The organism is Mycolicibacterium sphagni (genome assembly GCF_002250655.1).
Taxonomy (GTDB): domain Bacteria; phylum Actinomycetota; class Actinomycetes; order Mycobacteriales; family Mycobacteriaceae; genus Mycobacterium; species Mycobacterium sphagni.
In genome coordinates this window covers 57,333-114,428 of record NZ_NOZR01000020.1, presented here as the reverse complement: position 1 = coordinate 114,428, position 57,096 = coordinate 57,333, and the positions used below count along the sequence as shown (strand labels likewise).

The window sequence follows — 57,096 nt, the reverse complement described above, 5'->3', positions numbered from 1 at the left end:
GGGCCGCGGCATCGTGCAGCTGTTGCTGCTCACTGGTCAGGCGTACGTCCATACTGCTCCTTGAGAACTCGCCGCAGCGCCTTACCCGATGGCAGGCGCGGGATTTCGGGCACGAAAACAATGTCACGGGGGCGCTTGTAGGACGCCAGCCGGCCGGCGATCAGGGCGTCCAGCTCGTCGGCGCTGACCGGCTCGGCGGTGGCCACCGCGGCGATGACCGCCTCACCGTCATCGGCGTCGGGTACCCCGAACACCGCGCAATCCCGCACCGCCGGATGTCCGTGCAGCACCGACTCCACCTCGACCGGGGCGACCTGGAAGCCGCGCACCTTGATCATTTCCTTGAGCCGGTCGGTGATTCGCAGCCAACCGTCGTCGAGGTAGCCGATATCGCCGGTGCGATACCACCCGTCGTCGATCGCATCGGCGGTGGCGGCCTCGGGCAGGTAGCCGGCCATTGCCGACTCCGAACGCACCTGGATCTCGCCGACCTCGGGAGAGTCCACCGGCGCACCGGTCTCCGTTGACACGATGCGCACCGCCGGAATGGGCCGGCCCACGGTGTCCAGTCGCGCATCGTCGCGCGGGCAGCACGCGATGACCGGCACCTCGCTGGTGCCGTACGCCGAGATCCAGCCGATACCGGTCCGCTGGGTCACTTCATCGGCGACGCTGGCGGTGACCGGGGTCGCACACCACATGATGTAGCGCAACGAGGAGAGGTCGTAGGTCTCCAGCTTCGGATGCGAAGCGATCGCCAACGCAATTGGGGCGACTGCCATTTCGACAGTGATCCGGTCATCTTGGATGCACTGCAACATCGTGTCGATGTCGAATCTGGCGTGCAGACGCATCCACCCACCGACGTCGAGCACCGTGGCGATGTTGAGCAGACCGAGGATGTGCGACGGGGGCGTGACGATCTGCATGCGGTCCACGGCCGTCAGCCCCAGCGCCCGTCGCCACTGCCGAACCGCCGCGGCCAGTGACGCGTGAGTATGGCGCACCGCCTTGGGCATTCCGGTTGTCCCGGAGCTGAAGACCAGCACCGCATCGGAGTCGGCCACAGGCTGTACGGTCGTCGGCTCGACGGCCGGGATCGGTTCGTCGAGGCTGAGCATCGGCATCGCATCGGCGAGCACCGGGTTGTCGCCGACCGCATGGTCGGCCTGCGCCACCTCGAGCGCATGGCCGACGTCGGCGGCTTTCCAGGCCGGACTGATCAGCGCCACCGACGCACCGAGGCGCCAGATGGCGTGCACCGCGAAGATGAACTCGGGCCGGTTCGACGACATCAGCGCGACCCGTTGCCCCGCCCGCACTCCGCGGCGCGCCAGAGTCTGGGCCAACCCGGCGGATAGCGCATCGACCTGAGATCGTGTGTAAATGCGGTCCTCAAAGGCAAGCACTCGCACGTCGCTCATGGCGCGGTCCGCTCGCACATGGTCAGTGACAATCCCATCGACAGGTCAGCAAACGAGAACATACTATCGCCAGTAGAGAACTGTATTCTCATCTGGGCAGAATGATACTGCTCTAAAACCGAGGAGAGAAGTGCGTGGCTGACGGCACAAACACGGCGACCATCACCCTGGACGGCAAGACGGTGACCGTGCCCTCAAACCCCGGTGACACATTGCTGGAGACCGCCAGGCGGGCCGGCCTGTCGCCGCCCTTCAGCTGCGAGGCGGGCAACTGCGGCACCTGCATCGCGACGGTCGTCGACGGCGAGGTCACCATGCGGGTGAACGAGGTGCTCGAAGACAGCGAGGTCGAGGACGGTTTGGTGCTCACCTGCCAGGGTGTGCCCCAGTCCGACGTGACGATCACCTACGACGACTGAAACTCGTCGAGCTCCGGCGGCGCCAGATAGTCGGGCGCATAGCCCAGCACCCGCACCGGGCTGCCGACCAGTCGGTAATCACCCGCCGTCACGATGACCTCCGGCGTCGCCTCGAGGGCATCGGGAAGTGACCGGACCGCCGCGGCCGGAATGCCCAGCGGACGCAGCCGAGCCTCCCAGTTCACCGCGGTGTCCGCGGACAGCGCTGCCCGCACCACGGACAGCACCTCGTCGCGGCGCTGCGAACGCTCAGCCATCGTCGGGAAGCCCTCGATACCGGCCTCGGCGGCGAAGGTCCGCCAGAAGCCGTCGTGGGTGACGAACAGCGCCAGGTAGCCGTCCGCGGTTTCGAAGAGCTGGGCGGGCACATAGAAGGAGTGCGCACCGAACGGGTGCCGGCGCGGGTGCACACCGTCGTTCAGGTAGGCCGAAGCCCGGTAGTTCAGTTGGGAGAACATCACATCCCGCAGCGAGACGTCGACCTGTCCACCCTGGCCGGAGACGATCATCGCCAGAAGTCCCAGTGCCGCAGTCAATCCGGTGGAATTGTCGGCCGAGGAGTAGCCGGGCAACGTCGGCGGCGCGTCCGGATCACCGGTCATGGCCGCCACCCCGGTCGTGGCCTGGATGACGTAGTCGAAGGCCGGGTCGTCGCCGCCGTCGAGGCCGTAGCCGGTCAGCGCGACGCACACGATCTTCTCGTTGTGCACCTTCAGCGCGTCATAGGTCAGGCCGAAGCGCCGGATCACCGATGGCTTCATATTGACCAGTAGCGCATCGGATTCCGCGGCCAGCTCGCTTAGCCGCTGTTGGCCGGCTGGCGAAGCCAGGTCAATGCAGACGCTGCGCTTGTTGCGGTTGAGGCTGGCGAAATAGCTGTCGGCGACCTGGCGGGAGATCTCCCCGCCGGGCGGCTCGATCTTGATGACCTGCGCGCCGAGATCGGCGAGCAACATCGTGGCGTACGGGCCGGCCAGCATGGTGCCGACCTCCAGGATGCGGACGCCGGAGAGTGGCCCCTTCATCGAATTTCGGCGGCCAGCTGGGAAATCACCTCGCGGGTGCGGTATTTCGACGCCACCAGCTCATCGCGCGTCTCACCGATCGGCAGCAGCCGCACCGACAGATCGGTCACACCGGCATCGGCGAATTGCTTGAACCGCTTCAGGATTGACTCTTCATCCCCCGCGGCGCAAAGATCGCCGACATCTCGGGCGTCGCCCCGGTCCAGCAATCGCTGATAGTTGGGTGAGGTCTCGGCCTCGGCCAGGATGCGGTTGGCCCGGTCCTTGGCAGCGTCAATCTCGGAGTTGGCGCACAGCGTGACGGGGATACCGGCGACGATCCGCGGTGCGGGCTTCCCGGCCTCGGCGGCGGCCTTGTTGATCTTGGGGGCGATGTGCTCACCGATGGCCTTCTCATCAGCCATCCACAGCGTGGTGCCGTCCGCATGCTCACCGGCAATCTGCAGCATCACCGGGCCGAGCGCCGCCACGAGCACCGGCATCTTCGTCTCGGCTCCGAGCGCGGTCGGGTTGTGGACGGTGAAGGTGTCATTCTCGACGTCGACGGGGCCGGGCCCGGAGATCGCCGCATTGAACACCTGCAGGTAATCGCGGGTGTACGCGGCCGGTTTGTCGTAGGGCAGCCCGAGCATGTCCCGGATGATCCAGTGATGCGACGGGCCGACGCCGAGTGCCAGCCGCCCACCCGAGATGGCGTGCACCGAAAGCGCTTGACGGGCAAGGGCAATGGGATGCTGTGCCTGCAGCGGGACAACGGCAGTACCGAGCTCGACGCGTGTGCTGTGCGACGCCATCAACGCGACCATGCTCAGCAGATCGAAATCGTCGGGCACCTGCGGCATCCACGCGGTCGCGAGCCCCGCCGCGTCGGCCCATTCGATGTCGGCGATGAGCTTCTTCACCTTGCGGGCCATGTCGCCGCGCTCGGCACCGATCATCACGCCAAGACGCATTACTCGACCACCTGTTCTGAGGTCAGCGCCCGGACGTCGCGGACCAGGGTGTCCAGCGACGTTCCGGTCGGAAATACCGCGGCCGCACCGGCTTCCAGCAATTTGGGCACGTCGCTGGTCGGGATCGTACCGCCGACGATGACCGCGATGTCGCCGGCGTCAGCGGCGCGCAATGCATCCACGGTGCGCTGCGTGAGGGCCAGGTGCGCACCCGAGAGGATGGAAAGCCCAACCACGGCAACATCTTCCTGCAGCGCGATCGACACGATGTCCTCGATGCGCTGGCGGATTCCGGTGTAGATCACCTCGAACCCGGCATCGCGCAGCGCGCGGGCCACGATCTTGGCCCCACGGTCGTGGCCGTCCAGGCCGGGCTTGGCAACCAACACGCGGGCGCTCACTAGAACACCACCGGCTGCTGGAACTCGCCCCACACCGACTTGAGAGTCGATACCATCTCGCCCACAGTGCAGTAAGCGTTGGCGCAGTCGATCAGGTTGTGCATCAGGTTTTCGTCGCCTTCCGCCGAACGGGCCAGTGCGGCAAGCGCTTCCTTCACGGCGACGCCATCGCGCTCCGCCTTGACCTTCGCCAGCCGCTTGAGCTGCTTGTCGCGCCCTTCGGCATCGAGTTCGTAGGTGGCGAGGTCCGGTGCGGGCTCCTCGACGACGAACTTGTTGACGCCGACCACCGGGCGCTCCCCCGACTCGACCTCTTGATGGATCTTGTAAGCCTCGTCGGCGATCAGCCCCTGCAGGTAGCCGTCCTCGATGCAGCGCACCATGCCACCGTGCGCTTCGAGGTCAGCCATGATCTCGATGATGCGTTCCTCGGTGGCGTCGGTGAGCGCCTCGACGAAGTACGAGCCGCCGAGCGGGTCGGCCACCCGGGCGACACCGGTCTCGTAAGCCAGGATCTGTTGCGTGCGCAGTGCCAGCGTCGCGGACTCCTCGCTGGGCAGCGCGAACGGCTCGTCCCATGCGGCGGTAAACATAGACTGCACGCCGCCGAGCACCGAGGCCAGCGCCTCATAGGCAACCCGGACCAGGTTGTTCTGCGCCTGCGGCGCGTACAGGGACGCACCGCCGGACACGCAGCCGAAGCGGAACATCGAGGCCTTATCGGTCTCGGCACCGTACCGCTCGCGCACGATGGTGGCCCAACGACGCCGTCCGGCACGGTATTTGGCGATCTCTTCGAAAAAGTCGCCGTGGGTATAGAAGAAGAACGAGATCTGCGGGGCGAACTTGTCGATGGTCATCCGGCCGCGCTCGACCACCGTGTCGCAGTAGGTGACCCCGTCGGCCAGCGTGAACGCCATCTCCTGGACGGCATTGGCGCCCGCATCGCGGAAGTGTGCGCCCGCCACCGAAATCGCGTTGAAGCGCGGCACCTCGGCCGCGCAGAACTCGATGGTGTCGGCGATCAGCCGCAGCGACGGCTCGGGCGGCCAGATCCAGGTGCCGCGCGAGGCGTACTCCTTGAGAATGTCGTTCTGGATGGTGCCGGTCAGCTTCTCCCGCGGAACGCCCTTCTTCTCCGCGGCCGCGACATAGAACGCCAGCAGGATCGCGGCCGTGCCGTTGATCGTGAAGCTGGTGCTGATCTTGTCCAGCGGGATGCTGTCGAACAGGATCTCGGCGTCGGCCAGGGTGTCCACCGCGACGCCGACCCGGCCGACCTCTTCGCCGTACTCCGGATCGTCGGAATCGTAGCCGCACTGGGTCGGCAGATCCAGGGCCACCGACAGCCCGGTGCCGCCCTGTTCGAGCAGGTAGCGATAGCGACCGTTCGATTCCTCGGCGGTGCCGAAACCGGAATACTGGCGAAAGGTCCACAGCCGTCCGCGGTAGCCGCTCGAGAAGTTGCCCCGGGTGAAGGGGAAGGCACCCGGCGCGGGAGGATCCTCACTGCGGTCGGCCGGTCCATACACCGGATGCAGCGGGATACCCGACGATGTCTGGGATTGGTGGTCCATCGCTTGGATACCGTACTTGCAGTTTAGGAGAATGCCAATACCGTTTTCGGCGAGCCGTGTGCAGTTTCGCCTGAAACGCGAGGTAAACATGACCGACGAGAGGAACACCGTGCCGCGCAGTGAACCCCAGTGGAAGCAGTTCGCCGCTACTACGGCCGCACAGCACGGAGCGCCGTCGGGCAGCTACGCCGAACTGTGGCAGTGGTCGGTGGACCACCCGGCCCGCTTCTGGCGGGCGCTGTGGGAGCACTTCGATGTGCACGCCGAGGTCGGCCCCGGAGCGGGTGACGACGCAGTGCTCGCAGACGCGACGATGCCCCGCACGGTGTGGTTCCCCGGCGTCCAACTGAACTACGTCGACCAGATCCTGCGGCACACCGCCCACGCCGGTGCGGCGATCATCGGGATCGACGAGGACGGCACCCGCACCGAGATCAGTTGGGCGGAGCTGGCCGGCCGGATCGGGGCGGTGGCCGCCGAACTACGCCGGCTCGGCGTGCAGACCGGCGACTGCGTGGCGGCCTACCTACCCGACGTCGCCGAAGCGATGGTCGCGTTCCTGGCGACGGCGGCGATCGGGGCGGTCTGGTCGGCGTGCGGGCAAGACTACGCACCTCAGGGCGCCGCCTCCCGGCTCGCGCAACTGCAACCCAAGGTGCTTTTCAGCGCCGATGGCTACCAACTGGGCGGAAAGTGGTTCGACAAGCGCGCCGACACCAAGGAATTGGTGGATCTACTGCCGGGCCGGCCGCACCTGCTGGTCCTGGACAGCGACGACTACCGCCGGCTGATCGCCACGCCGGTCACCCCCGAGGTCACTGCGGTGGCCTTCGACCATCCGCTATGGGTGCTGTTCAGCTCGGGCACCACCGGCAAGCCAAAGGGCATCGTGCACGGCCACGGCGGCGTCATCCTGGAGCACCTGAAAGCGACTGCGCTGCAGGGAGATCTGGGACCCGATGACGTGTTCTTCTGGCAGACCGCACTGAGCTGGATGATGTGGAACTTCCGGATCGCCGGCTTGATGTGCGGCTCGACGGTGGTCTGCTACAGCGGGCATCCGCTCAATCCCGACGCCGACCGGCTCTGGCAGCTCCTCGAAGACGAGAAGGTCACGTACTTCGGCACCAGCCCCGGTCACCTGCTGGCCTCGCGCAAGGCCGGGCTGCATCCCGGAACCGAGCACGATCTCGGCCGGCTGACCACCATCGGCAGCACCGGCTCCCCGCTGCCCGCCGATCTGTTCGACTGGGTACGAGAGGAAGTCGGCGAGAACGTCGCCGTCTCCTCGATCAGTGGCGGGACCGATGTGGTGACCGCTTTCGCCGGCGGCACGGCGGGCGAGCCGGTGATTCCCGGTGAGCTCACCACCCGCTATCTAGGGGTCGCCCTCTACAGCTGGTCGCCGCAGCGCCAACCGCTGATCGGCGAGGTGGGCGAGATGGTCATCACCACCCCGATGCCGTCCATGCCGGTGAGGTTCTGGAACGACGACGACGGATCTCGCTATCGCGCAGCCTATTTCGACCACCACTGGGCGGAAGGACCGGCGCCGCATGTGTGGCGGCACGGCGACTGGGTCACCGTGACCGACCGGGGCTCGCTGATCATCCACGGGCGCAGCGACGCCACCCTCAACCGGCACGGCATCCGGATGGGCTCGGCCGACATCTACGAAGTGGTCGAGGCGATCGACGCGGTGACAGAAGGATTCGTGCTCGGCATCGACGGCCCCGACGGCGCCTACTGGATGCCGCTGTTCGTCACGCTGACACCGGGCCGGGTGCTCGACGACGAACTCGTCGGCGTCATCCGTTCGGCGATCCGGACCAAGCTCTCACCGCGGCATGTGCCCGACGACATCATCGCCGCACCTGGGATTCCGCACACCCGCACCGGCAAGAAACTCGAGGTGCCGGTGACGGCGATCATGGCCGGCCACGCCGACGTATCACTGGATCCGCGCTCGATCGACAACCCTGATCTCATCGACTGGTACCGCGCGCAGGGCGCCGAACACAGCTGGGTCTAGAACCCCGAGAGGATCGCCGCGTTGGTGTCGGCGGCGGCCTGTCGCAGCACACGTGCACTGCGGTAGGCGTCCGAGTCGTACCACGCCTGCGCCGCTTCGACCGTCTCGAACTCCAGCACGACGGTCTGGTGGCCGTGCCAGTTGCCTTCGAGCACTTGCGGTTTGGCGTCGACAGCCAGGACTTTGGCGCCGCCCATCGCCGCAGCGGCGGCCTTCCCGTACGCCTTCATGCCCTCCGGGTCGTGGATTTCCTCGGTGAAGATGACATACGCCTTAGAAGCCATAGCCTGGCCGCTCCTCTCATGCGAGAATGCTGTTCTCGTATTTCGGGTGACAGATTTCCACGCCAACAGGGGTAAATGCAATGACCAATGTCGACGCTGACACAGGTGTGCTCGCCGGCGAGCAGCGGATGCTCATCGACGGGGAGCTGCGGTTCACCGATTCCGGGGCCACGTTCGACGTCGTCCACCCGGCCTCCGAGGAGGTGGTCGGTCACGCCACCGACGGGACCGTCACCGACGTCGAACGCGCGACCGCGGCGGCGCGGCGGGCGTTCGACACGACCGACTGGTCGCGCGACCTGGAGTTCCGCTACCACTGCCTCAACCAGCTCCACGAGGCGCTGACCGCCGAGCAGGAACGGCTGCGGCGCATCGTGATCACCGAGGTCGGTTGCCCCGTATCGGTCAGCGGCTCGCAGATCGAGAGCCCGATCGCCGAGGTGCGGCATTGGGCCGAGCACGGCCGAAACTTCGACTACCTGGTGGACACCGGCACTCACGAGACCCAGATGGGACCGGCCCGGCGAAAGATCCAGTACGACCCGGTCGGTGTCGTCGGCGCGATCACGCCGTGGAACGTGCCGTTCTACCTCAACATCGCCGAGACGATTCCGGCGTTGATGGCCGGCAACACCGTGGTGCTCAAGCCGGCTCAACTCACCCCGTGGTCGGGCACCGAGCTCGGCCGCATCATCGCCGAGAAGACCGACATCCCGGCCGGGGTGTTCAACGTCGTCACATCGAACGCCAACGAGGTCGGCGCCGCGCTGTCGGCCGATCCTCGGGTGGACATGATCACTTTCACCGGCTCGACCGCCACCGGCCGGGCGATCTTGGCCGCCGGAGCCGCGACGGTCAAGAAGACGTTGCTCGAACTTGGCGGCAAGTCCACCCATATCGTCTGCGATGACGCCGATTTTAACGCCTGCCTGCCGATGGCGGCGATGTTCGCCTGCGTCATGTCCGGCCAGAGTTGCATCCTGTCGAGCCGAGTCCTGTTGCCGCGCAAACGCTATGCCGAGGGCCTCGAGATCCTCAAGACCATGATGGCGAACTTCCCGGTCGGGGACCCGTGGACACCGGGCAACCTGCAGGGCCCGCAGATCAGTGCCATGCAGCGGGAGAAGACCCTTGGCCTGATCCAGTCCAGCATCGCCGACGGCGCCACCCTGGTCACCGGTGGCGGTATCCCGGAGAACCTGACCACCGGCTACTACGTGCAGCCGACCCTGCTCGCCGATGTGGATCCCACGTCCACCATCGCCCAGACCGAAATCTTCGGGCCGGTGATCACCGTGACCCCGTACGACACCGACGACGAAGCCATCGAGATCGCCAACAACACCATCTACGGGTTGTCCGGCGATGTGACCAGCGGTGACGACGAACGCGCGCTGAACATCGCCCTGCGGCTGCGCACCGGCAGCGTGACCACCAACGGGCACTCGTTCTTCGGGATCACCAGCCCGTTCGGTGGCACCAAGCAGAGCGGGCTGGGCCACCGCAACGGCGACGAGGGTTACCGGGAGTACCTGAACATGAAGACGATCGGCGTGCGGCCCTAGGTCCCCCGGGGGCAGCGCGGCCGTACCCACTCCCGTCGACTTCGGACCGACTACGCGGCAGGCGAGCCGCCCGTGCGAGTCTCCGCATCCTGAACGGTCGTCTACATTCGAGAACAACGGCTCTGGAGGCGCACCATGATCAAGCTCGAACTGCCCTATGTCACCGTGCTGGTGGACGACCGGTTCCGCAACCGGCTCGCCCGCGCCGGTGAACGGCTGCGCGTCACACTCACCGCATACCTACGCAACGCCGCAGACGACCTCGACGGCCTCGGCCGTAAGGCCACCGTCGCCTGCCAGACCGCCGCAGTGCGGGTCGACACGGCCATGGCCGCGGCCAACGACCGCATCGCCCCGGAGCCCGAAGCCGAAAGGCCGCATCTGAGGGTCGTCTGACGTGAGCGCTCCCAGCGTCTTCATCACCGGAGCCGCTGCGGGCATCGGTCGGTCGACCGCCCTGACCTTCGCCCGGCACGGATATCGGGTCGGCGCCTACGACATCGACCTCGACGGGCTCGCCGCGCTGCACAACGAGATCACCGAACACGGCGGCGGCGTGACTACCGGTCAGCTGGACGTCACCGACGCTGCCGCATGGTCGGCGCGACTGGCCGAATTCACCGGTACGACAGGCACACTCGACATCCTGGTGAACAATGCCGGAGTGTTGAGCGCCGGCGCGTTCCAGGACATGCCACTGGCAACCCACCGCCGGATGATCGATATCAATGTCTACGGCGCGCTGGCCGGACTCCACGCCGCGTTCCCATATCTGCGTGACACCGCACACGCGCAGGTAGTCAACATGTGCTCGGCCTCGGCGCTCTACGGGCAACCCGAACTCGCCACCTACTCGGCCACCAAATTCGCACTGCGCGCCCTGACCGAAGCACTCGAGCTGGAGTGGCGACGCTACGACATCACGGTGCTGGCGATGTGGCCGCTGTTCGTCAAGACCGCGATGACCGACGGCATGGAAACCGGCAGCACCAAATCGCTGGGCATCAACCTCGGCCCCGACGATGTGGCGGCCGCCGTCTACTCGGCCACCCACCGCGGTCGCGGCAGGCTACCCAAGGTGCACTACCCCATCGGGCGCCAGACCAGGCTTCTCGCCGCGATGGCGCAGGTCTCGCCTAACTGGTCCATGCGATTGATCAACAAGATGGTCGCGCGCAGCTGACTGAGTTCAGCTGACGGACAGCAACATTCACCCGATCGAGCTGAAAGGCCTGCGCGGCGGCTGCTGATTCTGCCCGAATGATTGGCATAGTCCGGTATTGCTGGCCACGCAGGGCACGCCGTTGATAGTGGGGGCACTGCCGTCCAGGTAGCACTGGCCGCTGTACTGGTTGTCGATGTGCCCGGGCGGGCAGCTCTGCGCCGTCGCGATCGGCGCCACAACAGTGACCCCGGCTACCACACCGATGCATGCGACCACCCGCACAACGCACGTCATCGTCGCGACCACAGCTTGCCTTCCCGCCGCCAGATTACGCGTTTGAGGGGTTGCCAGGACCGGTGACTAGGATCGTCGGCATGCCAGAGCCCGCCGCAGAGGTGAACCAAACCCGTCAATCTCGATCGTCGATTGGGTGGATCGCGCCTCTCGCATTGGTGATCGCACTCATCGCCGCCGCGGCGGCCGGATGGGCGCTGCTGCGGCCGGCGCCGTCGAGCCCGGCCCCTGCCGCCGCACAGTTGAGCGGTGATCCCAAGGCCAATGCCTGCGACGCCTATCGCACGGTGAGTTCGGCGGTGTCGTTGCAGACCCACGCCGACGCGGGGTCCGAGGTGCAGGGCGTAGCCGCGAACGCGCGGCTGGCCATGTCCGGCGGTGCGACCTATCTGTTGGCGCACCTGGGTGCAGGGACTCCGTCGGACCTGTCCGACGCGATTCGCAGCTTCGCGACCGGGCTGCAGGATATTTCCATGAACGCGTTAGCCGGAGTAGCCAACAGCGACCCGACACAAGCCGAGCGCCTTCGTAACGCCGAGACCGCGAACACCCGCATCGCCGATCTCTGCAAATAGCCACTACGACGCGTTTTACAGGTTGAGTTCAACTTGCGTTAGCCCGAAGTTCGGCAGTGAGCCAAGTGGGGTCCAGTCCCGAGTAAGGGTGGTCTCCTTGGATTCCTATGGCAGTGACCATTCGGCGCATTTGCCCGCTGAACGTCTCCTTGAAGGGAATTCCGATCTTGTCCAAGCACCGCAAGAAATCGCCCCGCATGGCCACCCCCGCCTTCGTCACGACGGGTGTCGCCGGCGCGGCAATGGTGAGCGCGGGTTTTCTGCTCGCCACCACCGATACACCCAAGCCCATCGCGTCCCCGGCCATCAAGCTGACGTCGATTGACGTCCCGCTTGACTCCCCGCTGTGGCCGCTCTTGCCGATCGGATCGGGCGGCGGCGTCAAGAGCCTCAGCGCCGCGTCCGGCACGGCCTCGGCGAGCGCTGCCAAGGCGCTGGCCTCGGTCACGGCTGCCAGCAACCCGGTCGGTGACTTCATCGCAATCTTCGTGAGCAACGGCACCGCCGCCCACCCCAACGGTGGCCTGCTCATCGGCAACGGCTACAGCTACAGCGCAGCCGACGCCCAGTGCGCCAGCGCCGCCTGCAACGGCGGTAAGGGCGGCCTGCTCATGGGCAACGGCGGCAACGGCTACAACGGCGGCAACGGCGGCAGCGCCGGGCTGTACGGCAATGGCGGCAGCGGTGGTAACGCCCTGAGCGCCACCATCAACGGCGGCAAGGGTGGCAACGGCGGCAACGGCGGCCTGATCGCCGGCAGCTCCTCCACCGGCGCGCTGTTCGGCGGCGGCGGCGGCGCCGGCGGCAACGGCATCGCCGGCGGTGCCGGCGGTAACGGCGGCAACGCCGGAGCTCTCGCCGGAAGCGGCGGCGCAGGCGGCAACGGCGGCGCCAGCACGACGGCCGGTGTCGCGGGTGGTGCCGGCGGTAAGGGCGGCAACGCCGCAAGCCTGCCCGTGTTGGGCAGCGGTAACGCCGGCGCCGGCGGCGGCGGTGGAGCCGGCTACGGCGCCGGTGCCGTTGGCACCGAAGGTGGCGCAGGCGGCAACGGCGGCAACGGCGGCTACTACGGCTCGGCCGCAGGCGGCGCCGGTGGCGCCGGTGGCGCAGGCGGCAACGGCACCACCACCGGAGCTCAGGGCGGGGCCGGCGGCACCGGCGGCACCGGCGGACTGGGATCCGGGAACGGCGGCGCAGGCGGCATCGGTGGTGTCGGCGGTAACAGCGGTGCGGGTGCCGGCGCGAACGGCGGGGCCGGCGGCAACGGCGGCAACGGCGGATTGGCCGGGAACGGCGGCGCAGGCAACACCGGCGGCAACGGCGGCAGCGGCACCACGTCCGGCGGCAGCGGCGGCGCAGGCGGCACCGGCGGTCTCGCCGGGAACAACGGTGGCGCAGGTGGTGTCGGCGGTAACGGCGGCGCGGCGAGCGCCGGCACCGGCGGCACGGCCGGCAAGGGCGGCACCGGTGGATTCGGTGGATTCGCCGGCGGCGCAGGCAACACCGGCGGCAACGGCGGAAATGGCTCGACCACCGGTTCGGGTGCCGCGGGCGGCACCGGCGGCAACGGCGGCGGCAGCCTGATCAACGGGGGTAAGGGCGGCAACGGCGGCAACGGCGGCAAGGGTGGCAACACCGCCGGAAAGACCGGCTCGCTCGGTGGCGGCTCGCTGGGCGGCACGCCTGGCAAGGGCGGCGCCGGCGGCGCCGGCGGGTAACCCCGCCGACCAACGAGAATCGGCCCCCTTCGAAAGAAGGGGGCCGATTTCGTTGGTGTGAGCTCGGCGCGCAGAAGGTGCGGCAGGCTGAGGCCTGCGGCTAGGCTCGTCCACCGTTCATCGCGCATGCCATCTGTGCGTTCTTGGCGTCGGTGTTCATATCGCTGGCCGTGTTGTTCAGCGAGTCCCCACCGCCACGAACGCCCATGATGATCAACAACTTCGCGGCCCGAATGGACCACGACCGCATGGGATCTGCAATATCGCCGGGCAGCCCAGGCGTGTTGGCTGCGTCCATCGCCGTCGAGGCGGCCTCGCGCAGGGCGGTACGGCCGATCACGTTGGAACTGGCCACGTTCGGGTCGTCGTAGTTCACGCTGTTTCCGCCACCGGCGGTGTTGTACGCGAAGTCCTCGTAGTTGTTCGCCGCGAAGTCCAACGCCGCCCCAAATTGCTTGCACGCTGTCGTGACGGCGGCGAATGTGCTCTGGTCCGGCGGGGGCGGTGCATCGGCAGCGTCAGGCAGCGGCGCCGGCGCGGGCGCCGCTACGTTGGCCGGGGCGGGGCCGGGCGCCGGCGCCGGCGCCTCGGTCTGCGCATCCGGGTCAGCAGATGCGACGGGAACAGCAAACAATGTCGCGGACATAAGCAACGAGGCGGTCAGCGCCTTGGCGCACATCTGTGATGTTGTCATCGCTTCCTCCTGGATCGTGGGCTCCCCCGAACCGTCCGGCTGGAAGTTCCAAACCAGCCCTACCCGGAACCCGTGACGACAGGGTCCCTCAGGGTCAGGACGAAGTGATGATCAACGGGACAGCTGTCTGAATAGTGAACGGACATCAAACAGCGGGCGCCGTCGAAGGATCCATCGGGTGTACCTTGCACCGATTTTGTATGCAGTTGGTATCACCTTGAGATGGAAAACCGCCCGCCCGACCGCGAACCGGAGGAAATGACGCCCGGTAGACGGTAATCGGGTGGGAGTTGTTGGTGCGGTGTTTACCGCCCCGACACCCACCAACTCAATGATTCCTCCGAACGACACTGTGGATATCAACGACGAGAGGCGCCAACACGACATGTTGAAACGCTTTGCCGCATTGGCTGGAGTTTGCATGCTGGTCCCGACGGGAGCGACCCCGCTCGCGCTCGCTGACCCGGCAGCTGATCCCAACGTGGCACCTGCCGCCAACGCCGGCCCGGCGGGACCCGTGCCCTCCGCCGCGCCCGGAGTCCTCAAGACGCCCGACGGCTGGGTGCTGAACGTGACGGGCAAGGACGAGTCCATGGAACCCGTGGCGTCCCTGACTAATTCGCCGTGGTCGCGTGAGTACCTGGTGGACGGCACGTTCACCGGTGACATCAGCGGCAGCGGCAGCACCAAGCTGGCCGGTGGCAGCTTGGAGGCCGGCTACCAAATCGGTTGCGGCATCATCCAGGACGACCTCGAGTCGATCTCCTCGCTCGGTGTCACTCCGGGTGTTGGCATCCCGTTGGTGAACGGTTCGCTGCTGCCGATCACCCTGGGTCTGTCGCTGTCCGAGCAGATCAAGATCGACCTCAAGCCGGGCACCGTGAACATCGTTCCGGTCGGCAAGAAGTCGTTCAAGGGCACCAAGCCGCGCGTCTCGATCACCGGGTTCCGGATCAAGATCGACGGTTGCGCGGGCCAGTCCTTCATCCGCTCGTACGCAACGCTGACGAGTTCGACGGACAACACCGACGACGTGGTGACCTACCTCGGCGTCACCAAGGCCGTTTAACAATTACAAATCGTCGTTCTCACAATCGGCTGCCCGTCACCGACGTGGTGGTGGGCAGCCGATTTGAACACCGGACAGACCAACCAGGGACGTCCAGTGGATGAGATTCGGGCGCTGAGTGTTGGCGCTGCGTTCACCAACTGGACACCACACCAATCAATCATTTTCTCAGGGAAAATCCCAGTGACAGACGGAAGGCGCCGACAGGACATGTTGCATCGCTTTGCCACCGCGGCTGCAGTTTGCATGCTGATTCCGATGGGAGCGACTCCGCTCGCGTCGGCGGACCCGGGCGATCCGGCGGCGCCGCCCGTCGCCGACGCTGGTGCTCCTCCTCCACCCCCACCAGCCGACAACGGCGTTGTCGCCTCCGAAGTTCCCGGCATCGCCAAGACCCCCGACGGCCGCACCCTGACCGTGGCCGCCAAGGACGAGACCCAACTGCCGGTGGCACCGCTGACGACGTCCCTGTCGTCTCGCGACTGGTTGGTCGGCGGCACGTTCACCGGCACCACGACCGGTTCGGTGAACGGCGGATCGCTGGAGACCGGCTACCAGATCGGCTGCGGCGTGGAAATGGACAAGATCAAGCTCAACGGCTCGGTCGGCGCCACGCTGGGTAACGGCAGCCTGACCACGACCGGCGTCTCGCTGCCGGGCTCGATCAGCTTCCCGATCCAGGGCCAGGTCGAGGTCGAGCCCCGACCGGGCACGATCACCAACGTCGTCGTGGACAAGAAGACGTTCAAGGGCACCTCGTCGCGCATCACGCTCAAGGACATCCACATCAAGGTCGACAACTGCGTCGGTGCCTCGTCGCTGCGTTCCTACGCGGTGCTGACCAGCTCCGGCACCGACTCCGACGACATCGTCGCGTACTACGGCGTCACCAAGGTCTTCTGACGTCCTGATGCGCCATATCTACAGAACGCTCGTTACGGGTGCGGCCGCGGCCGCACTCGCGGTCGGGGCGGCGGTCTCCTCCATGGCGCCCGCCGCCGCCGACGACCAGCCGCCTGCCGATCCGGGGGTGCCGGCTGCTCCCCCGGCGCCCGCGCAGGGGTTCGTTCCGCCGGCAGGGACCATCTCGGACTCGATCAGCGGATTCGCGAACTACGTCGCCGGGCCCGCAGGGAATCAACTGCTGCTCGGACAGACACCGGCGCCTGCTGTGGCGGGTACCGTCCCCGGGGCGCCACCGAGTGTCGACGTACTCAACGGCAGTCAGATGCTGCTGCCGCAGACGTATCGCACGCTGCAGGGCGCTGACGATCCGACTCCGTCTCCCTACGATCTGCAAACCGGCGTGCCGCCGGGGCCGTTCGCTCGTGTCGACGCGCTCAAGGGCGTCCACGCGATGGTGCACGGCGCGTTAGGCCGCATGCCCGCAGATCAGCTCGGCCAGCCGTTGCCCGGCACGGCGCCGCCACCTGGGACCAACATCCCGGCCGGACCCGAAGAGTTCCTGCCGGATCCGGCGGCACCGCCTCCCCCGGGAGGTCCCGCGGCTCCCGGAGCTCCCGCAGCTCCCGGAGTGCCGATTCCCCCGGCGCCGCCGCTACCGCCTCCGCCGGCAGGCTGATCGCGTCCTCGTCGCCGTTCGCGGCATCGTCGCTCCGCTAGCCGTCTACGGTGTGACGAGGGTCGAGGCCAGGAAGGCATGGCGAGATGAGTACAGGCGATCAGGCGTTAGCCGTGAAGCTGATGCTCGGGGTTACCGCCGCGATCAGTGTCGCACTCGCCGGGTCGGCAACTGCGGTGGCCGATCCCGACCCGGGCGACCTGCCGATGCCACCTGCGCCGGCGGGAGCAGTTCCACGCAATGCGACCGTGGGCAGCGTCCTTGCGCAGGACGGCGCCCCGTCGGTCGGGCCGCTGGGGTTGCCCGACCTGTCCGCCTATGCCCCTGGACTTCTGCTGGGCCAGAACCCCGTTCCGTCTGCGCCGGGAGCATCTGGCGCGGTGGCGACCCCGGACCTGTACGCGTTCAACAACCAATATCTGCTGCCGCAGAACGTCTCGCCCGCTGCGCCCGGGCAGGGTGTTCCCGACGCCGGGATCGGGCCGACCGCCGACCAGCCTGGGACCGGCCGGCTGGCGTTCCTGCGCCGCCTGCACGGTATGTATCAGGGCGGCGCCCTGGACGGTGCACTGCTGGGGCAGGTGCCCGACGAGCAACTCGGCGAACCGCTACCGGGCACTGCGCCGGGCCCCGGCATCTATGTCCCGCCCGGCCTCGGGTCCGGCCTGGCAGATCCGGCCGCACCGTGATCGCGACGCATGTCCAACATTCACCCTGCGGCAAAGTGCCGAGGGGGTTCTGGTGCTAGCATCCGAAACCTATGCCTGCTAACGCCCCGCGCGTAATCGTCGAGCCCGACGACGGTTTGGACCCGGTCCACGATTTCATCATGAGCGCGCAAAGCTCGCTCCTGATAAAGCAATTCACTTTCACCGAACCCGGCCTGATGGAAGCGGCGATCGACCGGAAGAAGGCCGGAGTCGACGTTCGGATCATGCTGAACCCGCAACGGTCCGGTGGCGACCGGGCGAACGACGAGAGCTATGAGGCGTTCAAAAGCGCCGGTATCGACGTTCAGTGGTCCAGTCCCAAATTCTATGTGACACATGAGAAGTCGATCGTCGTCGACGAAAGTGCGGCGATGGTCGCCACCTTCAACCTGATGATCAAGTACTTCACCCTCACCCGCGACTACGGGATCATCACCCATGACCCCCAGCACGTGGCACAGATCGTCGACGTGTTCAACGCCGACTGGGAGCATCGCGACTTCACCCCTCCCTCATATGAGGGGCTGCTGTGGAGCAACTCGAATTCCCGTTACCACATGGCGCGTTTCATCGACACCGCCCAGCGCCGCCTCTACATCCAGCACCCCAAGTACGTGGACGCGGTCATCCTCGACCACATCGCTGCGGCCGCTCATCGCGGTGTGAAGGTAAAGGTGCTCTGCGGCGGTAAGCACGGCATCAGCGAGTGGGACATCCTCGACACCTTCGCCTCGCTGCGGACCCTGCGCCGGCTCGGGGTCAAGGTGCGCAAGCAGAAGAATCTGCGCGTGCACGCCAAGTTGCTCATCGTCGACGACTCGAGCGTTCTCGTCGGATCGATGAACATCGACCGCAGCGCGTTCGACCTCCGCCGCGAACTCGGCATCACCACCGACGACCCCGATGTCGTGGCGCGGCTGGGCCAGGTCTTCCAAAGCGACTGGGAGATTTCGCACCACTACGACCCGCCGGACCCCCTCGAGCAGAACCGTCCCGCGGAGGACGAGTTCCCACACGACCACGATCTGGTTCATGAGTGAGCCCGGCCCAACCCTGCAGAAGGCCTCTCTTCTAGAGGTCGCCCGCACGTTCAACCACGTCGCGGTGGCGTCATTCGGGGGCGGGCTGGGAGCGTGGTCGCGGGAGATCGTCGTCGTCCGTAAGAAGTGGCTGGGCGAGGAAGAGTTCCTCAGCGCCATGACGATGTGCCGGATCGTGCCCGGCGCCAATCAGGTGAACCTGGCGGTCTTCGTCGGAACCAAGATGAGGGGTCTTGCGGGCGCTATCGCGGCCCTGATCGGGTTGTGCCTGGTGCCCGTCGCGATCGTTCTCACGCTGGGCTTCATCTACTTCACGTTCAAGGAAGTGCCCGCGGTCAAGGGCGCGCTGCACGGCGCCTCAGCGGCCGCGGTCGCGCTGACCCTGGCGATGGTGATCCAAACCGGCCAGAAGTGCCTCAAAGGCCTGATGCCGATCGCCTTCTTCCTGGCCAGCTTCATTCTCAACGGCCTGGTGCGCTGGCCGCTGCTGGAGACGCTGGCGATCCTCGCGCCGCTGAGCTTGATCTGGGCCTGGCCCAGGAAGAAGCCGGTCGCGGCATGAAGACCTTCCTGGCGCTCATCGGCATGTTCGGCTCGCTGTCGCTGCTGTCGATCGGCGGCGGCAACACCGTGCTGCCCGATATGCACCTGCAGGCGGTGACCGGTCACCACTGGTTGACCAACTCTCAATTCGCCGATATCTTTTCGATCTCCCAGGCCGCGCCGGGGCCGAGCATCCTGATCGTGGCGCTCGTCGGTTACGCGGCCGGCCTTGGTGTGGCCGGGGTCGCCGGCGGCATCGTCGGCGGTGTACTGGCCACGGTGGCAATGGTGGTGCCCGCGGCCACCCTGATGTACCTGATCACCCTGTCCTGGCAGAAGGCCCAGAAATCCAAGTGGCGCTACGCGGTCGAAAAGGGCTTCGCCCCGTTGACCGTGGGACTGATCCTGGCCAGTTCACTGGTCATGAGCAAGGCCGCCGACCACGACTGGCGGGCCTACCTGGTCACCGGTATCGCGACGCTGATCTTCGTGCGGACCAAGACCAACCCGCTGATCGTGGTGGGCGCCGCCGCCCTGCTGGGATACATCGGCTTCGTCTGACGGGTAACCGCGTCCGAGCCACCAATAAGGCGTTCGCGCGGCAACTCGGGATAAGTTTCAGCGATGCGAGTCGACGGGCGCGAGGTTGTCGTTTCCGGCAACGTGCTGCTCCCGCTGACCCGCCGGACCAACGACATCGTCCGGCTCGGGCTCGCGACGGTCTTCCTGGCGATCATCATCACCAGCTCACTGATCACCCGCAACGACTGGGTCGGTCTGGAGAAATCGGTGTCGCGGATCGTCGGGGTGCTCACCCCAACGCAATCCAACCTGGTCTACCTGGCCTACGGCGTGGCGATCCTGGCGCTGCCGTTCGTGATCCTGATCGGACTGATCGCCGCGCGGCAGTGGAAGCTGTTCGCCGCCTACGCGGCAGCCGGGTTCCTCGCCGTGTTCTCACTGTCGATCACCGGCAACGGGATCGCTGCCCCACGGTGGCACTTCGATCTGTCCGAGCGGCTGTCGACCACCCTGTCGCAGTTCCTCGACGACCCCCGCTGGATCGCGATGCTGGCTGCCGTTCTGACCGTGTGCGGTCCGTGGCTGCCAGCGCGCTGGCGCCGGTGGTGGTGGACACTGCTGCTGGCGTTCGTGCCGATACACCTGGTGGTCAGTGCGGTGGTCCCGGCGCGTTCACTCCTCGGGCTGTCCGTCGGCTGGTTCGTCGGCGCGCTGACGGTATGGGTGGTGGGCACCCCGGGTCTGGAAGTCCCCCTCGACGGGGCGGTGCGGGCGTTGTCCCGCAGGGAATTCCTGGTGACCTCGCTGACGGTGGTGCGCCCGGCCGCGGCCGGACCGCTGGAGTTGTCGGCAGCCGACGACGCCGGCTCACGCGTGGTCGTCGAGATGTACGGGCCCAATCTGCGCAGCGGCGGTGCGCTGCGCCAGTTCTGGCGGTGGCTGATCTTGCGTGACGCCGAAACCGCGCCACTGCAGGCTTCGATGCGCCGCGCCGTCGAACACCGCGCCTTGATGACGATCGCCGTCTGCGATCTCGGGGTGTCCAACACCACCACGATGGCCGTCGCGGCACTGGAGCGGGGGTGGACGCTGTATGCGCACACCCCGTCGGTCGGTGTCCCGATCGGGGCGTCCTCCGACGAGGCTCTGGTGACGGCGATCTGGGGGTCGCTGGGTGTGCTGCATCATCACCAGATCGCCCACGGCGACCTGCGTTTCAAGGAGATGAGCGCCGACGGTGGCAAGGTGTTGTTCGGGGGCTTCGGCAACTCGGAGTACGGGGCGACCGACGAACAACTCCAGTCCGACATCGCCCAACTCCTGGTGTCGACGACCGATCGGTTCGGCGCCGACTCGGCTGTCCGGGCCGCCGTCGACACGCTCGGGAAGGAAGCCGTCCTCAAGGCGTCTCGGCGCCTCACCAGGGCAGCGGTCCCGGCACGAATTCGTAAGTCGGTCAACGATCCCAAGGGTGTCATGGCCGCGGCGCGCGACGAGGTCAAGCGGCAGACCGGGGCCGACGAGATCAAGACCGAGACCATCACCCGGTTCACCCGCAAGCAGGTCATCCAGCTGGTGCTGCTGGTCGCACTGGTCTACGTCGCCTATCCGTTCATCAGCACCGTGCCCACGTTCTTCAGCGAGTTGCGCAACGCGAACTGGTGGTGGGCGCTGCTCGGGCTTGCGGTGTCCGCGCTGACGTATATCGGTGCGGCAGCGGCATTGTGGGCGTGCGCGTCCGGGTTTGTCAGCTTCCGCAACCTGGTCATCATGCAGTTCGCCAACACCTTTGCCGCGACCACCACACCGGCCGGCGTCGGCGGGCTGGCGTTGAGCACGCGCTTCCTGCAGAAGGGCGGGCTCGGCGCGCTGCGGGCCACCGCGGCGGTCGCGCTGCAGCAGGCCGTCCAAGTGATCACCCACGTGACCCTGCTGATCTTCTTCAGCGTCGCCGCCGGCGCCACCGCCGACCTGTCCCATTTCGTGCCGAGCACCACGATGCTCTATCTGATCGGCGGCGTCGCACTGGGCATGCTCGGCACCTTCCTGTTGGTACCTCGGGCGCGCCGGTGGCTCGGCACGGCGGTCCGCCCCAGGATCCAGGAGGTCGGCACCGAGCTGCTCGAGCTGATTCGCGAGCCCAAGCGCCTGGCGATCATCGTACTTGGCTGTGCCACAACAACTCTCGGGCAGGCGCTGGTACTGTGGGCTAGTATCGAGGCCTTCGGCGGCGACACCACCTTCGTCACGGTCACCATCGTCACCATGGTCGGCGGCACCCTCGCGTCGGCCGCACCGACCCCCGGCGGCGTCGGCGCGGTGGAAGCCGCCCTGATCGGTGGACTGGCCGCCTTCGGGGTGCCCGCCGCCGTCGGCGTGCCCGCAGTGCTGCTCTACCGGGTGCTGACCTGCTGGCTGCCGGTGTTCGCCGGCTGGCCGATCATGCGGTGGCTCACCGCAAGAGAGATGATCTGAGGGTGCCGACGACACGGGTTCTGGCGGTCATCATGGCGCTGGCACTCGTACTGACGGCGTGCGGTTCACCACGCCCGCCGGTCGCGGACTCGCCCTGGCCGCCGTCGAGTGGCCGGGGCCCGTGCGGGGTCAGCAAGCAAACCGACGTGGCGGCACGGATGCGCGACGGCACGGTGCTTCGCGCCGACGTCTACCGGCCGGACACCTCCGACGCCGTTCCGGTGATCCTGATGCGCACCCAGTACGGCAAGACCGGCGCGCAGGTCCAGCCGTCGCGCTACCAGTCCCCCGACTGGTTTGCATCGCATTGCTATCTCGTTGTCATTCAAGATGTTCGGGGGCAAGGCACGTCGGAGGGGACCTTCAGCGAGTTCACCCATGACCGCGACGACGGCTATGACTCGGTAGAGTGGGCGGCGGCACTGCCAGGATCAAACGGCAAGGTCGGCATGTACGGCTCGTCGTATGTCGGCGCGACCCAGTGGCTGGCCGCGACGAGCACGCCGCCGCATTTGGTCACCATCGTGCCGGCCAACACCGCGTCGGACTATTACGACGGCTGGATGTACGAGGGCGGCGAGTTCCGCCTGGCGTTCGTGCTGCCCTGGGCGATCGGGCTGGCCACCACTGCCGCGACCAACCGCCGCGACGACGTCACCGCAGCGGCACTGACGGCCGCTGGAGCCGACCCCACCCGTTGGCTCGACTTCCGGCCGTACCGCTCGTTGCCGGTGTTGCAACCCGCCAATCCGGCAGTGGCGCCGTGGTATTTCGACTGGATCGCGCATTCGTCACGTGACGAGTTCTGGCGGCAGTGGAGCATCCGCGATCGCTACCCGGCGGTCCGGGTGCCGGTGCTCGACGTCGAGGGTTGGTATGACGCGTTCCTCGCCGGCGGCATCGAGAACTTCAGCGGGATGGTGAATTCGGCTGGGACACAGCAGGCCCGGACCAACCAACGACTCGTCATCGGCCCGTGGGACCACGTGGACTGGGGCCGGTCGGGTTCCGAACCCGCTCCCCTGCTGAAGGATATCGGCAGCGGGGGGGAGAGTCCGATCAACCAGCTGATGCTGGCCTGGTACGACCACTTCCTCAAGGGCGTTGACAACCATGCGGCGGGCACGCCGCGGGTGGACTACTTCTTGATGGGCGCCAACAAGTGGAAGTCGGCGGACAGCTGGCCGCTGCCCCACACGCAGTGGAGAAGCTATTTCCTGTCCGGAGCCGGCCAGATGGATTCGCGCACCGGCACATTGAGTTCGACAACACCCCAGGCCGACCAAGCGCCTGATCGCTACCTCTACGACCCGACCGACCCCGCACCGAGCGTGGGCGGGCATTCGTGTTGCGGTGCCCAATCCGGCCCGCAGGGACCCTACGATCAGACGCCGGTCGAGCAGCGTTCCGACGTCCTGGTCTACAGCAGCGACCCGCTTCCGACCGACACCGAGGTGACGGGACCGGCGACCGTCGACCTGTGGGCGTCGTCGTCGGCGGTCGACACCGACTTCTCCGCGAAGCTGATCGTCGTCAAGCCTGACGGCGACGCGATCAACCTCAACAACGGCATCCTGCGCACGGCATTTCGAGACTCCTTGTCCGCACCGAGGCCGGGCGTTCCGAACCAGCCGTACGAGTACCACATCGCGATCTGGCCGACGAGCTATCTGTTCCGCGCAGGCGACCGGATCCGACTGGAGATCTCCAGCAGCGATTATCCGCAGTTCGCCCCCAACCCGAATACCGGTGAACCGTTCGGGCAGAACGCGACGACCGTGCCCGCGACGCAAACCATCCTGCACGACGCGAACCACCCGTCGGCTGTGGTGCTGCCGGTTATTCCGGCGGGAGATAGGGGATCAGATGAATTTCCGCTGCGGGGCTAGAGCCCGAGCACGAGGATGACGGAGCGCTATCGAGGCCGGACGGTGTCGGCGGCCATGCCAATGTAAATGGCGTACGCGGCCGACATTGCGATCTGATCGATCTTGTCTGCGTCTCCACCTAGCTCGCGAACTTGGTCGGCAATCGCATAGCGGATCAGGTCGACCGAAGTAATCATGGATTCGCTCATCGATGGTCCCCGCTCACTCTCTCAAGTGCGTGCTATTCGCTTTCAGCTGTGAGGCAAAGCCAGAGTGCCGCAACTACGAAGAAAGCGACGTATACGACTTTGCCCAACTCGATCACCGTAGCTCCGATCTCCAACAAGTACCTGAGACCGACCTTAGAGTTCGAAAGTTAGATTAACTAGTAGCTTTGCGCTTTCGTTACCGTGAGATCGGACGGGCATGCTGTGGCCTGTGGCGCAGGTCACGTTATCAACCGGCTATCGCTACAGCGAGAGGATGGTCGCCGAGGTTGTACCGGGCGCGCCGAACACCTGGGCGATGCCCACCCGCGACTGTGTCGGAACCTGGCGCTGACCGGCCCGTCCTCGCAGTTGGCGTAGCAATTCGTGAACCTCGCGCAGTCCAGACGCGCCGATGGGCTCACCGTTAGCGATCCCGCCGCCGTCGGTGTTGATGGGAAGTGAACCGTGGATCTCCGTGGCGCCGTCAGCGAGCAACTCCTCTTGCCCTCGTCCGCGCACAGGCCGGGTGTCGGCCATGTGGATGACCTCGCCTTCGGTCCCGGGCGCGCCTATCAGCGAGGCCGCGATGCTACACAGATCCTGCCAGGCGTAAACCCAAGAATGAGTGCGATCCTCTGTCGACAGCCGGTGCGCGTGGCGCGCCAACCGGATCCTGGACAGCGATATCGACAAGTGCCATCGCTGATCCTGTGAGCGAATGGGCTATTTCGCGTGCTTCTGACAGACCGATCGGCAGACATGGGCGGCGTTCGATGTTTGTGAAGGTAGTTTACATCTGGCATATGTTTTGTAACATGTGTACGGCATACCGTTCACGTAGGGAGACCCATGGCCTTCGACCCCCAAGTCGTGCACGCGAAGTACCGTGCGGAGCGCGACAAGCGTCTCGTTGCGGGCCGTACCGCCATCCGCGATCTGAATCATGACGAGTACGTCGCCGGCTATCGGGTCGACCCGTTCACGGCGTACACCGCGCGCGAGGGCATCACCGACGATCCCGATGTGGTGATCGTCGGCGGCGGCATAGCTGGCCTTCTGGCAGGCGCACATCTGCGCAAGGCGGGCGTACGGCGTATCAGGATTGTCGACCAAGCCGGCGGCATCGGCGGGACCTGGTATTGGAATCGCTACCCGGGCGTGATGTGCGATGTGGAGTCCTACCAGTACCTACCGATGCTCGAAGAACTCGACTACATTCCCAGCCGGCGCTACGCCTACGGCGAGGAAATCCGGCTGCATCTTCAGGCGGTCGCCGATCGCTTCGACCTCGGCTCCGATGCCTTGTTCCACACCGGTGTCACCCAGGCGATCTGGGATGAAGACGCGGGTCGTTGGACGGTTCACACCGACCGCGGTGATGTCCTGTCGTGCCGCTATTACATACTGGCTGCGGGCATCCTCAACCTGATGAAGCTTCCGGCCATCCCGGGAATGGACGAGTTCGCAGGTCCTGCATTCCATACTGCGCGATGGGATTACGACTTCACCGGCGGTAGTCCAGGCCAAGCGCTGACCAATCTCGGCGACAGAGTCGTGGCGCTGATCGGAACGGGAGCAAGCGGCCTGCAGTGCCTGCCGCCGCTCGCCGAGGCGGCCAAGCACGTCTACGTTTTCCAGCGCACCCCATCCGCGATCGGGGTTCGGGGCAACCGACCTACCGATGATTCGTTCGCCGAGGGGCTGCAGCCGGGATGGCAGAAGGCGCGGATGGACAACTTCCAATCGATCATGTTGGGTCGGCCCGTCGATGAGGATCTCACCGACGACGGTTGGACCCGCCACTACGCCGCGGTCCAGAATCCGCCGCGGCACAAGGGCATGAGCACCGAAGAGTTCATGCGGGCCGCAGAGGAACTTGACTTCGGGATCATGGAGCAGCACCGGCAACGGATCGATGAGCTGGTCCATAAACCCGACGTCGCCGCGGCACTCAAGCCGTACTACCGCTATCTCTGCAAGCGACCCTGCTTCCACGACGAGTATTTCGACGCCTTCAACCGCGACAATGTCACGCTCATCGACTGTCCTGCCGGCATCGAGCGGATCACCGAACAGGGCCCCGTGGTCGGCGGACAGCAGTACGAGGTGGACGGCATCGTGTACGCCACCGGATTTGAAGCGGAGGTCACCCCGCTGCCTCGCCGCATCGGCCACAACGTCATCGGACGAGGCGGCATCTCCCTCGCCGGCAAATGGGCCGACGGCGCCGCCACTCTGTTCGGCATGACAAGCCACGGGTTCCCCAACATGTTCGTCATGCCCGCCCCGGGCCAACAGTCGGTGGTGACGGTCAACTACACCCAGCTCGCCGAATTCGGCGCCGAATTCGTCGCGGGTCTCGTGGCGGTGCTCGAGGAACGGGGCGTCCGGGTGTTCGACATCAACCCCGCCGCGGAGGCCGATTGGATCCAGCAGATCGTGGACACCTACGTCGATCCCAGCGCTGTCTTGTCGGCGTGCACTCCGTCACGCCTCAACAACGAGGGCGACCCCGGTGGCATACGCGCACGGGATACCAACTTCGGGCGAGGTTTCGGCGACTTCTTCGCATACCGGGAATTGCTGCAGGGCTGGCTCGCATCGGGTGACCTCGAAGGCCTGGACCTGACATGACCGATCGGCAACGGGTCGTCGTCGTAACCGGTGGTGGCGGCGGAATCGGTGCCGCGATCGCCGAATCGGTCTCGCGTACCGGTGCTTTTGTGGTCACAGTAGACCCGCTGGTCTCCGTCGACGGCGCGCAGAGATTGCCTGCCCCCCAACAGACTACGGCCGACCGCATCGTGGCCGCTGGCGGAGCCGCCCGGTCCTCAGCCGTGTCCGTGACCGATGAATCTGCCATCACCCAGCTATTCGGTGAGCTGGCCGATGAATTCGGTGGGCTGGACGCTGTCATCAATGTGGCCGGTATCAGTCGCCCTACTGGCTTCGCGACCGGCTCTGACCAGGATTGGCTCGACGTGCTGTCGGTGCATCTGGACGGCTACCGCAATGTCCTCGGGGCCGCGCTTCCGCAGATGGCCGCAGCGGGCCATGGGCACATCCTCGGGGTAACCTCAGGATCAGGCTGGCGCGCGGCCGACTCTGGCGCCTACAGTTGCGCCAAGCGCGCTGTCGCATCGCTGACGTGGCAGCTGGGCCGTCACGCACCCGATGGTGTTGTGGTCAATGCCATTTCGCCGATCGCTGCAACCCGCATGGTGGCCGCCGCTCTGGCACGCACACAGAAGGCCAACACACCGTCGACCGGTGGGCTGTCGCTGGGCGCGATGCCAGACGCCGACGACCTCGGCCCGATTGGCGCACATCTCGTCAGTGAGACGTTCGCCTCATGCCACGGGCGAGTGCTGTTCCTCGGCGGCTCTGAAGTGGCAGTGATCGACGAGCCGCGCTTGATCGAGGTGGTGCAGGGCGACGAGGTGACTGCGCTGGGCCGGCTGCTGGAGGTCGCGACCACCATTGTGCTGGCACCAGCCGAGGCGGATCAGGTCAGCGGCGGAGGTAGCAACGTCAGGTTGGGGTCTGCCTTTGACCCGTCACCGAACGCGGACGTCCCTGTCCCCCATACCCAGTCATGCGCAGTCGCCGCCGGCCGGCCGGACGTGGCCGCAGCCATATCATGTGCTCTCCACGCGCGTGGCGTGACTACTCATCAGATCGAATCCGCTGCTGCCCTGGCTGACCTTGATGGACTCGACGCCGTGGTGATTGCTCCCGCGGGTCGGCCCGTCACCGCGGGCGGGTCGCCCGGGTGGGCGCGCGTCCTTGACGAGCACGTCGGGATCGTGGAGGACATTCACGCTGCTGCCCAGTGGTCGCGGGCGGTGGCCGACGTGTCGATCAGCAGCGGCCGACAAATCCGGCTGGTGACCATCAATGATGGCACCACCGGCGGTGGCCGTAGCCGTGCACAGGCCTCGGCTCAGCTCGCAAGGTCCGGCCGGCAGGCCACCGGCGATCTCGTCATACCGTTCACAGTGAGCGTGGAATCCGACGACATCCCCGCTGAACTCATTGCCCACCTGGTGTGCAGTGACGCGACCATTCCACTCGGTGGTGCCGAATTGGTTTCTGGTGCAGGTTGGTTCGGACTGCGTAGCCACCCGCGGCCGATAGGGAGCATCAGTTTCGATGGCCCCGAAGTGCCCCGCTGGTTCGATGAGACACTCCGGGAAGTCGTGCAGCCGCGATGACCACGCCCATACCGAGGCCGCACCGCATCGTCGATGCCCATGTGCACCTGTGGGATCCGGCCCGAACCGATTGGTATCCCTACCTTTCGGGCAAGCGTGAGTTGAACATGGGCGATGTTTCCACCATGTCGCGCCGGTTCGATGCGGCCACCTACTTCGCGGAGTCCGCGGGCTGGAACGTCGAGAAGATCATCAACGTCGCGGCCGCCACCGGCTGGAACTCGATAGACGAGACCATCGAATTGGACCGACAGGCGAACGTGGCGGGTCACCCTGATGTGATCGTCGGCGGACTGCCACCCACCGAATCGGTGACGGAAACGGTTGCCGCTCTTGATCGGCAGCTCGCGGCACCACGGTTCCGGGGTGTCCGCCCGATGGGGGCCGCGGAGGGTCCGCTTCCGCCGATAGAGGTGCTCCGCGCGCTCGAGGAGCGGGACCTTTTGGTCGAGGTGATGGTCCATCCCGATCTGCTGCTGCCGACGGCCAGGCGACTGGAGTCCAACGACTCACTCGTCGTCATCATTGAACATGCAGGTTGGCCGCGAAACGGGTCAGAGGAGGAAAGTGCCCTCTGGACCGAGGGAATGAACGCCCTGGGTAGCCTTGGCGACAACGTGCTGTGCAAGCTCTCCGGTTTGGCCGTGCCCCTTGGTTCGATGACCATCGAGGTGTTGGCGCCGTGGCTCGAATACGCGATCGAGGCGTTCGGCGCCGACCGCTGCATGTTCGCGAGCAACTCCCCCGTGGACGGCATGTGCGGCACCTTCGACGAGCTGTATTCGACCTATTCGGCCGTTGCCGCCCGCCTCGACATCGACGCTCGTGACAAGATCTTCGCCGGCAATGCCGAGCGCGTCTATCGCTGTTAGTTTCTGCGTTGGCGCCCTTGCCCATCCTCGACGCCACTTTGGTTGCGCTGTCCCGCAGTGGTCGGCAGGTGTTCAGTTGACGAAAGTGACTGTAAACGCACCGAGCTAACGTCGAGCACCCTCGGCAACGACTTGCTGACCGAATCGCTCGATGGTTTCGAGTGCATGGGAAAGGGAGTCGCCGGGCACCGGCACCTGCATCCAGGTGACGCCGACGGCGGCAAGTTGTGCGATGCCGTTGAGATAGTCGTCGGCGTTGAAATCGTCGTCCCCGGGACTGCCCCCGCGGAGATTGGTGAATGCGACATCGACTTCGGTCCAGTCACGCCTACACTCGTCGAATCGGCGCCGCAGATCGCCGAGTGCCTCGGCGAGCCGTTCGACGGTATCGAGGGAAGTAGTGCCCGTGGTCTGTGCCAGCCCGGGAGTCGCGGGAAACGGACACCATCCTTGACCGCTCGTTGCCACCCGCTGACGTGCGCGGCCGCTGTTGCCCCCAATCCAGATGGGCGGGTGCGGCCTGCTCGACGGCCGTGGATGGGCGGTGATGCCGTGCGCGGCGAAATGCCGCCCTGCGTAGGAGACGTCGTCACCCGTCCAGATCGCCCGGATGACCTCCAGACTTTCGTCGAAAAGCATGCCACGTTCGTCGTAATCAACTCCGAGCGCAGCGAATTCCCGCTTGAGGTAGCCCACGCCCACCGCAAGGGTGAACCGGCCCCCCGACAGCAGATCCAGCGTCGCGCTGGCCTTCGCCACGAGGAACGGATTGCGGTACGGCAGCACGACGATGTTGGGAATCAAACGCACAGTGGAGGTGCTGGCTGCGGCGAATGACATCGCCACGAACGGGTCCAGCGCGTCATGGCCGCCGGAATCAAGCCACCGCTGGGTCGGTGCAGGGTGATCGGTGAATCCAAGTCCGCTGAATCCCGCTGCCTCCGCGGCCACCGCGATAGCGGTCACCCCCGATCCCGCGGCGATCTCGGCATCGTAGGGATGACCGGTCATCGGGTGTGTCAGGGCGTAACGCATTACAGCGACAGGATCGTGGCCGAGGCGGTTCCGGGTGCGCCGTACACCTGGGCGATGCCCACCCGCGGGTGGGTCGGAACCTGGCGTTCGCCGGCCTGACCCCGCAGTTGCCGGACCAGTTCATGGACCTGGCGCAATCCGGAAGCGCCGATGGGTTCGCCGTTGGCGATCAGGCCGCCGTCGGTGTTGATCGGCAGCGAGCCACCGATCTCGGTGGCGCCGTCGGCGAGCAACTTCTCCTGCTCACCGTCCGCACACAGACCGGTCTCGGCCATGTGGATGATCTCTGCCCCGGCGTCGGTGTCCTGCAGTTGGGCGATGTCCACATCTTCAGGGCCGATCCCGGCCGCCTCGTAGGCGGCCTTGGCGGCGTACACCGTCGGCGAGCAGTCCTCGTCGACGGCCGCCGACGTGGCGTGCACCTCGTACGCTCCGTAGCGACGGGTGCGGATCTCGCTGGCACGCACGAACACCGGGGTGTCGGTGAACTTGTGGGCGATGTCCGCGCGACACATGATGACCGCCGCCGCACCCTCATCGGGCGCGCAGAACATGTACTTGGTCAGCGGGTAGTTGAGGACCGGCGAGTTCAGGATTTCCTCTTCGGAGAGCGTCTGACGCCGGAAGGCGTTCGGATTCAACACACCGTTACGGAGGTTCTTGGCAGCCACCTTCGCCAGCGTGGCCTGCGAGATGTCGTGATCGTGCAGATACCTGTTGGCCTTCATGCCGAAGAACTTGGTCGTGACGAACTGCCCGTTCTCGCCGTACCAGCGTGGCAGACCCAGCGTGGCCGGCTCGTCGGTGAACGCCCCGCGGGGATGTTTGTCCATGCCGATGGCGATCCCGATGTCGTACTTGCCCAGGCGGATCGTGTCGGCGGTCTGCTGAATCGCGCTCGCCGAAGTGGCGCAGGCGTTGAAAACGTTCGTGAACGTGATGCCGGTCAGCCCGACCAAACGCGTCACCGCGTCGGGGTTGGAGATCTCGTGGCTGCCACCGAAGCCGAATTGGATGTCCTTCCACTGCACGCCCGCGTCGTCGAGTGCGAGCTGAATGGCTTCGGCGCCCATCTGCATGGCGGACTTGTCGAACCGGCCGAAGGGATGCAGGCCGACCCCGATGATCGCCACTTCCGTGCTACTGCTTGTCATGGTTGTGCATCCGTTGCCACCGGTCGAAATGCGAAAGTGACAATCTCGTCGCCGTTTTCGTTCGTCGACAACGGCACCATCGTCAGCTCGACCTCCATCCCGAAATTCAGCACCGCAGGATCGCTCTCGGTCAGCCGGCCTTCGACGCGCACCACATCGCCGAGCTGCACCAGTCCGACACCGAAAGCAGTGAAGTCAGCACCGGTCGGCCCGGCGTAGGGTGGCCCGGGTGGAAAGCCCTGGGTAGTCCAGGCAATGACCTTGCCGCGGCGCGGCAGCAAAACGTCAGACATGTTGCCGGCGCTGCATTGTGGGCAGCGTGCCTGGGACGGAAAGGTCACGGCCTGACACGCGCCGCAGCGGCTGCCGATGAGCTGCGGGTCATCGTCGGGCCACGTCGAGATCTCCGGGGCGAGCGCTATTGCCATCTGGCGTCCTTTGGGCTGGGCCGGGAGTCCGGCATTTCGTGAATGTCGCTCAGTCCTGAGCGTGTTCGCCATCCGTCGCCAGGGCAGGCAGCGTGCCTGCGCTCACGACGGTCTGCAGCTCGGTGTATTCGGCCAGGCCTTCCTCACCGAATTCGCGGCCGATCCCCGACTGTTTGAAACCCCCGAAGGGACTGGCGATGTCGAGCATGTACATGTTGATGCCGTAGGTACCGGTCCGGACCCGCCCGGAGATATCCAGCCCGCGGGCAACGTCCTTGGTCCAGACTGACCCCGCGAGTCCGTAATCGCTGTCGTTCGCGATGCGCACGGCGTCGTCTTCGTCACGGTATTTGATCACCGTCAGCACCGGGCCGAAGATCTCGTCTCGGGCGATCGCCATATCGTTGGTGGCGTCGACGAACAGGGTAGGCCGGACGAACCATCCGCGCTCTCGCGGCGAATCATCGCCCCCGACAACCAACTTCGCGCCTTCATCGATGCCGGTGCGGATATAGGACTGCACCCGGTGCTGCTGGCGTTGCGAGACGAGAGGGCCGACCTCGGTGACGGGATCGGCTGGGTCGCCGATCACCAGCGACGACATCATGTCCGCGAGCCCGTCGACGAGTTCGTCGTGCCTGCGTTCGCTGACCAGGATGCGGGTCTGGGCCACACACGCCTGGCCGTTGTTCATCAGACTGGCCATCTTGAGTCCGGCCACGGTCTTGTCGATCCTGGCGTCGTCGAGCACGATCGCCGCCGATTTACCGCCCAGTTCGAGGCTGTACCGCTTGAGTTGCTCCCCGCACACCGATGCGATATGCCGACCGGTCGCCGAACTGCCGGTGAACGCGATCTTGTCCACACCGGGATGACGCACCAGCGCGTCGCCGGCTTCCCGCCCACCGGGAACGACAGACACCACCCCGTCGGGCAGGCCGGCTTTTTCGACCATCTCGGCCACCCAGAGGCTGTCCAGCGGTGTCTCCGGTGCCGGCTTCACGATCACCGTGCATCCAGCCACCAGTGCCGGAATCAGCTTGGGCATCAACAGATTCTGCGGAACGTTCCAAGGGATGATGATGCCGACGACCCCGACGGGGACGCGACGAAGATGAACCTCACCCAAAGTGCCCCGACGGCGTTCATTCCACGGAAAGCTGCGTGCGGTCTGCACCGCCAAGCGCATCAACGTCGCCGCGCCTGCCGCTTGCCCCAACCTGCTGAAGCTCGCCGGCGAGCCCATTTGCGCGGTGATCAGGTCGGCCATCTCGTCGATGTGTTCGGCGTAGATCGCCGCCAGGCGTTCGACGGCGTCGATCCGCTCTGCCACCGCCAGCCGTGGCCATGGGCCGTTGTCGAAGGCATCACGCGCGGCCAGCACGGCGCGCTCGATATCGGCACCCGAACCGGCAGGGACATGCGCGATGGGCTGTTCGGTATACGGCGAGATCACCTCGATGCGCTCAGCGCTGGACGGCCTCTGCCATGAGCCTCCGATGAAGATCTGGTCGTAGGAGGAAACTTTCACGAGCTCACCGTCTCGGCGCTCGAGTACGACTGCAGGGCCCAGTTCCGGAACTCGGTGATAGCGCGTTCACCCCGGGCCAGCGCCGGCTTGTCACGATAGATCTTGGCCTCCCAGATCGGAATGTCCTGCTCGATCTGCTTGCAGAAGTCGCGGGCGAAACCCATTCCCAGGCGCGTCTTTTCACCGGTCTCGGGATCGAGCGAGACGAAGAACGTGTACCGGGCATCGACGAGTTCCCCGTCGATCGGGGTGACGGTGAGCACTGTGCAGGACTGACCGAGGCCGCGGTGGCGTACCACATCGATACCCATGCCGAACAATTCGGAATCCACCGCTCCGTTGACCGGTCCGCGCGGCGTTTCGAAGTTGACCTCCGCCACAGCACGGAAATTCGGGCCATCGTGTTCGACGTCGAGGTCGCCGAACGCCGAGACTCCGTGCACGGTCGCGAAATGCGCAATGTCGACCGTGTTCTCGAAAACCTCCTGCGGATGCGAACGAAAAATCCAGCGCGCCTCCTCGGGCGCGTAGAACTCGAACGCCGCGTCGTCAGCTTCGGGGATCTTGGGCAGCTCCCACTCGGGTTCGCCGCCGTCCTCGCTATGCCAGACAAAGATCATCCCGGCGCGCTCCACCGTGGGCCACGCGGTAAGCTTGGCGATTCGGTTGGGGCCCTTGGCATATGGGATCTCGACGTTCGCTCCGTCGCCGTTGAACCGCCAGCCATGGAAGGGACAGATCACGCAGTCCTCGCTGACCTGGCCACCGACCGCGATATCGGCGCCCAGGTGGGGGCAGTACGCGTTGAGGACGTGCGCAGTGCCCGATTCCCCGCGGTAGCAGATCAGTTGCTGGCCGAAGTAGTGCAGCGAGACGATCTCGCCTGGGGCGACGTCGCGACCATAGGCCACCTGGAACCACCCTTTGGGGTGGTTCGAAAAGGGGAACCGCTGCGGCTCCGGCATCGCACCACCCTTTCAGAACGCAGGCCAGATGTCTATCATACTATCATAGTAAAGAAAGACATCTGGGCGCCAATTGTAACCCGGAGATGGTTACCACCATGCCTGACGAGTTACTAGCTGAGACAGTCGAATTCGGTCGCTCCGGGGTGCCAACCGAGATCAATACTGCTAATTTAGTAAGATTACGACAGTACTGGGGTTCGTTGCCATGCAACGGAGATCCCATCGCAGGTATCCGAAGTGACGTGGCCCGCGGCGACCACCGAGCTCCTACATCGCCGCTGGTGGTCACACATGAAGAACGTCTCTGCTGGGCGTGAGACACGGCGCCGGCTGACGTCACCGCGGATTGCGGAGACGGTGGCCGATGAACTGCGCCGCCAGATCGTGGATGGCGAACTCGCCGATGGGGACCTGCTTCCCCCGCAAGCCGTGCTGGTCGAGCACTTCAATGTCAGCCTGGTCTCGCTGCGTGAAGCATTGCGCATCCTGGAGACCGAGGGACTGGTGTCGGTGCGCCGGGGCAATCAGGGCGGCGCGGTGGTGCACGCGCCAACCAAGAACAGCGCGGCATACATGCTCGGGCTGGTGTTGCAGAGCAATCAGGTGCACCTCAGCGACCTGGGCGATGCATTGCGCGACCTCGAGCCGTCGTGCGCCGCGCTGGCCGCTCAGCGCGCCGACCGGTTCCGAACCATCGTGCCCGAACTGCGTCGGATCAATACCGAGATGGCCGAGCGCCTCGACGACGGACCGTCATTCACCGATCTTGGCCGGCAGTTTCACGACGCGGTGGTACGCGGCTGCGGCAACGCCACCGTCACCGCCGTGGTCAGCAGCCTCGAGGCGCTCTGGAGCAGCCATGAGCAGCGCTGGGCCGAAAAGGCCTCGGCCTCCGGCGAATACCCGTCGCCAACACAGCGCAAAGCGGCGCTCAAGGCCCACACCGCATTGACGGACGCCATCGAATCCGGTGATGCCGAGCGGGCCCGGCGGGCCGCGACCCGCCATCTGGCCGACGCGCAGACGTTCGTGTTGTCCGATGACGCGAGTACCCGGGTCATCACCGCCTCACCGCCACAGGCGTTGGCGCGCTGGCGTTCGTAGCAATCGACGGGAAGGCTGGCGCGTGCGCAATGCGATTGTCACCGGTGGCAGTGGCGGAATCGGCAAGGTAGTCGGCCGCCGCCTGGTCGAATGCGGGTACGACGTGCTGCTGACCGCACGCCGGGAGGGGCCGCTGCGGGCGGCCGCGGACGAGATCGGCGCTCGGTGGGCGGTGGGCGACGCCTCGGATCCCGCCAGCTTCGCGATGGCGCTGCGTGACTGCGAGCGGGTCGATCTGGTTGTGCACGCCGCCGGGGTGCTCGGCGGCACCTACGCGCGCAAGCAGACGTTCGAGCAGTGGCGCACCATCATCTCGGCCAATCTCGACTCCTGCTTCGTCGTAACGCAGGCAGCCCTGCCGCTGATGCAACCGGGTTCCCGGTTCATCTTTCTGTCGTCGTCCGCCTCCCACGAGCCGATGCCCGGGCGGACCGCGTATTCAGCATCGAAGGCGGGGATGAACGCGTTCGCCCGTGCGCTGGCCCTCGAGGTCGATCGCGACGGCATCGTGGTCAACATCGTCACGCCCGGCCCGGTGGAAACCGATATGCTGGAAGATGTTCCGTTCGAGATGTACGCGATCACCGCAACCGATGTCGCCGACGCCGTGGCGTGGCTGGACACCGTGGCACCCTCGGTCGACCTGCCTGAGATCCGGCTCAACGCCATCACCCGCGGGCCCTCCGCGCGCCCCCCGGTGGTTCCGCCGGAGGCTCAGCGCCGCGCGGTCAGTAACTGATACCCATCCGCCCCACACCACCCTGCCGGGTGCATGGTTTGACGTCGCGTCGTCTACTTTACTATTTTTATAAAGAAAGGGAGACGGATGCAGATCGGGCCTTCAGCGGATCAACTGAGCCTGCGCGACGGGGTGCGTGAGGTGCTGGCCGCCGACTGTCCCCTGACCCTGGACCGGCGGGTGTACGAGGATGAAATGGCGTGGCAACCGTTGTGGCGCAACGCCGTCGACCTCGGCTGGACGTGGCTGGCCCGGCGGAATTACGACGGTGCCGACGATCTGGGATTGACGACCCTGGATCTGGTACTCACCCTCGAAGCACTGGGGTCCGCCCTGGCGCCCATACCGTTTCTGAGCAGCGTGGGGATGGCCGCCGGTGCGGCCCGGGCCGGCGGTGCTGCCACCGACGCGCTGCTGAACGTGATCGCGGGCGGCACGGTAGCGACGCTGGCGGCGCAGTCAGGCACCGATCGGCTCCCCGGCGCGACGATGACGCTGTCCGGAGGTCGCGTCCGCGGCGCGGCCGCGGCCGTCCCCGACGCAGTCAATGCCGAACTGCTGGTCGTGCTATGCAGCGATGGGGACGACACCGCGCTGGCCGTCGTGGCCACGGCCGACGCCGGGGTGACGATCGATCAGGTCGAATCGGCTGACCCGGCGCGGCCCCTGGCCACCGTCACGGTAGACGCCCCTGCCGAGCTGACGGTGCCAGTCGAGGTCGAAACAGCCTTGGGTCCAGCACTTTTGGCGGTCGCCGCGGAGCTCGTCGGGGTAGGGCAAGCAGCATTGGACGTGGCCGTCGAGCATGCCAAGAACCGCTATCAGTTTGATCGGCCGATCGGTTCGTTCCAGGCGATCAAACACGCGTTGGCCGACAACCAGGTCAGCATCGAACGAGCCCGCAGCCTGGCATATCTGGCAGCGACCCGAGTCGACGACCCCTCTGTCGGCCCGGCAGAACGCTGGCGCAGCTGTGCGCTGGCGAAGGCGGCCGCAGGTGATGCGGCCCTTGCCTGTACCCGGACCGCCGTGCAGGTGCTGGGGGCGCTGGGCCAGACGTGGGAACACGACATCCACCTGTATCTGCGGCGGGCCTGGCTCGGCGCCGCTGCGCTCGGGGATTCCTCGAGCCTCTATCACCTCGAGGGACGCCGATTCTTGGCAGGCGCGGGCCGATGAGTCAGGATTCGCTGCGGGATGAGTTCGCCGGTTGGCTCACCTCGGTGCTGCCGGCCGACTACTACCAGAACTACGCCACCTATCGGTGGGACATCGGCCTGCGTCGCGCCTACCAACGCGCGAGTTTCGACGCCGGCTGGATCCAGCCGACGTGGCCGCGGGGGCAGGGTGGGCGCGGACTGACCGCTGCTGAGGCACTGGAGATCCGGCTCGAGGGCGCGCTGCGCTCGGCACCCAAGTTGCCCAATATCGCGGGGCCCAATGTCGCGGCGGCCAGCATCCGGGCCTTCGGCACAGCCGAACAGGTGGACCGCCTGCTGGCGCCGTGCCTGGCCGGCGACGAGTGGTGGGCGCTGGGCATGTCGGAACCCGAAGCGGGGTCGGATTTCGCGGGCCTGCGCACCCGCGCCGTGCGAAACGGCGACGTCTTCGTGGTCAACGGTCACAAGATCTGGACCACGCAAGCCCACGAGTCCCGCTGGTGCCTGCTGTATGCGCGGACCGATCCGCAAGCGCCCAAACACAAGGGCATCTCCTGTTTCGTATTGGATCTGCGCGCGCCGGGCGTCACGGTCAATCCGATCCGGATGGCATCGCGATCCGACGAGACCTTCTGTGAGGTCTTCCTCGCCGACGTCGAGATCCCGGCCACGGAGTTGCTGGGCCCGGAGAACGGTGGTTGGGGTGTGGCAATCTCATCGCTCGGCCATGAGCGCCAAATGATCTGGGTGATGAACTGGGTGGAGATCCAGCGCGGCCTCGACTCGATCCGGGCGGCCCAGTCCGGGTCATGCGATGACTTGTACGGGCCGGTCGGAGTGCTGATGGCCGACGCGGAAGCGCTGCGCGCCAGCGGATATCGGGCCATGAACAACGACCAGGCCGGCAGGCCCAGCCCGGAGGGCGACATCCTCAAGCTCCTGGGTTCGACGACGCTGCAACGAACCTGGGAGATCAGTGCGGCGGCAAGGGGAAGTGCCGCGGTCGCCGACGCGGACCTGGAGTTCGAACGCCACGATGCCCTGGCAGCGGGGATCTATGGCGGCACCTCCGAGGTGCAGCGCAACATCATCGGCGAGCGACTGCTCGGCCTCCCGAAAGGATGAGACGTGGACTATGCGTTGGGAGATGACGCGGCGGCCCTGCGGCAGCGGTTACGGGATCTGATGAAGACCCACTTGCCGGACCGGTTCCACGGTGCGTTCACCGACGACCCGGAGGATCTCGCCACCGCGGAGGCGTTCTGCCGGCTCCTGGCCAAGGAGGGTCTGCTCACCCTGGCCTGGCCCGAAGAGTATGGCGGCGGCGGTGGTTCGGTATGGCAGCAGACTGTGGTGCGGGAGGAGATGTGGGCCGCACATGAGCCACGCGGCGCGCAATACATGGGAGTCAACTGGGTGGGCCCGGCGATCATGCGCTACGGCACCGCCGATCAGAAGGCCACCCACCTGGCGGCCATCTCGGCGGGTGAAGTGATCTGGTGTCAGGGCTTCTCGGAGCCCGAGGCGGGCACCGATTTGGCGTCGCTGCGCACCCGTGCCGTACGCGACGGTGACGGGTGGGTTATCAACGGGCAGAAGATCTGGACGTCGTACGCGCTGATGGCGCGCTGGTGCGTGCTCGCCACCCGCACCGAGCCGGTCGAGGGATCCTCGGGCCGGCACACCCTGTTCCTGATCCCGATGGATCGGGCCGGGGTCACGGCACGGCCGATCAGGTCGATGCTGGGACCCCACCATCTCAATGAGGTGTTCTTCGACAATGTCCGGGCCAGTGACGCAGACGTGCTCGGCGAGGTCGGCGGCGGCTGGCAGGTCATCCGCGAGGCGCTGGCCTTCGAACGTGTGGGCATCGCCCGCTATGCCAGGTGCGAATCGCTGCTGGAGCGGTTGCGCGTTGAGCTGGGCCAGCAGTGGGCGGACCTACCGGAATCAATCCGGACCCGCTGGGCGCGAGCACTTGTCGATCTGCGGGTGGCCCGGCTGCTCGCCTACCGCGCGGTGTCGCTGCTCGACGATCCGGCGGCACCGGCAGCGGCCAGTTCGGCCCGGATCGCGGCCACCACCTGCGACCAGAAGGTCGCCGAGCTGCTCTTCGACGCGCTGGGGGCGGCAGCGATGGACGCCACACCCGATGCCGTGCTCGACGGAGCGGTCGACGACCACTGGCGCTACGCACAGGCGGCGACAGTGGCCTCGGGAACCATTGAGGTGCAACGGATGCTGGTCGCACGCGAGCTGCTCGGAGGCCGATGATGGAAACGTCACTGCCCGAACATATTCGGGAATTCGGCCGGGTAGCTCACCACCGCTTCGCGACGCTCGGCGGCCCGCAGGAATCATCGCTGCCCGCCGAGCGCGACGGGTCACTGCGCGAGCTGGCCGCCGCCGCGCTGGCCGAGATCGGTGCCACCGAACTTGACGTGCGCAACGATGCCGAGGATCGGCTGGCCGGCGCGGTGGTGGCGCGTGCCGCGGGCGCGGTGCTGCTGCCCTACCCGGTGGTGGACGACCTGATGGCGATCGACGGTGCGCGACTGAGTCTGGTCGATCCCCGGATCCCGCGCGTCGATCACGGCGATCTGGCCGGCCCGTGGCTGCTGGCCGACCTCGACGGAATCGCCTATACCGCCACGCTGGGCCCGCGCCATCCGGCGAAACTCGGCCCGTTTCTGGTGCGGGCCACCGACCTGTCGCCGGTCAACACGGTGCCGCGCGCCGACCTCGCACTGCACTTGATCATGCAGTCGTGGCGCATTCTGGGTGCCCTGGAACGCGCGCTGGAGATCACCTGTGATCACGTCAAGGCCCGCACCCAATTCGGCAAGACACTCTCGGAATTTCAGTTCGTCAGGTTCACCGTCGCCGACGCCAGCGTCACCCTCCGCGGCCTGGAAGAGCTGGCCAAGTTCAGCCTCTCGCGCTGGGCACCCGCCACCGACGCCATCGGGTGGACCGATGCGCTGATGCTGAAGATCAAGGCCGCCGAGGCCGGCATCCAGTTGATGCGCACCAGCCATCAGCTGCTGGGCGCGCTGGGCTTTTGCGACGAGTCGGACATCAGCGTCATCGACCGTCATCTGCAGCCGGCGTTGCGCCTTCCTGAAAGCGTTGAAGCACTGGCCCTTCGACTCGCTCCGGAAGTCGGCGCGGGTCATGTGGAGACGCTGTTCTCATGATTCCGACGCCCGCCTCGGCTCCCCGATTGGATACTCCCCTTATGCCTGAGTCTCCGCAGCAGCCCGACGTCGACGGGATCCCCTTCGGCCGCCAGCTGAGCATCCGCGCCGCCGCGGACCCCGATGGGCCTGCACTGATCGTGGTCGGCAAGGACGGTTCGGACACGAAAGTCAGCTGGTCGGAGCTGGAGCGATCCGCCAATCAGTGGGCCCGTGCGCTGCAGAGTGTTCCCGTGCCCGAGGGGGCGATGGTGGCCCTGTCGGTGCCGAATTCTGTTGAGCTGGTTGTCGCGACACTGGCGACGTGGAAACTCGGGGCCACACCGGTACCGATGCGGTGGGACCTGCCCGCCTGGGAACACGAGCGTCTCATCGAGGTTATCGATCCCGCCGTGACCATCGCCGAAGACAACGTCGCGAGCTGGGCCGGGCGCGCCGCCCGCCAGGACGACACCCCGCTGCCCGATGCGGTATCCCCGGCCGTCAGCGGCATCTGCAGCTCTGGGTCGACAGGCCTGCCGAAGGTCATCCTCAACACCTCGCCCGCGCAATGGACCCCGGCACACAATGTCCCGTTCATGGCGCAGTGGACGCCGGTAACCCAGCCGCAGACGATTCTGGTTCCCGCGCCGATGTATCACACCAACGGGTTCGTGACGTTGACCTATCTTCTGGGTGGCGACATGTTGGTGGTCCTCGAGAAGTTCGACGCGCGGGTGGCACTGGATGCCATTGAGCGGCACCGTGTTACCACGTTCACTGCGACTCCGACGATGCTCTCTCGCATCGCCGATGTGCCGGACATCGCGAGCCGGGACCTGTCCAGCATCGAGTGGATAATGCAGGGCGCGGCGGTGATGCCGCCACATCTGTTGCGGCGGTGGTTCGAATTGCTCAGCCCACAGCAGGTGCTGATGGCCTATGGCATGACCGAGAACCTGGGCCTGACGGCGTTGCGCGGCGACGAGTGGCTCGAACACCCCGGCAGCGTTGGCCGCGGCTTCCGCGACACCGAGATCCGGGTCCTGGGCGACGACGGCCAGCCGGTGCCCCCCGGTGAGTTCGGCGAGATCTATCTCCGGGCACCGATGAACGATCAATACCGCTATATCGGTGGCGCCACGCAGTTACCAAGAACGGCGGACGGATTCGCGACCGCAGGCGATATCGGCCACCTCGACGCCGACGGCTATCTCTTCATCGCCGACCGGCGCACCGACATGATCGTCACCGGCGGAGCCAATGTGTTTCCGGCTGAAGTCGAATCGGCGCTCATCGAACACCCGCAAATCGCCGACGTCGTGGTGATCGGTATTTCGGACGCACAATGGGGTCGCCGTGTGCACGCCGTCGTTCAGGCCACCGAGATCAGTGCGCCGCCAACCGAACAGGACGTGATCCTGTTCGCAAAGGGCAAACTCGCCGGCTACAAGGTGCCCAAGACCGTCGAATTCGTCGAGGAGATCCCGCGCACGGCCGCCACCAAGGTGAACCGGTCGGCGATGGTCGAGGCCCGCGGCGGCTAGCGGTCAGCCGGGCGTTTCGGCCGGTGCGGTCAACGGCGGCATCAGCTCGACCATCACCCCATCGGGATCGACGACAGTGGCCGCGAATCCACCACGCGGCACCGGCATCATACGCGGTGTCCCACCGAGACCCAGTTCCTCGAGCCGGCTCAGCACCGCGGGCACATCGGCCCGCATCGATAGCAGGAACAGTCCCCGCGCCGGGCCGCCAGGTCCGGGCCCGCTGGCGGCGATGCGGTTACTGCCGAGGTCGAGCAGCTCGACAATGCCAGCTTCGGGAGACGCCGGGTCGCCCAGGAAAATAAAGCGCACTTGCTCGGTGTGCACACCGAGCAGCGGATGCAGATCGGCCTCGAGCACCTGGTCCGATACCACCTCCAACCCCAGGCCGTCTCGGTAGAAGCGCAACGACAGTTCGATATCCCGCACGCACAAACCGGCATGGTGGAGCAGGGGCATAGTTTCTCTCCGCAATTCGGACGTTCCATAGCGGCGTCGGCGGGTGACAATGTATTCCGGGTGAGTACCGGACACTATCGGCACAATGTGCGATAACAGCGCAGATAGTGTGACATCATGTGCGTTTGATGTAAAGCGATTGGAGTCTTGTTCTCGTGGCCACAGAGGTTGAGCAGTCGACCCGGCGCCGGATACTGGACGCCACGTATGTGGTGTTGTCCCGCACCGGCCGCCGAAATCTCCTGCTCGCCGATGTCGCGGCCGAAGCCAAAGTCTCGCGCCCCACGCTGTATCGGCATTTCGGCTCCCGCGAAGGCTTGCTCGAGGCGTTCAGCCAGTACGAACAGGATAATTTCGATGCCGGCATGGCCCGTGCCATCGCAGGGCTGCACGGCGAGGATCGCCTCGATGCGGCGCTGCAATTCGTCGTCGACTTCCAGAACTCGCACTCCGCACGTCACATCGTCGACCTGGAACCCGAGCACATCCTGGTGCAGATGCGCCTGACCCTGCCGGTCATCGAGAAGCGAATCCGCCAAGTGCTGACCGGCGACAACGCCGATACCGCCGCCTCAGCGATCGTCCATATCGCCATCTGCCACTACCTGATTCAGGGCGGCACCCCCGAACAGTTCCTCGCCGAGCTGCGGCTGGCGGCGGGACTGGATCCCCGGCGGCGCCGTGCGCCGAAATCGGCAGCCAGCTAACCCCACCGACGCAGGCGTTATATCCAGCTCCAGAAGTAACGTTGCGTAGCCAAAATTTGGTTTACATGAACCAGGTTCCATGTAACATGCTTTCATGGCGACACCCACCCCGAAGCACCTTCTGATCGGCGCGGCTGGCCATCTGATCGTCAGCGGGGCTGTCGTCTGGGCGGTGGACAGCGTGCGTCGGCGGCGACGCCCGGCGCAGCGAGACCGCCGCGAGCATCGCGCTACCGGCCCGGCCAACGACACCGCGGCAATGGGGTGCCCGGCGCCGGTCTCCCCCGTGCCGGCCGGGGAGGATTGGCTGCCGACGGTTCATCGTGAGATCGCTGAGTTGAGCGCCTTTGCGGGCCATTTCGAGCAGTCCGCCGCCCTCGGCAGGCATGAGGGCGATATGGCCGACGATGTGTTCGTCCGGCTCGACGACCTTCGGTGGCTGCTGGCGGACTATGTGCTGCATGGGGCACGCGTGCGGCGCCTCGTTGAGTTGCCGGTGCTGGTGGAGTCCATCCTCGGCTGGTCGGCAGAGGGATCAGATGCCCAAGCCGGCCTGTGCGCGGCCGCGGGCGATCTACTGTCGTCGAGCCGTACCACCAATAAGGTCATGTTCGACTGGCTGCTGACCCATCGCGTCGTCATCCCGGATCCGGACTTCCTCGACAGCAACGCTCTGCTAGACCGGTATCGGCGGATGGAGCTCGAACCGCAGCTGGTCTCAAGCGATCCGCTGTATCTGCTGGTCTGTCTCATCCACGATGCACTGGAGGCCGCAGAACAATACGAGAATGTCGAGGACGCGATGCTGGAGCGGTTCGAGGCACAGCTCACCAAGCCGCTGGCCGCAATTGAACTCGAGATTGCCGCCGCGATGGCGTTCAACAACGCGCTCGTCGGCACGTTCCGTGATCCGCACCCGACCGACGCGGCGTGACGTTTCTTACCAGCGGGCTTCGTTACACGTGCCGTCGGTGGTGACCACAACGGATTGACCGACGAGCTCACGTGATTCGGCATCGGCGAGCAACTCGGCGTCCTTGACGCGAGCCAAGGCACGACCATCCGGAGTGTCCAGCACCACCAACCCCTGTTCCGCGGAGCCGTCTCGACCGTGCGCGACGGTGTAGGCCAGCACCGTGGCCGCCCCCGACCAGCCGGCGAGAACGTGGTGCCGGGGCTGATCGGCCTCGACGGTCGCCTGCAGTGCCGCCGGGTCGGCCAGATCGGGTTCGCCCACTGGCATCGAGGACCACACCGCCGCAACGTGTTTAGCCAGATGCATGCCGACCCCGGTGATCAGCACGTGCCCATCCTCGGCCGCCAGCCGGTCATGGGCGCTGGCGATGGCATGTGTGACGTAGCCGCTGGCCGGGCCACCCGCATAGGGCAGTCCACCGGTGATCGTCGTCCCACGTTCGTCGTCGAGCGCCAAGCCGAGCGCGTCGCAGCCGAGCCGCACCGACGACGGGAAACACGAGTACAGATCGAACGCGGTCATGTCTGACAGCGTCAGCCCCGCCGAGGCAAGCGCGTGGCGGCCCGTGACCGCCATGGCAGCGGACTTCGACAGATCGTCGCGTTCGGCGACGGTGGCCGGGTCTTCGGCATAGGCCCAACCCGAGAGATAGAGCCGCTCGTTCTCCGGAACCCCTAGCGCATCGGCCCTGGCCCGCGTCGCCAGCAGCAGGGCAGCCGACATGTCGACGTCCATGACGGCGACTTCGCGTTTCGTATAGGGCCATCCCACATAGCGATTGGCGTCGGTGACCGTACCGATCGCTGCCGCGCTGAGGATGTCCGGGCGCCAGGCGTGCGGATTGAAGGCAGCGACTCGGGTCATGGCCGCCATAACGTCGGCGGCCTCCGCGGCATCATCGGACAGCGAGGCTCCCCGGCGGGCACGGCGAGCAGTGTCCCAGAGCGGGAACGTTTCCCAGGCTTGGAAAACCGAATGGTTGGCCTCCGAGGCGTGCGGGGGGTCCCACGGGAACGGCGAGGACTGGCGGTACCGCCAGGGCAGCCGTGCGCCCAGTTTCTTGGCCTTGCGCACCGTGGCCAACGCTTCGGCACTGCAGATCAGCGCCAGGTCGAGATCGCCCCGCAGCATCGCCTCGGCGGTCCGGTTCACCAATTCCTGAGGCGTGGTCCCGCCGATACCCGAATACATGCGGTGGGCGGGGTCGGCGCCGATCAATGATGCCAGCCGCCCGACCGGATCGTCGTAGGGCCAACTTTGGCAGTACACGACTTGCAGCGATTCGATCTGAGTGAGGATGTCCGGTGATCCTGCTAACGCGGCGGCTTCGCGAGCCCGCTGGGCCCAACTCACCAGTGGCTCAGGTGCTTCGGCGTCGCGATCGGTGTGCTGCGCCGCCCCGATCACGCAGAGCTGGCGGGAATTGCTCGTGCTCATCGCGTCCCGCGTCCTATCGACCAGTCCACCGCGGCGGCCGTTTCTCGGCGAACGCACGTGGCCCCTCTTTGGCGTCCTCGGTGGCGAACACCTCCCGGGAGATCGCACCCTCGTTGCGGTAGGCCTCGCGCAGGTCCATCTTCAGACCTTCCAGCACACTGCGTTTGGTGGCCTTGATGGCCAACGGTGCGTTCTTGACGATCCTCGCCGCGTACTCGAACGCCTTGTCAAGCAACTCGTCTTCACCAACGACGGCATTGAGCAGCCCCATCTGAAACGCCCGCTGCGCGTCGATGATGTCGGCGCACAACAAGAACTCCATGGCCTGAGCGAACGGGATCTGCCGCGGCAGCCGGACAGTGGTGCCGCCGCCTGCGAACAGCCCACGGGCCGGCTCGAGCACACCGAAAGTGGCATGCTCGCTGGCAACCCGGATGTCGACGCCGCCAAGCATCTCCATACCGCCGGCCACGCACGGCCCGTTGATCGCCGCGATGATCGGTTTGTAGATCTTGCTGCCCCGCAGCACAGCGTCGGTGCCGTCGGACAGTGCATAGCCTTTCACCGACGTGGCGGTGCCCGCTTTGAGTTCCTTTGCCAGTGCGGTGATTTCGGGAACGTAGGTTTTGAGGTCGGCACCGGACATATAGGAGCGCCCGACGCCGGTGAAGATCGCCACCCAAGCGTCGTCGTCGCCGTCGAAGCGCTTCCACGCTTGCGCGAGCTGATGGAAGTGCTCGAGGTCGCAGGCGTTCTTGGCTTCCGGGCGGTCGAGCGTGATGAGTGCAACATGCTCCGCACCCGGCCGAACAGCGAGCTGATAGTGAACCGGCACCGATATTCCCTTCGTGTTGTCTACAGTCGCTCGGGCGCCGCGGTGCCCGATTGCGGATAGGCCTGGACCCTGTCGTGGGCGACGAACTGGTCGCGCCAGCCGTCACGATCGCTGTCGGTAAACGGCACGTAGACCAACGACCGGTCCTGGCGCCACCAGATCGGGTCGTCGCTGAGCCAGGCGTCGCGCCGCAGCGGCTTCTTGTCGACCTTGCCATGTCCAACCACGGGTATCGCCGGTGTCACTCGGACGAAACGCGGTGCCCACTTCGTGCCCAGATCGGCTTGCGCGCCTAGGAATTCGGCGAATTCTTCGGGGTTGAACGGGTGGCCGGGTGCCATCTCCAGGACGGCCATCACCTGGTCGCCGCTGGCCGGGTCGGGTACCCCGAAGACCGCCGCGGCGGCGGCGTGCTCGTAGCGGCCGACGATGCGTTCGACGGGGCCGGCGGCGAAGTTCTCCGAGTCGACCCGGATCCAGTCCCCCACTCGACCCGCGAACCAGAACACCCCGTCGGCGTCACGGTAGGCAAGGTCGCCGGACCAGAACCACCCGCCGCGCAGCCGATCCGACTGGGCCTCGGGGTTGTCCCAATAGCCCTCGAAGGAGCCGGCCGCGTCGCGCCGCACCAGTTCGCCGATGGCGTCAGCAGCGTTGCTCAGCATGCCGTTGACGTCGAATTCGGCGACAGCACACTGTTTACCGTCCTCGTCGACGACCGCGATATCGGCCCCTTTGGGGGCCGTGCCCAGTGATCCCGGTTTGGCCGCGGGCAGCAGCGAAATGCCGCCCTCGCTGGACCCGTACCCACTGAAGACCCGGACGCCGAAGCGCTCGCGGAAGGCGTCGCAGTCCCGGGGCGAGGCTTCCGGGGCGAGTACCACCCGCAATCTGTGGTCGCGGTCGTGGGAGGTCGGCGGGGTGGCCAGGATGTAGCCGAGGGCGCGGCCGACGGTGCTGGTGAACGTCACCCCGTTCCGGCGGACGTCGTCCAACCAGGCGCTGGCCGAGAATCTGTCCCGCAGCACCAGGCTGCAGCCGCTGGCCAACGCGGGGAAAAGTGTGGCGCTCAACGCATTACCGTGGGCCAGCGGCATCGGACAGTACAGCACGGCCTCAGTGCCGAACCCTAGGCCGCCCGCCACGCCGGCGAGTCTGCTCTGGCTACATTTCGCGGCCTTGGGCGCCGAGGTGGATCCCGAGGTGAACAGCAAGAACAACAGGGTCGACGGTGACGGCTCATCCTCGGGTAACGCCGCCCCGGCGTAGGCAGCCCACGGCGCATCAGCGACCAACACGGACTCTTCGACCAGGTCGGCGTACGCCGAGTCGGCGATGACGAATTGGCAAGCGGTGTGGGCGATATCGCGCGCGAGCTCGGCACCGCGGCGGGTGGCGTTGAGACCGACGATGCAGGCGCCGGCCAGTGCGGCGCCGAGGATCTGGAAGACATATTCGGGCACGTTGGGCAGCAGCACGCCGATGTGCGGTGGGTGTCCGCGATGAAGGGTGTCGCGCATCCATTCCGCCCGTGCGGCTGCCTCGGCGACCACCTGGCGCCACGTCCAGGTCTGATCGCCGAAGATCAACGCGACGTTGTCGTCCTCGGCACGCGCCTTGACCAACGCGGCAGCGGTGATCTGAGGCTGATCGGTCATGCGTCGAGACTCCCGGGAGGGCATGAGTGACACCGGGGGTGCCACGTTTCTATTTTCGGATAATAGCAATATAGACAGCGCTCTCGGTCGGACTTACCCCATCAAAGGATCTCGTGGCAATCCGAGCAGGCGCTCGGCGATGGTGTTGCGCATGATCTCCGAGGTGCCGCCGGCGATGGTCAGGCAGCGGGCATAGATGTAGGCGTGGGTCAGCTCTGGGGCGGCGCCCACCACCGCGGCCACACCAGCCAGGTCCATGCCCAATTCGGTTTGATGCTGTGCACTTTCGGCGGTCAGCAGTTTGGCCACGTTAGCTTCCGGGCCCGGCGCGGCACCGAGGATGGCACGGCTGGCCCGCCGCCGATTGAGGAGCGTGATGGTGTGCGATTCGGCGATTACCTCGCCGGTCCGACGGGTCATCGCCGCGGCAATATCGGCGGATGCGTTGTCCAGCAGGATGATCAGTTCGTCGGCGTCTACCCCGGGCAGGCCGTCGCCGCCGGCGATGGAAACGCGCTCGTTGCCCAAGGTTGCCCGGGCGACCGCCCAGCCGCGGCCGATCTCCCCGACGACATCCTCGTCGGGCACGAACACATTGTCGAAGAACACTTCGTTGAAGAGAGCCTCACCGGTCATCTCACGCAGCGGACGCACTGTGACGCCTTCGCTGGACATGTCGATGGCCATCATCGTGACACCGGCGTGCTTGGGTGCATCGGGGTCGGTACGGACGGTGGCCAGACCCCATTGGCATTTCTCCGCCAGGGTCGTCCACACCTTCTGGCCGGTGATCCGCCAGCCACCCTCGACGCGGCGCGCCGCGGTTCGCACAGCGGCGGCGTCCGAACCCGCCCCTGGCTCGGAGAACAGCTGACACCACATGGCCTGGCCCCGCAAGACCGGCTCCACCCAGCGACTACGCTGCTCCTCGGTGCCGGCCTCACTGATGGTCAGCATGACCCAGCCGGTGATACCCAACGTGGGCATATCGACACCGGCGAACTCCTCTTCGATCACCAGCTGCTCGACGGTGCCGGCCTCGCGCCCCCACGGCGCACGCCAATGTGGCACGAGATAACCCGAATCGACTAGGAAATCGCGCCGTTGCAGCTCAGGCAGCCCCTGCAGAGTCGCCACCGCCTCGCGAGCCGACTCCCGGTAGGTATCCGCTTCGGCGGGTAACTCGAAGGTGGCACCGCGAGCCTTGCCAGCCCGCTGTGCCTCGACGACGTCGCGCCAGGGATCGGCGCCGTCAGTGGTCAGCGCGGCCACCGTTCGGGCCCGGCGCAGGTACAGGTGCGCATCGTGTTCCCAGGTGTAGCCGATACCGCCGTGCAGCTGGATGTTGCACTGAGCGGTGAGCACCTGGGCACGAGTGGCTTGCGCGGAGGCCACCGCGGCAGCGAACCAGGCGCTGTCGAGCTCCGTGGCGCGGGCGGCCTCCCAGGTCGCCGCGGTGGCCTGCTCGGCGGCGATCAGCATGTTGGCCAGGTGGTGTTTGACTGCCTGGAAACTACCGATCACCCGGCCGAATTGTTCACGTGCGGTGACGTATTCGCGCGCCATCTCGACGCAGGACCAGCTGGCGCCGACGGACTCGGCTGCCGACAGGATGCGCCAGATCGTGCGCGCGGCACGGGCAGCCCCTGGCATCACTCGATCTGGTGTCAGTGCCACGTCCCGGAGTACAACCGCTCCCACCGACCGAGTGCCGTCCAGGCCGGGCAGGTCGGTGATCTCGACACCGCCGGCGTGGGTGTCCACGACGACGACGTCCTCCCCACTGATCAGCAGCACAACATCGGCATCGGGCGCGCCCAGCACCGCCGGGCTTGCGCCGGTGACCACCAGGTCGGGGCCAACTGTGACGTCGCCGCCAAGGCCAAGCGCCCCGATGCGGCTGCCGTCCGCGAGACCGGGCAGCTCAGCCGCCCGCAGGTCCGCGCCACCGATCCGGTCGATGACTGCGCCGGCGACGACTGTGGGTAGGAACGGCCCCGGACTGACTTCGTGCCCGAACGCTTCGAGAACGACCGCGAGTTCGGGCAGGCCGTACCCGGACCCGCCGTATTCCTCGGCGACGGCCAGTCCGGTCCACCCCAATTCACTTGCGATGCGCAAGATTCCGCTAGATTCTTCCGGCTTACCGTCCTGCGCCGCGCGGGCGCCCTGCCGGCTCTTGGCCCGCTTCAGCGCTCCTGTGGCGGCGTCGCCCAGGGCGTGGTGTTCCTCGGTGATCGCCAGCATCGAGCTCGTCACGCCGGGCGCCCCGCGGCGCGTGGGGGCCTACCGGATCGCAGAAATCTCATTCACTTCTCCATCACTGCGGTAACTGCTATCGTTGTGATTACCGTAACGATAGCAAAGCGGCGGTGCCGTTCCGCGGCCTGCTCACCGGCGGCGGGGCTCTATCGCAATAGGAAGGTTTTCCCGATGGACGTAAACGACTTGGTGCTCGTAAGTGTCGACGATCATGTGGTCGAACCTCCGAATCTGTTCGACGGACGACTGCCGGCCAAGTACGCCGATTACGCACCGCGGTTCGTCACCCGCGCCGATGGCACGGATGCCTGGGAGTACAACGGTGAGACCGTCGCCAACGTCGCGCTCAACGCCGTCGCCGGCCGCCCCAAAGAGGAGTACGGCATCGAGCCGACATCGTTCTCCCAGTTGCGCAAGGGCACCTACGACCACAGCGAGCGGGTCAAGGACATGAGCGCCAACGGGGTTCTCGGCTCGCTCTGCTTCCCGTCCTTCCCTCAGTTCTGCGGTCAGCTGTTCGCCCGGACCGCAGACAAGGACGTCGCGCTGGCGATGGTCCAGGCCTACAACGACTGGCACATCGACGAGTGGTGCGGCAGCAATCCTGGCCGTTTCATCCCCTGCGCCCTGCCGGCGATCTGGGATCCGGAGGTGATGGCCGACGAGATCCGGCGAGTCGCCAAGAAGGGTTGCCATTCCATCACTTTCAGTGAGAACCCGTCCAAACTCGGTTGGCCCTCGATTCACGATCCGCACTGGAACCCCGTGTGGGAGGCGTGCAGTGACGAAGCCGTCGTGGTCTGTATGCACATCGGCTCCTCCTCTCAGCTGACGATCACCTCACCCGACGCACCGATGGACGTCATGATCACTCTGCAACCGATGAACATCGTGCAGGCCGCGGCCGATCTGGTGTGGTCGAGCATGCTGCGCAATTACCCCGATCTCAAGGTCGCGCTCTCCGAGGGCGGCATCGGGTGGATTCCGTATTTCCTCGAGCGCATCGACTACAACTACGACCGCCACCACGCCTGGACCGGGCAGGATTTCGGCGACAAGCTACCCAGCGAGATCTTCAACGAGCATGTGCTGACGTGTTTCATCGACGACAAGTTCGGCCTCGCCAGCCGCGAGCACCTCGCCATGGACAAGGTCATGTGGGAATGCGACTATCCCCACTCCGACTCCAATTGGCCGGAATCGCCGGAGATCCTGACGCAGTCGCTGGCCGGGTTGTCCGATACCGAGATCGACCAGGTGACCCACCTGAACGCCATGCGGCACTTCAATTTCGATCCCTTCACCGTCCTGGGCGGGAAGCAGAACTGCACGGTCGGTGCGCTCCGCAAACAGGTCGAAGGTCATGACGTGGCGATCCGGTCACAGCGCCGCGCCGACGACGACGGCTCGCACGCCACCAAGGCGACGGACCTGTTGAAAATGGCGATGTCACATTCGGATTAGCCACCCACCAAGGAGGTGCGAATCGGTGTTTACCGTCGGTTACACTGCAGCGAGAACGGTTGGGATTCGGTGAGCGCTACCGTGATGACCCAGGGAGTGAGCATGTCAGAACCCGTCGCGGCGAAGCCCCGCACGGTGAAGCCCAAACGGCGCCCGCGGGGATCGCTCGCCCTCGATGACATCGTTTCCGGCGCTTTCGAATTGGCCGAAGAAGTCTCGATCGCAGGGCTGAGCATGCCCCTGCTTGCCAAGCACATGGATGCTCCCGTCACCAGTATCTACTGGCACTTCCGCAAGAAGGAACAACTGCTCGATGCCATGACCGAGCGGGCAATTCTGCAGTATCACTTCAGCAGTCCGTTCATCGACGGCGGGACCTGGCAGGACGGTCTGCGCAACCACTTTCGGGAGATCCGCCGGGTCTTCCAGGAACGACCGGTGCTGTGTGAGCTGATCCTCATGCGCACCGGCGAGCTGAGCCCGGAGGCAACCCACACCTCGGTGGACAATCTCGAAGCGGCGGTCGGCACCCTGGTCGAGGCCGGCTTCAAACCCGATGATGCGCTGAGCGTCTATCTGGCCCTGTCGGCCTTCAGTCGCGGCACTGCGATGATCGAACATCTCAATGCCGTCCAGCGCCAGCACCCCGGACGGCGCGCGACGGGTGTCACGACCGCGCACCCATACCTCTATGAGCTGGAATACCAGGGGCATTCGATCGAGACCCTGGAGTTCGAGTTCACGCTGGAGGCACTGATCAGCAGGGCTGAAGCCGTCTTGGCCGAGACCGCTGGAGCAAAAAAGACCCGCCGGCGCTAGAACACGCCTCCGGTCACCTGGGCTGAAACTGGTTCTGTTTCAGCCACTTTGATTGATTTCCTGATGCTGGCGCGCGCCCACAATTGTCTCCATCCCAGTTTGACGATTCCCTTGACCCAAAGATGGCACTTTACTATCTTTATAAAAACAAGGAGTTATGGATGGAACGCTGCACCGGCGATGAGAGCAACCCGTGGTGACCGCCGGGCCATCGTCGACGCGCCGCGCCCTTGGCCCGCCCCTTGCCGGACTGATGACCGTCCTCGTGATCGCAGCCATCGTGGCCGGTGCGGCAGCGATGTTCCGGGGAGACTTCACCAAAACCGTTCCGCTGACCGTCATGTCGCCGAGGGCCGGGCTGGTCATGAATCCCGACGCCAAGGTCGAGCTGCTGGGCGTGCAGGTCGGCAACGTCAGATCAATCGAGACATTGCCGAACGGACAAGCCGCTCTTCATCTGGAGATGGATCCAGTTCAGCTGCAACAAATTCCATCGAACGTTGTGGCCAGTATCGCGTCCACGACGGTGTTCGGGGCCAAGTACGTCCAGCTGCTCCCTCCTCAAGATCCCTCCCCAACCCGCCTGCAGCCCGGCCAGGTCCTCACCGGTGAGCACGTGACCGTCGAGATCAATACCGTCTTCCAACAACTGACATCGGTGCTGGCCCACGTCGATCCGCCCAAGCTCAACCAAACCCTCGGCGCGATCGCGGCGGCATTCAACGACCGCGGGAACAAGATCGGCCAAAGCCTGGTGGATTTGGACACGATCCTGACCAAACTCGATCCGAGCCTTCCAACACTGGAATACGAGCTTCAGATCGCTCCCGGCGTCGTCGATTCCTACGCCGACGCCGCGCCGGATCTGCTCGACCTCGCGCGCAACTCCACTCGTATCAGCCAGACGATCGTCGATGAGCAGCACAACCTCGATGCATTCCTGGTGAGCAGCATCGGATTGGCTGACATCGGCAACGACGTCCTCGGTGCCAACGAACAGCCCCTGGCCAAGGTGCTGCATCTGTTGGCACCGACTACCGACCTGACCCACGAATACAGCCCGGCATTGAACTGCGCCCTGGCCGGAATGTTGAGGCTCTCCACCGATCCGCCGCTGCCTCTACCCGGGGCCGTCGACATGGTCGGTCTGGACCTCGGCCGGGAGCGCTATCGCTACCCAGCTAATCTCCCGAAAGTCGCGGCCACCGGCGGCCCACAATGCACGGACCTCCCGAACGTGCCGTTCGGCGCCACGCCGCCCTTCGTCGTCACCGACATCGGCGCCAACCCGGCCCAGTACGGCAATCAAGGGATTCTCTTGAACTCCGACGGTCTCAAGCAGTTGCTCTTCGGCCCGCTCGACGGGCCCCCGCGCAACAGCGCGCAGATCGGCCAGCCCGGATGAACCGCTCGTGGGCAACCGTGGTGAAGTTCGGCGTCTATGTGACGGTCATGACGCTGCTCACGGCGTCGCTGTTCTTCATCTTCGGCCAATACCGGACCGGGGCCGCCAACCCCTACAGTGCCGTGTTCAGCGATGCGTCCCGGCTGAAGTCCGGTGACACTGTCCGTGCCGCCGGCATTCAGATCGGCACCGTACGTGAGGTAACACTGCAGCCGGACGGGAATGTGTTGGTCGCGTTCGACGCGGACCCGACCGTCGCACTCACTGCGGGATCGCGAGCCGCGGTTCGTTATCTGAACCTGGTCGGTGATCGCTACCTCGACCTCACCCAGGGGACCGGATCGGGCCGGATCCTGCCGCCAGGTGCCCAGATCTCGCTCGATCACACCACCCCGGCCCTCGACCTGGACCTTCTTCTGGGCGGCCTGAAACCCGTGATCCAGGGACTCAACCCCCAAGACGTCAACGCCCTGACCGCGTCACTGCTACAGGTGTTGCAAGGACAGGGCGACACCCTGGCGTCACTGCTGTCCAACACATCGTCGTTCTCCAACAGCCTCGCCGACAACGGCGCCACCATCGACCGGCTGATCACCAACCTCAACACGGTGATGGCCACGATCGCCAAGGACGGCAACCAATTCGGGGGCGCCCTCGACCGGCTCGAGCGGCTGACCACCGAGCTGTCCCAGCAGCGTGACCCGATCGGATCGGCAATCGACGCTCTCAGTACCGGCACGGCCTCGATCACCGACTTGTTGACGACGGCCCGTCCGCCGTTGGCGGGGCTAGTGGATCAGCTGAACCGGGTCGCGCCGCTGATCGATGATCGCAAGGACCTAATCGATGTCGCGCTACAGCGGGCGCCGGAGAACTACCGAAAGCTGGCGCGGCTCGGGTCGTATGGCAGCTGGATCAACTACTACATCTGTGGAATCTCGCTGCGCGTGACGGATCTGCAGGGCCGTACCGCGGTATTCCCGTGGGTCATGCAGGAAGGTGGGAGGTGCGCTGAATAATGCTGAAATACCGCGGACCTCAGCTCATCCGGGCGGGCTTCATCGGCGTAGTCCTCGTCGCGCTGATCATCATCGCCGGCCTCAACTCGCAAACGCTGACCACCTGGGCCACTTCAGTCCGCTTTCAGGCGTTGTTCGCCGACGCCGGCGGGTTGGCCGTCGGCAATGACGTGACCCGGTCGGGCATCAAAATCGGCTCCGTATCGGATATTTCGCTGCGTCAGGGCTTGGCGCTGGTGACGGTGACCGTCGAGGGCCGGTACCGGTTGGGCTCGCAGACCACCGCCCACATTCGTACCGGGTCGCTGCTGGGTCAGCGCGTTGTCACGCTGGAATCGGCCGGCTCCGGTGTCATGCGGCCCAACACCGTCATCCCGGTGGCCCGCACGTCCACTCCTTACTCGCTCACCGAGGCGGTCAGCGACCTGGCCTCCACGACCGCGAGCACCAACACGCAGAGCCTCAACCAGGCACTCGACACCCTGTCGACCACCATCGATACGATCGCGCCGCAGATCGGGCCGACCTTCGACGGGTTGACCCGGTTGTCGCAGGCACTCAACGAGCGAAACGACACGCTGGGTGAATTGCTCACGCACGCAGCCGATTTGACCGGCATATTGTCGCAGCGCAGCCAGCGCGTCAACACCCTCATCCTCAACGCGAACGACCTGGTCGGTGTGCTCGACGAGCGACGGCAGACCCTGGTCAATCTTCTGCAGAGCGTCGCCGCCGTCTCCCGACAGCTGTCCGGACTGGTCGCCGACAATAAAGCCAAGCTCGCGCCGACCCTGGACAAGCTGAACTCGGTCACCGCGATGCTTGAGAAGAACCGCGACAACATCGCCAAAGCAATACCGGGCCTGGCGAAATACGAACTCACTCAGGGAGAAACCGTGTCCAGCGGCTTCTACTACACGGCGTTCGTCCCTAACCTCATACCCGGCCAGTTTCTCCAGCCGTTCATGGACTACGCACTCGGATTCCGGCGCGGTATCGACGCCGGCCGGCCACCGGACAATGCCGGGCCGCGCGCCGAAATCCCATTTCCGTACAACGGGATTCCAGGAGGTAGTCGATAATGCGCTCACAATGGCTTACTCGCGGCCTGGTCGCCGTATTCGCCGTGCTGATTGCCGTTGGGGCAACCATCGTCGTACGCAATGCATTCTTCGGGCCCACGACCATCACCGCGTACTTCGCCAGCGCTACCGCCATCTATCCCGGTGACGACGTGCGGGTATCCGGGGTGAAGGTCGGCACCATCACGGCTATCGACCCTCAGGGTCAGCAGGCGAAGATGACCCTGAGGGTCGATCACGGCGTCGCTATCCCCGCCGATGCGAAAGCCGTTGTCGTCGCTCAGAATCTGATTGCCGCACGGTACGTCCAGTTGACACCCGCGTACACCACTACCGGACAGACCATGGCTGACGGCGCGGTCATCCCGCGAGATCGCACCGCGGTCCCGGTCGAATGGGACGAGGTGAAGGCACAGCTGATGCGCCTGGCGACAGACCTGGGCCCCAAGGCCGGAACCGACACCACCTCGGTGGCACGATTCATCGATTCCGCGGCCGATGCCCTCGACGGCAATGGCGACAAGTTGCGTGCAACGCTGGGGCAGCTGTCGACCATCGCACGGGTGTTGGCAAGTGGCAGTGGGAATATCGTCGATATCATCACCAATCTGCAGGTCTTCGTCACCGCGCTGCATGACAGCAACACCCAGATCGTGCAATTCGAAGACCGGCTGGCCACGCTGACCAGCGTGCTCGACAACAGCCGCAGCGACCTCGATGCCGCCCTGACGTATCTGTCCGCGGCTGTCGGCGACGTCCAGAGCTTCATCGCGGACACCAGGGACAAGACCGCCGAACAGATCCGCAGCCTGGCAGCGGTCACGCAGAATCTGGCCGACCACAAGATGGACCTGGAGAACGTTCTGCACGTCGCGCCCAATGCGTTCGGCAACCAGTACAA

General features: G+C 65.9%; 54 protein-coding genes and 1 pseudogene (2 of these 55 running past the window's edge). 34 read left to right on the top strand and 21 right to left on the bottom strand.

The window, feature by feature from the left end:
• Nucleotides 1-52, bottom strand: partial view of an acyl-CoA dehydrogenase family protein gene (locus CG716_RS21410; RefSeq protein WP_094483125.1) — the 5' portion only. The gene continues 854 nt to the left of window position 1, outside the view; 52 of the gene's 906 nt are visible here — the first part of the coding sequence; the start codon lies at nt 50-52; its stop codon lies off the left edge, out of view.
• Nucleotides 30-1,424, bottom strand: a complete 1,395-nt coding sequence (locus CG716_RS21405) for a class I adenylate-forming enzyme family protein (RefSeq protein WP_094483124.1) — start codon at nt 1,422-1,424, stop codon at nt 30-32. Before CG716_RS21405 ends, CG716_RS21410 begins: the two co-directional genes overlap by 23 nt.
• Nucleotides 1,425-1,558: 134 nt before the next feature.
• Here CG716_RS21405 and CG716_RS21400 point away from each other — a divergent pair, with 134 nt between their 5' ends.
• Nucleotides 1,559-1,843, top strand: coding sequence for a 2Fe-2S iron-sulfur cluster-binding protein (locus CG716_RS21400; RefSeq protein ID WP_094483123.1), 285 nt, complete (start codon nt 1,559-1,561; stop codon nt 1,841-1,843).
• On the opposite strand, the gene CG716_RS21395 is transcribed toward CG716_RS21400, so the two are convergent.
• From CG716_RS21395 to CG716_RS21380, 4 genes are read right to left on the bottom strand one after another with little or no spacing between them, the layout of a single operon-like run.
• Nucleotides 1,831-2,868 carry a CaiB/BaiF CoA transferase family protein gene (locus tag CG716_RS21395; RefSeq protein ID WP_094483122.1) on the bottom strand — a complete coding sequence of 346 codons (1,038 nt, stop codon included), beginning with the start codon at nt 2,866-2,868 and terminating at the stop codon, nt 1,831-1,833. The genes CG716_RS21400 and CG716_RS21395 overlap by 13 nt on opposite strands.
• A complete protein-coding gene (locus tag CG716_RS21390; RefSeq protein WP_094483121.1) occupies nt 2,865-3,821 on the bottom strand; it encodes an LLM class F420-dependent oxidoreductase in 957 nt (318 codons plus the stop codon). The genes CG716_RS21395 and CG716_RS21390 overlap by 4 nt, the downstream gene beginning before the upstream one ends.
• The gene (locus tag CG716_RS21385; protein WP_094483120.1) at nt 3,821-4,222 is read right to left on the bottom strand and encodes a cobalamin B12-binding domain-containing protein; all 402 of its coding nucleotides are present in this window, start codon (nt 4,220-4,222) and stop codon (nt 3,821-3,823) included. The genes CG716_RS21390 and CG716_RS21385 overlap by 1 nt, the downstream gene beginning before the upstream one ends.
• Nucleotides 4,222-5,799 (bottom strand): methylmalonyl-CoA mutase family protein, encoded by a 1,578-nt coding sequence (locus CG716_RS21380; RefSeq protein ID WP_094483119.1) that lies wholly within the window; start codon nt 5,797-5,799, stop codon nt 4,222-4,224. The genes CG716_RS21385 and CG716_RS21380 overlap by 1 nt, the downstream gene beginning before the upstream one ends.
• An 88-nt stretch (nt 5,800-5,887) precedes the next feature.
• Here CG716_RS21380 and CG716_RS21375 point away from each other — a divergent pair, with 88 nt between their 5' ends.
• Complete coding sequence (locus CG716_RS21375; RefSeq protein ID WP_094483118.1) at nt 5,888-7,831, top strand: acetoacetate--CoA ligase; 1,944 nt, start codon at nt 5,888-5,890, stop codon at nt 7,829-7,831.
• On the opposite strand, the gene CG716_RS21370 is transcribed toward CG716_RS21375, so the two are convergent.
• Complete coding sequence (locus CG716_RS21370; protein ID WP_094483117.1) at nt 7,828-8,115, bottom strand: DUF1330 domain-containing protein; 288 nt, start codon at nt 8,113-8,115, stop codon at nt 7,828-7,830. The two genes, CG716_RS21375 and CG716_RS21370, sit on opposite strands and share 4 nt — an antisense overlap.
• Nucleotides 8,116-8,195: 80 nt before the next feature.
• Here CG716_RS21370 and CG716_RS21365 point away from each other — a divergent pair, with 80 nt between their 5' ends.
• The 3 genes from CG716_RS21365 (at nt 8,196) to CG716_RS21355 (ending at nt 10,863) form a co-directional block, all read left to right on the top strand.
• Complete coding sequence (locus CG716_RS21365; protein ID WP_094483116.1) at nt 8,196-9,680, top strand: aldehyde dehydrogenase family protein; 1,485 nt, start codon at nt 8,196-8,198, stop codon at nt 9,678-9,680.
• A 135-nt stretch (nt 9,681-9,815) separates the two neighbouring features.
• Nucleotides 9,816-10,076, top strand: coding sequence for a hypothetical protein (locus CG716_RS21360; RefSeq protein WP_094483115.1), 261 nt, complete (start codon nt 9,816-9,818; stop codon nt 10,074-10,076).
• A gap of 1 nt (nt 10,077) precedes the next feature.
• Entirely contained in the window at nt 10,078-10,863 is a 786-nt protein-coding gene (locus tag CG716_RS21355; RefSeq protein WP_094483114.1) for an SDR family oxidoreductase, read from the top strand.
• A gap of 27 nt (nt 10,864-10,890) precedes the next feature.
• On the opposite strand, the gene CG716_RS21350 is transcribed toward CG716_RS21355, so the two are convergent.
• Nucleotides 10,891-11,139 (bottom strand): hypothetical protein, encoded by a 249-nt coding sequence (locus CG716_RS21350; RefSeq protein WP_133066993.1) that lies wholly within the window; start codon nt 11,137-11,139, stop codon nt 10,891-10,893.
• Between the two features lie 80 nt (nt 11,140-11,219).
• Here CG716_RS21350 and CG716_RS21345 point away from each other — a divergent pair, with 80 nt between their 5' ends.
• Both CG716_RS21345 and CG716_RS30280 read left to right on the top strand, forming a co-directional pair.
• Nucleotides 11,220-11,714 (top strand): hypothetical protein, encoded by a 495-nt coding sequence (locus tag CG716_RS21345; protein ID WP_094483112.1) that lies wholly within the window; start codon nt 11,220-11,222, stop codon nt 11,712-11,714.
• A gap of 107 nt (nt 11,715-11,821) precedes the next feature.
• Complete coding sequence (locus CG716_RS30280) at nt 11,822-13,432, top strand: hypothetical protein (protein WP_207760731.1); 1,611 nt, start codon at nt 11,822-11,824, stop codon at nt 13,430-13,432.
• 100 nt (nt 13,433-13,532) lie between these two features.
• Here CG716_RS30280 and CG716_RS29655 read toward each other — a convergent pair whose 3' ends face one another.
• Entirely contained in the window at nt 13,533-14,126 is a 594-nt protein-coding gene (locus CG716_RS29655) for an Rv2240c family protein (RefSeq protein WP_234817939.1), read from the bottom strand.
• A gap of 385 nt (nt 14,127-14,511) precedes the next feature.
• Between CG716_RS29655 and CG716_RS21320 the strand changes: the two genes are divergently transcribed.
• The 9 genes from CG716_RS21320 (at nt 14,512) to CG716_RS21280 (ending at nt 23,956) form a co-directional block, all read left to right on the top strand.
• Nucleotides 14,512-15,195 carry an MspA family porin gene (locus CG716_RS21320; protein WP_165774229.1) on the top strand — a complete coding sequence of 228 codons (684 nt, stop codon included), beginning with the start codon at nt 14,512-14,514 and terminating at the stop codon, nt 15,193-15,195.
• 210 nt (nt 15,196-15,405) lie between these two features.
• Entirely contained in the window at nt 15,406-16,098 is a 693-nt protein-coding gene (locus CG716_RS21315) for an MspA family porin (RefSeq protein WP_094483106.1), read from the top strand.
• A gap of 7 nt (nt 16,099-16,105) precedes the next feature.
• Entirely contained in the window at nt 16,106-16,777 is a 672-nt protein-coding gene (locus tag CG716_RS30275; protein ID WP_094483105.1) for a hypothetical protein, read from the top strand.
• An 86-nt stretch (nt 16,778-16,863) separates the two neighbouring features.
• Nucleotides 16,864-17,466, top strand: a complete 603-nt coding sequence (locus tag CG716_RS21305) for a hypothetical protein (RefSeq protein ID WP_094483104.1) — start codon at nt 16,864-16,866, stop codon at nt 17,464-17,466.
• A gap of 71 nt (nt 17,467-17,537) precedes the next feature.
• Nucleotides 17,538-18,527 (top strand): phospholipase D-like domain-containing protein, encoded by a 990-nt coding sequence (locus tag CG716_RS21300; protein WP_094483103.1) that lies wholly within the window; start codon nt 17,538-17,540, stop codon nt 18,525-18,527.
• Nucleotides 18,520-19,089, top strand: coding sequence for a chromate transporter (locus tag CG716_RS21295; protein WP_094483102.1), 570 nt, complete (start codon nt 18,520-18,522; stop codon nt 19,087-19,089). Before CG716_RS21300 ends, CG716_RS21295 begins: the two co-directional genes overlap by 8 nt.
• The gene (locus tag CG716_RS21290; RefSeq protein WP_094483101.1) at nt 19,086-19,631 is read left to right on the top strand and encodes a chromate transporter; all 546 of its coding nucleotides are present in this window, start codon (nt 19,086-19,088) and stop codon (nt 19,629-19,631) included. Before CG716_RS21295 ends, CG716_RS21290 begins: the two co-directional genes overlap by 4 nt.
• 63 nt (nt 19,632-19,694) lie before the next feature.
• Complete coding sequence (locus CG716_RS21285; RefSeq protein WP_094483100.1) at nt 19,695-22,067, top strand: lysylphosphatidylglycerol synthase transmembrane domain-containing protein; 2,373 nt, start codon at nt 19,695-19,697, stop codon at nt 22,065-22,067.
• A 32-nt stretch (nt 22,068-22,099) separates the two neighbouring features.
• Nucleotides 22,100-23,956: a CocE/NonD family hydrolase gene (locus CG716_RS21280; RefSeq protein WP_094483143.1), complete on the top strand. Its 1,857-nt coding sequence runs from the start codon at nt 22,100-22,102 to the stop codon at nt 23,954-23,956.
• 26 nt (nt 23,957-23,982) lie between these two features.
• On the opposite strand, the gene CG716_RS30270 is transcribed toward CG716_RS21280, so the two are convergent.
• Complete coding sequence (locus tag CG716_RS30270) at nt 23,983-24,144, bottom strand: hypothetical protein (protein WP_165774228.1); 162 nt, start codon at nt 24,142-24,144, stop codon at nt 23,983-23,985.
• A gap of 261 nt (nt 24,145-24,405) precedes the next feature.
• Nucleotides 24,406-24,693 (bottom strand): annotated as a pseudogene (locus CG716_RS21275) (thiolase C-terminal domain-containing protein); the annotation flags it as partial.
• Nucleotides 24,694-24,993: 300 nt separating this feature from the next.
• On the opposite strand from CG716_RS21275, the gene CG716_RS21270 reads away from it, so the two are divergent.
• The 3 genes from CG716_RS21270 to CG716_RS21260 are packed head-to-tail and all read left to right on the top strand — an operon-like array spanning nt 24,994 to nt 29,230.
• The gene (locus CG716_RS21270) at nt 24,994-26,778 is read left to right on the top strand and encodes a flavin-containing monooxygenase (protein ID WP_094483099.1); all 1,785 of its coding nucleotides are present in this window, start codon (nt 24,994-24,996) and stop codon (nt 26,776-26,778) included.
• A complete protein-coding gene (locus CG716_RS21265) occupies nt 26,775-28,358 on the top strand; it encodes an SDR family NAD(P)-dependent oxidoreductase (protein WP_094483098.1) in 1,584 nt (527 codons plus the stop codon). The genes CG716_RS21270 and CG716_RS21265 overlap by 4 nt, the downstream gene beginning before the upstream one ends.
• The gene (locus CG716_RS21260) at nt 28,355-29,230 is read left to right on the top strand and encodes an amidohydrolase family protein (protein ID WP_094483097.1); all 876 of its coding nucleotides are present in this window, start codon (nt 28,355-28,357) and stop codon (nt 29,228-29,230) included. Before CG716_RS21265 ends, CG716_RS21260 begins: the two co-directional genes overlap by 4 nt.
• Before the next feature lie 105 nt (nt 29,231-29,335).
• Here CG716_RS21260 and CG716_RS21255 read toward each other — a convergent pair whose 3' ends face one another.
• From CG716_RS21255 to CG716_RS21235, 5 genes are read right to left on the bottom strand one after another with little or no spacing between them, the layout of a single operon-like run.
• Nucleotides 29,336-30,265: an LLM class F420-dependent oxidoreductase gene (locus CG716_RS21255; protein ID WP_094483096.1), complete on the bottom strand. Its 930-nt coding sequence runs from the start codon at nt 30,263-30,265 to the stop codon at nt 29,336-29,338.
• Entirely contained in the window at nt 30,265-31,419 is a 1,155-nt protein-coding gene (locus CG716_RS21250; RefSeq protein WP_094483095.1) for a thiolase family protein, read from the bottom strand. Before CG716_RS21250 ends, CG716_RS21255 begins: the two co-directional genes overlap by 1 nt.
• Nucleotides 31,416-31,847, bottom strand: coding sequence for a Zn-ribbon domain-containing OB-fold protein (locus tag CG716_RS21245; RefSeq protein WP_094483094.1), 432 nt, complete (start codon nt 31,845-31,847; stop codon nt 31,416-31,418). The genes CG716_RS21250 and CG716_RS21245 overlap by 4 nt, the downstream gene beginning before the upstream one ends.
• A 49-nt stretch (nt 31,848-31,896) precedes the next feature.
• Complete coding sequence (locus CG716_RS21240; protein WP_094483093.1) at nt 31,897-33,378, bottom strand: aldehyde dehydrogenase; 1,482 nt, start codon at nt 33,376-33,378, stop codon at nt 31,897-31,899.
• A complete protein-coding gene (locus CG716_RS21235) occupies nt 33,375-34,343 on the bottom strand; it encodes a Rieske 2Fe-2S domain-containing protein (RefSeq protein ID WP_094483092.1) in 969 nt (322 codons plus the stop codon). Before CG716_RS21235 ends, CG716_RS21240 begins: the two co-directional genes overlap by 4 nt.
• A 294-nt stretch (nt 34,344-34,637) precedes the next feature.
• Here CG716_RS21235 and CG716_RS21230 point away from each other — a divergent pair, with 294 nt between their 5' ends.
• From CG716_RS21230 to CG716_RS21200, 7 genes are all read left to right on the top strand, one after another.
• Complete coding sequence (locus CG716_RS21230) at nt 34,638-35,450, top strand: FadR/GntR family transcriptional regulator (RefSeq protein ID WP_094483091.1); 813 nt, start codon at nt 34,638-34,640, stop codon at nt 35,448-35,450.
• Between the two features lie 22 nt (nt 35,451-35,472).
• On the top strand, nt 35,473-36,189 hold the full coding sequence (locus tag CG716_RS21225; RefSeq protein ID WP_094483090.1) for an SDR family NAD(P)-dependent oxidoreductase: 717 nt from the start codon (nt 35,473-35,475) through the stop codon (nt 36,187-36,189).
• Nucleotides 36,190-36,276: 87 nt separating this feature from the next.
• A complete protein-coding gene (locus CG716_RS21220) occupies nt 36,277-37,368 on the top strand; it encodes an acyl-CoA dehydrogenase family protein (RefSeq protein ID WP_094483089.1) in 1,092 nt (363 codons plus the stop codon).
• Nucleotides 37,365-38,474, top strand: a complete 1,110-nt coding sequence (locus CG716_RS21215; protein WP_094483088.1) for an acyl-CoA dehydrogenase family protein — start codon at nt 37,365-37,367, stop codon at nt 38,472-38,474. Before CG716_RS21220 ends, CG716_RS21215 begins: the two co-directional genes overlap by 4 nt.
• A 3-nt stretch (nt 38,475-38,477) precedes the next feature.
• A complete protein-coding gene (locus CG716_RS21210) occupies nt 38,478-39,623 on the top strand; it encodes an acyl-CoA dehydrogenase family protein (RefSeq protein ID WP_094483087.1) in 1,146 nt (381 codons plus the stop codon).
• Nucleotides 39,623-40,546, top strand: a complete 924-nt coding sequence (locus tag CG716_RS21205; RefSeq protein ID WP_094483086.1) for an acyl-CoA dehydrogenase family protein — start codon at nt 39,623-39,625, stop codon at nt 40,544-40,546. Before CG716_RS21210 ends, CG716_RS21205 begins: the two co-directional genes overlap by 1 nt.
• Before the next feature lie 41 nt (nt 40,547-40,587).
• Nucleotides 40,588-42,072, top strand: coding sequence for a class I adenylate-forming enzyme family protein (locus CG716_RS21200; RefSeq protein ID WP_094483085.1), 1,485 nt, complete (start codon nt 40,588-40,590; stop codon nt 42,070-42,072).
• Between the two features lie 3 nt (nt 42,073-42,075).
• On the opposite strand, the gene CG716_RS21195 is transcribed toward CG716_RS21200, so the two are convergent.
• Complete coding sequence (locus tag CG716_RS21195) at nt 42,076-42,531, bottom strand: VOC family protein (RefSeq protein ID WP_094483084.1); 456 nt, start codon at nt 42,529-42,531, stop codon at nt 42,076-42,078.
• 155 nt (nt 42,532-42,686) lie between these two features.
• On the opposite strand from CG716_RS21195, the gene CG716_RS21190 reads away from it, so the two are divergent.
• Both CG716_RS21190 and CG716_RS21185 read left to right on the top strand, forming a co-directional pair.
• Complete coding sequence (locus CG716_RS21190) at nt 42,687-43,238, top strand: TetR/AcrR family transcriptional regulator (RefSeq protein ID WP_094483083.1); 552 nt, start codon at nt 42,687-42,689, stop codon at nt 43,236-43,238.
• A 94-nt stretch (nt 43,239-43,332) separates the two neighbouring features.
• Nucleotides 43,333-44,172, top strand: a complete 840-nt coding sequence (locus CG716_RS21185; protein WP_094483082.1) for a hypothetical protein — start codon at nt 43,333-43,335, stop codon at nt 44,170-44,172.
• 6 nt (nt 44,173-44,178) lie between these two features.
• Here the strand turns inward: CG716_RS21185 and CG716_RS21180 are convergent, their stop codons facing one another.
• The 4 genes from CG716_RS21180 to CG716_RS21165 form a co-directional block, all read right to left on the bottom strand.
• Nucleotides 44,179-45,651 (bottom strand): TLP1 C-terminal extension domain-containing protein, encoded by a 1,473-nt coding sequence (locus CG716_RS21180; protein WP_094483081.1) that lies wholly within the window; start codon nt 45,649-45,651, stop codon nt 44,179-44,181.
• Nucleotides 45,652-45,664: 13 nt separating this feature from the next.
• Nucleotides 45,665-46,486 (bottom strand): enoyl-CoA hydratase-related protein, encoded by an 822-nt coding sequence (locus CG716_RS21175; protein WP_094483080.1) that lies wholly within the window; start codon nt 46,484-46,486, stop codon nt 45,665-45,667.
• A gap of 20 nt (nt 46,487-46,506) precedes the next feature.
• On the bottom strand, nt 46,507-48,144 hold the full coding sequence (locus CG716_RS21170; protein ID WP_094483079.1) for an AMP-binding protein: 1,638 nt from the start codon (nt 48,142-48,144) through the stop codon (nt 46,507-46,509).
• Nucleotides 48,145-48,237: 93 nt separating this feature from the next.
• Nucleotides 48,238-50,403 (bottom strand): acyl-CoA dehydrogenase family protein, encoded by a 2,166-nt coding sequence (locus CG716_RS21165; RefSeq protein WP_094483078.1) that lies wholly within the window; start codon nt 50,401-50,403, stop codon nt 48,238-48,240.
• A 174-nt stretch (nt 50,404-50,577) separates the two neighbouring features.
• Here CG716_RS21165 and CG716_RS21160 point away from each other — a divergent pair, with 174 nt between their 5' ends.
• The 6 genes from CG716_RS21160 to CG716_RS21135 all read left to right on the top strand — a co-directional run.
• Complete coding sequence (locus CG716_RS21160) at nt 50,578-51,870, top strand: amidohydrolase family protein (protein ID WP_094483077.1); 1,293 nt, start codon at nt 50,578-50,580, stop codon at nt 51,868-51,870.
• A 102-nt stretch (nt 51,871-51,972) separates the two neighbouring features.
• The gene (locus CG716_RS21155; RefSeq protein ID WP_165774227.1) at nt 51,973-52,689 is read left to right on the top strand and encodes a TetR family transcriptional regulator; all 717 of its coding nucleotides are present in this window, start codon (nt 51,973-51,975) and stop codon (nt 52,687-52,689) included.
• 253 nt (nt 52,690-52,942) lie between these two features.
• Entirely contained in the window at nt 52,943-54,094 is a 1,152-nt protein-coding gene (locus CG716_RS21150; protein WP_094483075.1) for an MCE family protein, read from the top strand.
• Entirely contained in the window at nt 54,091-55,113 is a 1,023-nt protein-coding gene (locus CG716_RS21145; RefSeq protein WP_094483074.1) for an MCE family protein, read from the top strand. The genes CG716_RS21150 and CG716_RS21145 overlap by 4 nt, the downstream gene beginning before the upstream one ends.
• Nucleotides 55,113-56,195: an MCE family protein gene (locus CG716_RS21140; RefSeq protein ID WP_094483073.1), complete on the top strand. Its 1,083-nt coding sequence runs from the start codon at nt 55,113-55,115 to the stop codon at nt 56,193-56,195. Before CG716_RS21145 ends, CG716_RS21140 begins: the two co-directional genes overlap by 1 nt.
• Nucleotides 56,195-57,096, top strand: partial view of an MCE family protein gene (locus tag CG716_RS21135; RefSeq protein ID WP_094483072.1) — the 5' portion only. Its footprint extends 526 nt past the window's final position; only the first 902 of its 1,428 coding nucleotides appear in the window; its start codon is at nt 56,195-56,197; the stop codon falls past the right edge of the window. Before CG716_RS21140 ends, CG716_RS21135 begins: the two co-directional genes overlap by 1 nt.

Coding starts and splice junctions, on each gene's coding strand:
- CG716_RS21405 (WP_094483124.1), bottom strand. CDS start 1,424: ATGAGCGACGTGCGAGTGCTTGCCTTTGAGGACCGCATTTACACACGA.
- CG716_RS21395 (WP_094483122.1), bottom strand. CDS start 2,868: ATGAAGGGGCCACTCTCCGGCGTCCGCATCCTGGAGGTCGGCACCATG.
- CG716_RS21390 (WP_094483121.1), bottom strand. CDS start 3,821: ATGCGTCTTGGCGTGATGATCGGTGCCGAGCGCGGCGACATGGCCCGC.
- CG716_RS21380 (WP_094483119.1), bottom strand. CDS start 5,799: ATGGACCACCAATCCCAGACATCGTCGGGTATCCCGCTGCATCCGGTG.
- CG716_RS21375 (WP_094483118.1), top strand. CDS start 5,888: ATGACCGACGAGAGGAACACCGTGCCGCGCAGTGAACCCCAGTGGAAG.
- CG716_RS21370 (WP_094483117.1), bottom strand. CDS start 8,115: ATGGCTTCTAAGGCGTATGTCATCTTCACCGAGGAAATCCACGACCCG.
- CG716_RS21365 (WP_094483116.1), top strand. CDS start 8,196: ATGACCAATGTCGACGCTGACACAGGTGTGCTCGCCGGCGAGCAGCGG.
- CG716_RS21360 (WP_094483115.1), top strand. CDS start 9,816: ATGATCAAGCTCGAACTGCCCTATGTCACCGTGCTGGTGGACGACCGG.
- CG716_RS21350 (WP_133066993.1), bottom strand. CDS start 11,139: ATGACGTGCGTTGTGCGGGTGGTCGCATGCATCGGTGTGGTAGCCGGG.
- CG716_RS21345 (WP_094483112.1), top strand. CDS start 11,220: ATGCCAGAGCCCGCCGCAGAGGTGAACCAAACCCGTCAATCTCGATCG.
- CG716_RS30280 (WP_207760731.1), top strand. CDS start 11,822: ATGGCAGTGACCATTCGGCGCATTTGCCCGCTGAACGTCTCCTTGAAG.
- CG716_RS29655 (WP_234817939.1), bottom strand. CDS start 14,126: ATGACAACATCACAGATGTGCGCCAAGGCGCTGACCGCCTCGTTGCTT.
- CG716_RS21320 (WP_165774229.1), top strand. CDS start 14,512: ATGTTGAAACGCTTTGCCGCATTGGCTGGAGTTTGCATGCTGGTCCCG.
- CG716_RS21315 (WP_094483106.1), top strand. CDS start 15,406: ATGTTGCATCGCTTTGCCACCGCGGCTGCAGTTTGCATGCTGATTCCG.
- CG716_RS30275 (WP_094483105.1), top strand. CDS start 16,106: ATGCGCCATATCTACAGAACGCTCGTTACGGGTGCGGCCGCGGCCGCA.
- CG716_RS21305 (WP_094483104.1), top strand. CDS start 16,864: ATGAGTACAGGCGATCAGGCGTTAGCCGTGAAGCTGATGCTCGGGGTT.
- CG716_RS21300 (WP_094483103.1), top strand. CDS start 17,538: ATGCCTGCTAACGCCCCGCGCGTAATCGTCGAGCCCGACGACGGTTTG.
- CG716_RS21295 (WP_094483102.1), top strand. CDS start 18,520: ATGAGTGAGCCCGGCCCAACCCTGCAGAAGGCCTCTCTTCTAGAGGTC.
- CG716_RS21290 (WP_094483101.1), top strand. CDS start 19,086: ATGAAGACCTTCCTGGCGCTCATCGGCATGTTCGGCTCGCTGTCGCTG.
- CG716_RS21285 (WP_094483100.1), top strand. CDS start 19,695: ATGCGAGTCGACGGGCGCGAGGTTGTCGTTTCCGGCAACGTGCTGCTC.
- CG716_RS21280 (WP_094483143.1), top strand. CDS start 22,100: ATGGCGCTGGCACTCGTACTGACGGCGTGCGGTTCACCACGCCCGCCG.
- CG716_RS30270 (WP_165774228.1), bottom strand. CDS start 24,144: ATGAGCGAATCCATGATTACTTCGGTCGACCTGATCCGCTATGCGATT.
- CG716_RS21270 (WP_094483099.1), top strand. CDS start 24,994: ATGGCCTTCGACCCCCAAGTCGTGCACGCGAAGTACCGTGCGGAGCGC.
- CG716_RS21265 (WP_094483098.1), top strand. CDS start 26,775: ATGACCGATCGGCAACGGGTCGTCGTCGTAACCGGTGGTGGCGGCGGA.
- CG716_RS21260 (WP_094483097.1), top strand. CDS start 28,355: ATGACCACGCCCATACCGAGGCCGCACCGCATCGTCGATGCCCATGTG.
- CG716_RS21255 (WP_094483096.1), bottom strand. CDS start 30,265: ATGCGTTACGCCCTGACACACCCGATGACCGGTCATCCCTACGATGCC.
- CG716_RS21250 (WP_094483095.1), bottom strand. CDS start 31,419: ATGACAAGCAGTAGCACGGAAGTGGCGATCATCGGGGTCGGCCTGCAT.
- CG716_RS21245 (WP_094483094.1), bottom strand. CDS start 31,847: ATGGCAATAGCGCTCGCCCCGGAGATCTCGACGTGGCCCGACGATGAC.
- CG716_RS21235 (WP_094483092.1), bottom strand. CDS start 34,343: ATGCCGGAGCCGCAGCGGTTCCCCTTTTCGAACCACCCCAAAGGGTGG.
- CG716_RS21230 (WP_094483091.1), top strand. CDS start 34,638: ATGAAGAACGTCTCTGCTGGGCGTGAGACACGGCGCCGGCTGACGTCA.
- CG716_RS21220 (WP_094483089.1), top strand. CDS start 36,277: ATGCAGATCGGGCCTTCAGCGGATCAACTGAGCCTGCGCGACGGGGTG.
- CG716_RS21215 (WP_094483088.1), top strand. CDS start 37,365: ATGAGTCAGGATTCGCTGCGGGATGAGTTCGCCGGTTGGCTCACCTCG.
- CG716_RS21205 (WP_094483086.1), top strand. CDS start 39,623: ATGGAAACGTCACTGCCCGAACATATTCGGGAATTCGGCCGGGTAGCT.
- CG716_RS21200 (WP_094483085.1), top strand. CDS start 40,588: ATGCCTGAGTCTCCGCAGCAGCCCGACGTCGACGGGATCCCCTTCGGC.
- CG716_RS21195 (WP_094483084.1), bottom strand. CDS start 42,531: ATGCCCCTGCTCCACCATGCCGGTTTGTGCGTGCGGGATATCGAACTG.
- CG716_RS21185 (WP_094483082.1), top strand. CDS start 43,333: ATGGCGACACCCACCCCGAAGCACCTTCTGATCGGCGCGGCTGGCCAT.
- CG716_RS21180 (WP_094483081.1), bottom strand. CDS start 45,651: ATGAGCACGAGCAATTCCCGCCAGCTCTGCGTGATCGGGGCGGCGCAG.
- CG716_RS21170 (WP_094483079.1), bottom strand. CDS start 48,144: ATGACCGATCAGCCTCAGATCACCGCTGCCGCGTTGGTCAAGGCGCGT.
- CG716_RS21160 (WP_094483077.1), top strand. CDS start 50,578: ATGGACGTAAACGACTTGGTGCTCGTAAGTGTCGACGATCATGTGGTC.
- CG716_RS21155 (WP_165774227.1), top strand. CDS start 51,973: ATGTCAGAACCCGTCGCGGCGAAGCCCCGCACGGTGAAGCCCAAACGG.
- CG716_RS21150 (WP_094483075.1), top strand. CDS start 52,943: ATGACCGTCCTCGTGATCGCAGCCATCGTGGCCGGTGCGGCAGCGATG.
- CG716_RS21145 (WP_094483074.1), top strand. CDS start 54,091: ATGAACCGCTCGTGGGCAACCGTGGTGAAGTTCGGCGTCTATGTGACG.
- CG716_RS21140 (WP_094483073.1), top strand. CDS start 55,113: ATGCTGAAATACCGCGGACCTCAGCTCATCCGGGCGGGCTTCATCGGC.